Origin of the sequence: Paenarthrobacter sp. 4246 (genome assembly GCF_040546855.1) — a bacterium.
Taxonomy (GTDB): domain Bacteria; phylum Actinomycetota; class Actinomycetes; order Actinomycetales; family Micrococcaceae; genus Arthrobacter.
This window is the reverse complement of sequence record NZ_JBEPOP010000007.1, coordinates 168,221-222,755: the sequence shown is the minus strand read 5'-3', so window position 1 is coordinate 222,755 and position 54,535 is coordinate 168,221. Positions and strand designations below refer to the sequence as shown.

At 63.7% G+C, this 54,535-nt stretch carries 58 protein-coding genes, 1 pseudogene and 1 riboswitch (2 of these 60 cut by a window edge); of the genes and pseudogenes, 24 read left to right on the top strand and 35 right to left on the bottom strand.

The features are described from left to right. Positions 1-598: the 3' portion of an alpha/beta fold hydrolase gene (locus ABIE35_RS15180; RefSeq protein WP_354516156.1), read on the top strand. 143 nt of this gene lie to the left of the window's left edge; 598 of the gene's 741 nt are visible here — the last part of the coding sequence; the start codon falls outside the window, past its left edge; the stop codon is at positions 596-598. Between the two features lie 24 nt (positions 599-622). On the opposite strand, the gene ABIE35_RS15175 is transcribed toward ABIE35_RS15180, so the two are convergent. Beyond that, positions 623-4,075, bottom strand: a complete 3,453-nt coding sequence (locus ABIE35_RS15175) for a DEAD/DEAH box helicase (protein ID WP_354516154.1) — start codon at positions 4,073-4,075, stop codon at positions 623-625. 165 nt (positions 4,076-4,240) lie between these two features. Here ABIE35_RS15175 and ABIE35_RS15170 point away from each other — a divergent pair, with 165 nt between their 5' ends. Beyond that, positions 4,241-5,089: a DMP19 family protein gene (locus ABIE35_RS15170; RefSeq protein WP_354516152.1), complete on the top strand. Its 849-nt coding sequence runs from the start codon at positions 4,241-4,243 to the stop codon at positions 5,087-5,089. Positions 5,090-5,418: 329 nt separating this feature from the next. Here ABIE35_RS15170 and ABIE35_RS15165 read toward each other — a convergent pair. After that, a pseudogene (locus ABIE35_RS15165) lies at positions 5,419-5,727 on the bottom strand (COG4315 family predicted lipoprotein); the annotation flags it as partial. A gap of 107 nt (positions 5,728-5,834) precedes the next feature. Between ABIE35_RS15165 and ABIE35_RS15160 the strand changes: the two are divergent. Both ABIE35_RS15160 and ABIE35_RS15155 read left to right on the top strand, forming a co-directional pair. Further along, the gene (locus ABIE35_RS15160; RefSeq protein ID WP_354516150.1) at positions 5,835-6,332 is read left to right on the top strand and encodes a sigma-70 family RNA polymerase sigma factor; all 498 of its coding nucleotides are present in this window, start codon (positions 5,835-5,837) and stop codon (positions 6,330-6,332) included. Next, entirely contained in the window at positions 6,329-6,997 is a 669-nt protein-coding gene (locus ABIE35_RS15155) for a zf-HC2 domain-containing protein (protein WP_354516148.1), read from the top strand. Before ABIE35_RS15160 ends, ABIE35_RS15155 begins: the two co-directional genes overlap by 4 nt. A gap of 3 nt (positions 6,998-7,000) precedes the next feature. Here ABIE35_RS15155 and ABIE35_RS15150 read toward each other — a convergent pair whose 3' ends face one another. The 3 genes from ABIE35_RS15150 to trmB are packed head-to-tail and all read right to left on the bottom strand — an operon-like array spanning position 7,001 to position 8,816. After that, a complete protein-coding gene (locus tag ABIE35_RS15150; protein ID WP_354516146.1) occupies positions 7,001-7,495 on the bottom strand; it encodes a type II toxin-antitoxin system RatA family toxin in 495 nt (164 codons plus the stop codon). Next, positions 7,496-7,888: a hypothetical protein gene (locus tag ABIE35_RS15145; RefSeq protein WP_354516144.1), complete on the bottom strand. Its 393-nt coding sequence runs from the start codon at positions 7,886-7,888 to the stop codon at positions 7,496-7,498. It abuts the gene before it with no gap. Positions 7,889-7,910: 22 nt separating this feature from the next. Further along, positions 7,911-8,816 carry a tRNA (guanosine(46)-N7)-methyltransferase TrmB gene (gene trmB, locus ABIE35_RS15140; protein WP_354516142.1) on the bottom strand — a complete coding sequence of 302 codons (906 nt, stop codon included), beginning with the start codon at positions 8,814-8,816 and terminating at the stop codon, positions 7,911-7,913. 287 nt (positions 8,817-9,103) lie between these two features. On the opposite strand from trmB, the gene ABIE35_RS15135 reads away from it, so the two are divergent. The 4 genes from ABIE35_RS15135 to ABIE35_RS15120 all read left to right on the top strand — a co-directional run bounded on the left by ABIE35_RS15135 (position 9,104) and on the right by ABIE35_RS15120 (position 11,556). Next, positions 9,104-9,412 carry a hypothetical protein gene (locus ABIE35_RS15135; protein WP_354516140.1) on the top strand — a complete coding sequence of 103 codons (309 nt, stop codon included), beginning with the start codon at positions 9,104-9,106 and terminating at the stop codon, positions 9,410-9,412. Further along, positions 9,412-9,651 (top strand): DUF1272 domain-containing protein, encoded by a 240-nt coding sequence (locus ABIE35_RS15130; protein WP_354516139.1) that lies wholly within the window; start codon positions 9,412-9,414, stop codon positions 9,649-9,651. Before ABIE35_RS15135 ends, ABIE35_RS15130 begins: the two co-directional genes overlap by 1 nt. After that, the gene (locus tag ABIE35_RS15125; RefSeq protein WP_354516138.1) at positions 9,648-10,208 is read left to right on the top strand and encodes a pyridoxamine 5'-phosphate oxidase family protein; all 561 of its coding nucleotides are present in this window, start codon (positions 9,648-9,650) and stop codon (positions 10,206-10,208) included. The genes ABIE35_RS15130 and ABIE35_RS15125 overlap by 4 nt, the downstream gene beginning before the upstream one ends. Positions 10,209-10,278: 70 nt before the next feature. Beyond that, positions 10,279-11,556: an MFS transporter gene (locus ABIE35_RS15120; protein ID WP_354516137.1), complete on the top strand. Its 1,278-nt coding sequence runs from the start codon at positions 10,279-10,281 to the stop codon at positions 11,554-11,556. 72 nt (positions 11,557-11,628) lie between these two features. Here ABIE35_RS15120 and ABIE35_RS15115 read toward each other — a convergent pair whose 3' ends face one another. Together ABIE35_RS15115 and ABIE35_RS15110 are read right to left on the bottom strand one after the other, a co-directional pair. Further along, the gene (locus ABIE35_RS15115; protein WP_354516135.1) at positions 11,629-12,921 is read right to left on the bottom strand and encodes an MFS transporter; all 1,293 of its coding nucleotides are present in this window, start codon (positions 12,919-12,921) and stop codon (positions 11,629-11,631) included. A gap of 36 nt (positions 12,922-12,957) precedes the next feature. Then, positions 12,958-14,175: a M20 metallopeptidase family protein gene (locus ABIE35_RS15110; protein ID WP_354516133.1), complete on the bottom strand. Its 1,218-nt coding sequence runs from the start codon at positions 14,173-14,175 to the stop codon at positions 12,958-12,960. Between the two features lie 142 nt (positions 14,176-14,317). Here ABIE35_RS15110 and ABIE35_RS15105 point away from each other — a divergent pair, with 142 nt between their 5' ends. Further along, positions 14,318-15,352: an Lrp/AsnC family transcriptional regulator gene (locus ABIE35_RS15105; protein ID WP_354516131.1), complete on the top strand. Its 1,035-nt coding sequence runs from the start codon at positions 14,318-14,320 to the stop codon at positions 15,350-15,352. Here the strand turns inward: ABIE35_RS15105 and ABIE35_RS15100 are convergent. Next, positions 15,349-16,092, bottom strand: a complete 744-nt coding sequence (locus ABIE35_RS15100) for an SAM-dependent methyltransferase (RefSeq protein WP_354516129.1) — start codon at positions 16,090-16,092, stop codon at positions 15,349-15,351. The two genes, ABIE35_RS15105 and ABIE35_RS15100, sit on opposite strands and share 4 nt — an antisense overlap. 15 nt (positions 16,093-16,107) lie before the next feature. Further along, entirely contained in the window at positions 16,108-16,593 is a 486-nt protein-coding gene (gene soxR, locus ABIE35_RS15095; RefSeq protein ID WP_354516128.1) for a redox-sensitive transcriptional activator SoxR, read from the bottom strand. A 66-nt stretch (positions 16,594-16,659) separates the two neighbouring features. On the opposite strand from soxR, the gene ABIE35_RS15090 reads away from it, so the two are divergent. Together ABIE35_RS15090 and ABIE35_RS15085 are read left to right on the top strand one after the other, a co-directional pair. Further along, entirely contained in the window at positions 16,660-18,078 is a 1,419-nt protein-coding gene (locus ABIE35_RS15090; protein ID WP_354516126.1) for an MFS transporter, read from the top strand. A gap of 423 nt (positions 18,079-18,501) precedes the next feature. Then, positions 18,502-20,223 (top strand): DEAD/DEAH box helicase, encoded by a 1,722-nt coding sequence (locus ABIE35_RS15085; RefSeq protein ID WP_354516124.1) that lies wholly within the window; start codon positions 18,502-18,504, stop codon positions 20,221-20,223. A gap of 150 nt (positions 20,224-20,373) precedes the next feature. Here the strand turns inward: ABIE35_RS15085 and ABIE35_RS15080 are convergent, their stop codons facing one another. The 5 genes from ABIE35_RS15080 to ABIE35_RS15060 all read right to left on the bottom strand — a co-directional run bounded on the left by ABIE35_RS15080 (position 20,374) and on the right by ABIE35_RS15060 (position 23,769). Beyond that, on the bottom strand, positions 20,374-21,024 hold the full coding sequence (locus ABIE35_RS15080; protein ID WP_354516122.1) for an MBL fold metallo-hydrolase: 651 nt from the start codon (positions 21,022-21,024) through the stop codon (positions 20,374-20,376). A gap of 9 nt (positions 21,025-21,033) precedes the next feature. Then, positions 21,034-22,041 (bottom strand): aldo/keto reductase, encoded by a 1,008-nt coding sequence (locus tag ABIE35_RS15075; protein ID WP_354516121.1) that lies wholly within the window; start codon positions 22,039-22,041, stop codon positions 21,034-21,036. 268 nt (positions 22,042-22,309) lie between these two features. Further along, positions 22,310-22,693 (bottom strand): DMT family transporter, encoded by a 384-nt coding sequence (locus ABIE35_RS15070; RefSeq protein WP_354516119.1) that lies wholly within the window; start codon positions 22,691-22,693, stop codon positions 22,310-22,312. Between the two features lie 2 nt (positions 22,694-22,695). Continuing rightward, a complete protein-coding gene (locus ABIE35_RS15065; RefSeq protein ID WP_280623846.1) occupies positions 22,696-23,010 on the bottom strand; it encodes a DMT family transporter in 315 nt (104 codons plus the stop codon). 9 nt (positions 23,011-23,019) lie between these two features. Beyond that, positions 23,020-23,085: riboswitch (guanidine-III (ykkC-III) riboswitch) on the bottom strand. Positions 23,086-23,142: 57 nt separating this feature from the next. Further along, positions 23,143-23,769, bottom strand: coding sequence for a HutD/Ves family protein (locus ABIE35_RS15060; RefSeq protein ID WP_354516117.1), 627 nt, complete (start codon positions 23,767-23,769; stop codon positions 23,143-23,145). 97 nt (positions 23,770-23,866) lie between these two features. Here ABIE35_RS15060 and ABIE35_RS15055 point away from each other — a divergent pair, with 97 nt between their 5' ends. The 3 genes from ABIE35_RS15055 to ABIE35_RS15045 all read left to right on the top strand — a co-directional run bounded on the left by ABIE35_RS15055 (position 23,867) and on the right by ABIE35_RS15045 (position 25,522). Then, positions 23,867-24,463 carry a phosphoribosylanthranilate isomerase gene (locus ABIE35_RS15055; RefSeq protein WP_354516115.1) on the top strand — a complete coding sequence of 199 codons (597 nt, stop codon included), beginning with the start codon at positions 23,867-23,869 and terminating at the stop codon, positions 24,461-24,463. 120 nt (positions 24,464-24,583) lie between these two features. After that, positions 24,584-25,033 carry an SRPBCC family protein gene (locus ABIE35_RS15050; protein WP_354516113.1) on the top strand — a complete coding sequence of 150 codons (450 nt, stop codon included), beginning with the start codon at positions 24,584-24,586 and terminating at the stop codon, positions 25,031-25,033. Between the two features lie 87 nt (positions 25,034-25,120). After that, positions 25,121-25,522 carry a YccF domain-containing protein gene (locus tag ABIE35_RS15045; RefSeq protein WP_011776159.1) on the top strand — a complete coding sequence of 134 codons (402 nt, stop codon included), beginning with the start codon at positions 25,121-25,123 and terminating at the stop codon, positions 25,520-25,522. A gap of 71 nt (positions 25,523-25,593) precedes the next feature. On the opposite strand, the gene ABIE35_RS15040 is transcribed toward ABIE35_RS15045, so the two are convergent. From ABIE35_RS15040 to ABIE35_RS15015, 6 genes are all read right to left on the bottom strand, one after another. Then, positions 25,594-26,367, bottom strand: a complete 774-nt coding sequence (locus ABIE35_RS15040) for a 2-phosphosulfolactate phosphatase (protein ID WP_354516111.1) — start codon at positions 26,365-26,367, stop codon at positions 25,594-25,596. Next, complete coding sequence (locus ABIE35_RS15035; RefSeq protein WP_354516109.1) at positions 26,364-27,233, bottom strand: DUF4031 domain-containing protein; 870 nt, start codon at positions 27,231-27,233, stop codon at positions 26,364-26,366. The genes ABIE35_RS15040 and ABIE35_RS15035 overlap by 4 nt, the downstream gene beginning before the upstream one ends. A gap of 134 nt (positions 27,234-27,367) precedes the next feature. After that, positions 27,368-28,702, bottom strand: a complete 1,335-nt coding sequence (locus tag ABIE35_RS15030) for an FAD-binding oxidoreductase (RefSeq protein ID WP_354516107.1) — start codon at positions 28,700-28,702, stop codon at positions 27,368-27,370. A gap of 64 nt (positions 28,703-28,766) precedes the next feature. After that, a complete protein-coding gene (locus ABIE35_RS15025; protein ID WP_354516105.1) occupies positions 28,767-29,645 on the bottom strand; it encodes a hypothetical protein in 879 nt (292 codons plus the stop codon). A 90-nt stretch (positions 29,646-29,735) separates the two neighbouring features. After that, the gene (locus ABIE35_RS15020) at positions 29,736-30,386 is read right to left on the bottom strand and encodes a response regulator (protein WP_354516103.1); all 651 of its coding nucleotides are present in this window, start codon (positions 30,384-30,386) and stop codon (positions 29,736-29,738) included. Continuing rightward, positions 30,383-31,558, bottom strand: coding sequence for a sensor histidine kinase (locus tag ABIE35_RS15015; protein WP_354516101.1), 1,176 nt, complete (start codon positions 31,556-31,558; stop codon positions 30,383-30,385). Before ABIE35_RS15015 ends, ABIE35_RS15020 begins: the two co-directional genes overlap by 4 nt. Positions 31,559-31,766: 208 nt before the next feature. Here ABIE35_RS15015 and ABIE35_RS15010 point away from each other — a divergent pair, with 208 nt between their 5' ends. Genes ABIE35_RS15010 through ABIE35_RS14995 form a run of 4 tightly spaced genes read left to right on the top strand, consistent with a single transcriptional unit; the run spans position 31,767 to position 34,885 of the window. Continuing rightward, a complete protein-coding gene (locus tag ABIE35_RS15010) occupies positions 31,767-32,177 on the top strand; it encodes a TOBE domain-containing protein (RefSeq protein ID WP_354516099.1) in 411 nt (136 codons plus the stop codon). Further along, positions 32,174-32,968 (top strand): molybdate ABC transporter substrate-binding protein, encoded by a 795-nt coding sequence (gene modA, locus ABIE35_RS15005; protein ID WP_354516097.1) that lies wholly within the window; start codon positions 32,174-32,176, stop codon positions 32,966-32,968. The genes ABIE35_RS15010 and modA overlap by 4 nt, the downstream gene beginning before the upstream one ends. Before the next feature lie 16 nt (positions 32,969-32,984). Next, entirely contained in the window at positions 32,985-33,800 is an 816-nt protein-coding gene (locus tag ABIE35_RS15000; RefSeq protein ID WP_354516096.1) for an ABC transporter permease, read from the top strand. Further along, a complete protein-coding gene (locus ABIE35_RS14995) occupies positions 33,797-34,885 on the top strand; it encodes a sulfate/molybdate ABC transporter ATP-binding protein (protein ID WP_354516095.1) in 1,089 nt (362 codons plus the stop codon). The genes ABIE35_RS15000 and ABIE35_RS14995 overlap by 4 nt, the downstream gene beginning before the upstream one ends. Before the next feature lie 3 nt (positions 34,886-34,888). Here ABIE35_RS14995 and ABIE35_RS14990 read toward each other — a convergent pair whose 3' ends face one another. Next, positions 34,889-35,506 carry a pyridoxamine 5'-phosphate oxidase family protein gene (locus tag ABIE35_RS14990; RefSeq protein ID WP_354516093.1) on the bottom strand — a complete coding sequence of 206 codons (618 nt, stop codon included), beginning with the start codon at positions 35,504-35,506 and terminating at the stop codon, positions 34,889-34,891. Between the two features lie 170 nt (positions 35,507-35,676). On the opposite strand from ABIE35_RS14990, the gene clpB reads away from it, so the two are divergent. Then, positions 35,677-38,334, top strand: coding sequence for an ATP-dependent chaperone ClpB (gene clpB, locus ABIE35_RS14985; protein WP_354516091.1), 2,658 nt, complete (start codon positions 35,677-35,679; stop codon positions 38,332-38,334). Between the two features lie 90 nt (positions 38,335-38,424). Here clpB and ABIE35_RS14980 read toward each other — a convergent pair whose 3' ends face one another. Further along, positions 38,425-39,261, bottom strand: coding sequence for a septum formation family protein (locus ABIE35_RS14980; protein WP_354516090.1), 837 nt, complete (start codon positions 39,259-39,261; stop codon positions 38,425-38,427). Positions 39,262-39,503: 242 nt separating this feature from the next. On the opposite strand from ABIE35_RS14980, the gene ABIE35_RS14975 reads away from it, so the two are divergent. The 3 genes from ABIE35_RS14975 (at position 39,504) to ABIE35_RS14965 (ending at position 41,463) form a co-directional block, all read left to right on the top strand. Continuing rightward, entirely contained in the window at positions 39,504-39,728 is a 225-nt protein-coding gene (locus tag ABIE35_RS14975) for a DUF3073 domain-containing protein (protein ID WP_011776148.1), read from the top strand. A gap of 185 nt (positions 39,729-39,913) precedes the next feature. Then, complete coding sequence (locus ABIE35_RS14970; RefSeq protein ID WP_354516088.1) at positions 39,914-40,696, top strand: VOC family protein; 783 nt, start codon at positions 39,914-39,916, stop codon at positions 40,694-40,696. After that, complete coding sequence (locus ABIE35_RS14965) at positions 40,693-41,463, top strand: VOC family protein (RefSeq protein ID WP_354516086.1); 771 nt, start codon at positions 40,693-40,695, stop codon at positions 41,461-41,463. The genes ABIE35_RS14970 and ABIE35_RS14965 overlap by 4 nt, the downstream gene beginning before the upstream one ends. Positions 41,464-41,574: 111 nt before the next feature. On the opposite strand, the gene purM is transcribed toward ABIE35_RS14965, so the two are convergent. The 7 genes from purM to ABIE35_RS14930 form a co-directional block, all read right to left on the bottom strand. Continuing rightward, complete coding sequence (gene purM, locus ABIE35_RS14960; protein ID WP_354516084.1) at positions 41,575-42,732, bottom strand: phosphoribosylformylglycinamidine cyclo-ligase; 1,158 nt, start codon at positions 42,730-42,732, stop codon at positions 41,575-41,577. After that, positions 42,729-44,360: an amidophosphoribosyltransferase gene (gene purF, locus ABIE35_RS14955; protein ID WP_354516082.1), complete on the bottom strand. Its 1,632-nt coding sequence runs from the start codon at positions 44,358-44,360 to the stop codon at positions 42,729-42,731. Before purF ends, purM begins: the two co-directional genes overlap by 4 nt. A gap of 146 nt (positions 44,361-44,506) precedes the next feature. Then, positions 44,507-44,839 (bottom strand): hypothetical protein, encoded by a 333-nt coding sequence (locus tag ABIE35_RS14950; protein WP_354516080.1) that lies wholly within the window; start codon positions 44,837-44,839, stop codon positions 44,507-44,509. Between the two features lie 88 nt (positions 44,840-44,927). After that, positions 44,928-45,269 carry a hydroxyisourate hydrolase gene (gene uraH / locus ABIE35_RS14945; protein ID WP_017199951.1) on the bottom strand — a complete coding sequence of 114 codons (342 nt, stop codon included), beginning with the start codon at positions 45,267-45,269 and terminating at the stop codon, positions 44,928-44,930. Then, entirely contained in the window at positions 45,266-45,775 is a 510-nt protein-coding gene (gene uraD, locus ABIE35_RS14940; protein WP_354516079.1) for a 2-oxo-4-hydroxy-4-carboxy-5-ureidoimidazoline decarboxylase, read from the bottom strand. The genes uraH and uraD overlap by 4 nt, the downstream gene beginning before the upstream one ends. 154 nt (positions 45,776-45,929) lie before the next feature. Then, on the bottom strand, positions 45,930-46,760 hold the full coding sequence (locus ABIE35_RS14935; RefSeq protein WP_354516078.1) for a phosphatase PAP2 family protein: 831 nt from the start codon (positions 46,758-46,760) through the stop codon (positions 45,930-45,932). Positions 46,761-46,856: 96 nt separating this feature from the next. Beyond that, complete coding sequence (locus ABIE35_RS14930) at positions 46,857-47,330, bottom strand: winged helix-turn-helix transcriptional regulator (protein WP_354516076.1); 474 nt, start codon at positions 47,328-47,330, stop codon at positions 46,857-46,859. Between the two features lie 58 nt (positions 47,331-47,388). Between ABIE35_RS14930 and ABIE35_RS14925 the strand changes: the two genes are divergently transcribed. Then, on the top strand, positions 47,389-48,630 hold the full coding sequence (locus ABIE35_RS14925) for an MFS transporter (RefSeq protein ID WP_354516075.1): 1,242 nt from the start codon (positions 47,389-47,391) through the stop codon (positions 48,628-48,630). Positions 48,631-48,656: 26 nt separating this feature from the next. Then, entirely contained in the window at positions 48,657-49,751 is a 1,095-nt protein-coding gene (locus tag ABIE35_RS14920; protein ID WP_354516073.1) for a pyridoxal-phosphate-dependent aminotransferase family protein, read from the top strand. A gap of 98 nt (positions 49,752-49,849) precedes the next feature. Here ABIE35_RS14920 and ABIE35_RS14915 read toward each other — a convergent pair whose 3' ends face one another. The 6 genes from ABIE35_RS14915 to ABIE35_RS14890 form a co-directional block, all read right to left on the bottom strand. Further along, complete coding sequence (locus ABIE35_RS14915) at positions 49,850-50,122, bottom strand: hypothetical protein (RefSeq protein ID WP_354516071.1); 273 nt, start codon at positions 50,120-50,122, stop codon at positions 49,850-49,852. 8 nt (positions 50,123-50,130) lie between these two features. Beyond that, the gene (locus tag ABIE35_RS14910) at positions 50,131-51,216 is read right to left on the bottom strand and encodes a C2 family cysteine protease (RefSeq protein WP_354516069.1); all 1,086 of its coding nucleotides are present in this window, start codon (positions 51,214-51,216) and stop codon (positions 50,131-50,133) included. Further along, complete coding sequence (locus tag ABIE35_RS14905) at positions 51,216-51,761, bottom strand: hypothetical protein (protein ID WP_354516067.1); 546 nt, start codon at positions 51,759-51,761, stop codon at positions 51,216-51,218. The genes ABIE35_RS14910 and ABIE35_RS14905 overlap by 1 nt, the downstream gene beginning before the upstream one ends. A gap of 277 nt (positions 51,762-52,038) precedes the next feature. Continuing rightward, positions 52,039-52,458, bottom strand: a complete 420-nt coding sequence (locus tag ABIE35_RS14900; protein WP_354516065.1) for an ATP-binding protein — start codon at positions 52,456-52,458, stop codon at positions 52,039-52,041. After that, positions 52,451-52,783 (bottom strand): STAS domain-containing protein, encoded by a 333-nt coding sequence (locus ABIE35_RS14895; RefSeq protein ID WP_310210605.1) that lies wholly within the window; start codon positions 52,781-52,783, stop codon positions 52,451-52,453. The genes ABIE35_RS14900 and ABIE35_RS14895 overlap by 8 nt, the downstream gene beginning before the upstream one ends. After that, positions 52,773-54,535, bottom strand: partial view of a glycosyltransferase family 2 protein gene (locus ABIE35_RS14890; RefSeq protein WP_354516063.1) — the 3' portion only. It continues 214 nt past the right edge of the window; 1,763 of the gene's 1,977 nt are visible here — the last part of the coding sequence; its start codon lies beyond the right edge, outside the window — the gene reads right to left on this strand; the stop codon is at positions 52,773-52,775. Before ABIE35_RS14890 ends, ABIE35_RS14895 begins: the two co-directional genes overlap by 11 nt.

The following is a 54,535-nucleotide window of genomic DNA, read 5'->3' as shown; positions in this document are numbered from 1 at the left end:
CGATCCTGACCGGGCGACGAAGACCCTCGACGATCAAGCTGCAGCCGTCCTGGAAATTCTTGCGCAATACGGGGTTTCGGGAGATCAGCCCGCCACTATCGTGGCCCACAGCGGCGCCAACGCCCCGGTGAGCCTGGTCTTGGACCGACACCCGGAGCTTGTTCATGGGGTGGTGTGGGTGGACTCAGGCCCTCTGGCGACAGGAAGCGTGTTCGCCCCGGAGCTCCCGGAAGAAGTGGATGAGCTTCCCTTGCCGTCCTTTGACGTCCTCGGGCAACAGGCTAGCCTCGAGGGCCTGAGCGCAGAGGTCCTTGAGCGTTTTCGGACCCGCGCCGTTCCGGAGCCCGGACCCGTGCTTCGTCAGCCCGTGGAGCTCGTGAACGAGGCCCGTGGCAAGGTCAGGACCACCCTGGTGTGCTGCTCCATCCCTGGTGCCCAGGTGCTGGAACTAGCCAGAACAGGCCATCCCATGTTTGCTGAAGTCGCGAAAATCGAGCACCTTGAGGTCATTGACCTCCCGGCGGGACATTGGCCTATGTGGAGCCGCCCCCGGGACCTGGCCGAGGTTATTGAGGCGGTTTCCTCACGAGCCGACTAAGCCAGTGCACGTTGTTTTTGGAGGTCACTCCGCGAACAGCGCCGCCAAGTCATCGGCCGTCAGCGAGCCACCGGCCAGCGCGTCGCCTTCCATCACGTCCGCGAACAGTTGTGATTTCTTGGCCTTCAACGCCATGACTTTCTCTTCGATGGTGTCCTTGGCAACCAGTCGGTAGACCATGACGTTCCGGGCCTGCCCAATACGGTGCGTGCGGTCAACCGCTTGGGCTTCGGAGGCCGGGTTCCACCACGGATCCAGTAGGAACACGTAGTCGGCCTCGGTCAGGTTGAGCCCGAAGCCACCGGCCTTCAGCGAAATCAGGAACACCGGGGCGGCACCGTTCTTGAACTCGCTGACGACGTCGCCGCGGTTCCGGGTGCTGCCATCGAGGTAGCAGTACTCCACGCCCTCTTCGTCCAGGCGCTCCCGGACCTTCCCCAGGAATCCGGTGAACTGGCTGAAGATCAGCGTCCGGTGGCCCTCGGAAATGACGTCCTCCAGCTGCTCGAACAACACATCCAGCTTGGAGGACCGAACCCCGGAGAGTGAAGAGTCCACCAACGACGCATCCAAACTCAGCTGCCGCAGCAATGTCAACGACTGGAAGATCGTGAAGCGGTTTTTGTTCACGTCGTCGATCAGGCCGAGGATCTTTTGGCGCTCGCGTTGAAGGTGCGTCTGGTAGACCTTCTGGTGCCTCGGGTTGAGCACGACCTCCAGGATCTGCTCCTGCTTGGGCGGCAGGTCCTTGATGACCTGCTCTTTGGTGCGGCGCATCATCAGCGGACGCACACGACGGCGGAGCTTGCCCAGCTGCGCCGAGTCACCGTTCTTTTCCACCGGCTTTTGGTAGTTTTCGGCGAACCGCTTGGGGCTCGGGAACAGGCCCGGCGCAACAATCGACGTCAGCGCCCAGAACTCCATGAGGTTGTTCTCCAGCGGCGTGCCGGTGATGGCCAACTTGAACCTGGCCGGCAGCTTCCGGGCACATTGGTAGGCCTTGGACTGGTGGTTCTTCACGAACTGCGCCTCGTCCAGCATCAGCCCGGCCCAGTGGAACGACGCGTAGGCATCGTAGTCAATGCGGAACAAGGCATAGGAGGTAATAACGACGTCGGCACCCGCCAACGCGTCCGCCGGTGACAGGCCGCTCTTGGCGAAGGTTTCACCGACGGTTCGCACCACCAGGCCAGGGGCGAACCGTTGTGCTTCCAGTGCCCAGTTGCTGACGACGCTTGTTGGTGCCACCACCAGAAAGGGAGCACGCGGAGTCACCTCAGCAGAGTCACCCTGGGCGGCAGCAGCGGTCTCCGCGGCCAGGTCCTTCGCCGCGCAGATCAGGGCAATGGCCTGCACGGTCTTACCCAGGCCCATGTCATCCGCCAGAACCCCGCCCAGGCTGTGCTTGTACAGGAAGCTCAGCCAGTTGAATCCTTCGAGCTGATACGGACGCAGCTCAGCGTTAAGGCCGGCCGGAAGCGGCAGCCCGGTCACGCCGTCGTCGAGCAATCCGCCCACAGCCTCGCGCCACGCGGCGGCTTGCTCGTCCACGATCCCAAGCTGGGCAAGCTCGTCCCAGAGCCCGGCCTGGAAGCGGCTGATCTGCAGGGTGCCGTCCTTGTTGTCCGGGTTGTCCTGCAGGGAGCGGGCTTCGTCGATCAACGCGCGCAACTGGTGCAGTTCCGGCAGATCCAGGGAGAAGTAGGCGCCGCTGGGCAGCAGCATGCGGCTCATTCCGGCGGCAAGCGCGGAGAAGACAGCGGCGAAGGAAACGGGTTCACCTTCGAGGGTGATGACGATGCCGAGGTCGAACCAGTCGCCGCTGGCAGTTTCCTTGGTGGAAATCGACACGACGGGAGCTTCGGCAGCTTCACGATAATCGGCGATGTCACCGGACGTTTCCACCACGACGTCGGGCAATTCCCGCAGGGCGGGCAGCACCTCTTCGGTGAACGCCAGAGTGTCCAAGCCGCCCAGTTCCACCGAGGCAGCGAGTCGCGGAGCACCCCAACCGCCCGTGGCAGACTCGGCCAACGCCGAAACCACATCCCACGGCCGGCCCAGCGATTCCAGGATCCGGGCTTCCTCGGGATCGTCGCGGTAACCGCGGTCATCCGGGTGCCGCCAGAGCGGTTGCGCCGTGACCAGCGTGCCGGACTTGTAGTGCCACTCCCAGTGCAACCGGACCTTGTGATCGTTGCCGTAATTGGCCAGCAGGGACAGCGTGGGAACAGCCAGCGTGGGCAGCTCCACCGATTCGTCCGCAGCCTGCACGGGTGTGGACTGCCGCAACTTCGGGTAGAACGAGGTCAGGAACCGGCTCTCATCCTCGGCAGGAATCTGAAGGGTTTGGCCGTCCATGACGAATTCCAGGAGCTCGTCAGTGATGCCGCCCTCGATCGGGGCCAAGGTGATCAGGTTCTTTTGCTGCGGCACTCCGGGCAGGAAGTCCCCGGAATGGGTGAAGAAGATGCCGTTGGCCGGCTTGCCCAGGAAGCCCACGGAGGCGGCATCAACGGGCTCCCCGCCCACGGTGACTGACGGCGCAAGCTGCAGGCCGCCGTCGTGCGCTTCCGTTGTGGCGTCCGGGGCTGCGTCCAGACGCGCCAGGCTCAGTCCGACGACGGCGGGGTGCGCCTCCACGCGGACGGGCTCGCTCCCGGCGGAGTGGATGAGGGGGATGCCGGCTTTGGTGGCGTCGGCGAGGAGGGTCCACAGGTTCTTGGCAGCGAAGTCGTTCAAGCTCAGCCACATGGCCCCCGACGGTTGCTGTCGGCCATTACTTGAACCGTGGGCGGCGAGGAAAGTCTGAAGCCATTCGACGTGGACCTCGTTGAATTCCCGCCGGAAGCTGACATAGCTGAGGTTGTTCCAGGAGACGTCGCCGCGGATCCATTTGCCCTTGGCGCCCATCATGACGGGGCGGGCCTTGAGTTGGCGGACGCTGCGCATGGGGTCTCGACGGCCTGTGTATGAGAAGTGCGCGGCGGGCTCTTCCACCTCGAACTGGAGCGCGAGCTGGATGCCTGCCGCGCTTGGAGCAGTGCCTGGCTTTGTGATCAGCCTGTTGAGGGCTTGTTCCCAAGCGGGACGTGCAGCACTTCCTTGTTGCCCTGAACCTGCGCGTGAAGTTTGGACGCCGGGGGCTTGGGATAGGAGCTGCGCCCGGATGGTGGGGTGGTCCTCGGCAGTGAAGAGCAATGCGGCGACGTGCTTGCAATCCTTGCGGACAGGGCAACTGCAGATTCCTACCGTGCAGCTCCAGCCGCTGGGCTTGCGAACCAGTTTTGCCGACGTCGAATACGGCTGCGGGCCGGTCCCGCGGACCTTGCCCATAAGAAGGCCCGTGGCCGCGTCGAAAGTAATCCCGCTGACGCGGCTGCCCATGGCATAGGCCAGTCCGGCCGCCAGGGAGCGGTCGTTAATGGCAGGAGTCTGTATGGCCAGTTCCCAGGTTTCGTCTGTGTGGGACGGCATGCGTCGGGCTACTTTCGGCAGGAGGTTATCTGCTCAATCTTAGTCAGCAGAAAACGGCTCCCAAACTTCGCCCTCCGTTAACCTCTTCCTCGATTGCCGCGCCGCTCCCACGCGTACGTTGAAAGTGTCCGGAGCACCATCAGCTTTCAGCAGTGAGGATTTCCCATGACTACCAACGATTACCCCATCGTCCTGAACAAGACCAGCTTCGAAGCCGGCAACGCGGACGTAGTGGATTCCAACGTCAATGTCGTGAACCAGATGTACCAGGAGCTCCTCAACAGCGACGAAATCTCCTCTGCCGCGCTCAACAGCTACTTTGTGGACTTCTATCTGACGCAGGCGTTGTCCGGCGGCTTCGCCCAGTACGTCTTCACCGCACCGGAACGCGAGGAAGTGGATGCTTACGTCCGCGCAGGCCTCGAAGGCATGGGAGCCACCCGCCACCTGGAACTCTTCAACCGCACGGCAGCCACGTTCGATGCCCTCACCGAGGACGAAGCAGAGGCCTACCTCGACGGCGAACTGGACGAGTCCGAAACGCCGCCTTCTTCAGTGGTTACCTTGGACGAGCTCGACGGCGAGTTTGAAGCGTTGCTTGAGGAAGAGGACATCATCGACCTCAATGCGGCTTACCTCCGCGACCAGTCCGAACTGCTGGTCCTGACCGACGAAGAAATCGAAGCTCACATCGCGGAGCGCGTCGCACAGATTCCGGACCTCGCCGAGCGCCAGGCCGAAGCTGACGAAGAAGCCCTCGCCAATGCCCCGGAGTTCGAGGTGATTATCCGCGAACTGTGCGATGTGGCCGGCTACGCCCTGGAAAAGATCACCATGGGCGATCCCAACTACGAGCACGACGGCGTCAAGACTCTCGCCTGGCACTTCTCCACCGACCACGGCGACTACCTCATGATCGAGGACGACGACGAGGCCTTCATGATCCACCCGGAGACCAAGGAAATCATCGCGGCCGTAGAGTTCGAAGAGTCCGAGGAGTTCGCTGACGCCTAGGCCTTTCTCCGCCGAGGTCGCTGGAACGCTGCGGGTTCGCCGTAGCGTTCCAGCGACCTCACAGTGTTCCCGGCGAATCCAGTGCTCTAGTTTGCTCTCGCCTGCCGGAACTTGATGAAGCCCCACACTATGGTTGCCTGCCAGCAGGCCAACAGGCCCACCCAGACCCAGTCCAGGCCACGCTCTGTCGCGTTGATGATCATGGCAGTGAGCCCCAGAGTCCACGCGAGTTCCTGCACCCCAAGGAACGTCAAAGTCGACGTCTTTTTGCTGCTGATGTCCTGTGTCATGTTCTCTCCCCAGTGAGTAGCCTGCAGTCTAACGGACCCATAACCCGAACCCGCAGCGCCCCTGATCATCTCCCCGGGAGGGCTCACCAGGTACCGGACGCCGCCCACGCCCTGACCGGCCATGTCCCCGGGCGCTTTGTCCTTGGCGTAGTGGTACAGGGGCATGCCGTTAAGCGTTATGTGCTTCTTTCCATCCGGCGAGGCAATGGTTCCTACGGTCCCCGTGACGCCTTCAGCGGTGGGGGTGTCCGACGTCGTGGTGAAGACCGGCCAAGCTTCAAGGCAGGCGTCCACACAGGCGCTGGCTTTCGAGTCCTTGACGTCCTTGGTGAAGAAGTAGAGGCTCATCCAAAAACGACGCCCGTGGAGGAAGAATGGTTCACAAGGCTGAACCATTTACCTGTGCGCGCCGTCGTATAGGCGAAGGGGCGGAGGAAACAGTGAGGGAGGTGGCCATGCCGTTGGACGAGGACGTAGTGGCAGCGATCTACCGCGACCATGGCACGGCTCTGAAACGCTTCGTTCTCAGCTGCACCTCCGACGCCCATCAAGTCGACGACGTCGTGCAGGAAACCATCCTCAAGGTGTGGCAGCATGCCCCTCAAATCACAGGAAGCCTGCGCAGTTACCTCTTCCGGACGGCCCGCAACGTCATCATTGACAACTACCGGAAAGCGCAGCGCCGCCCTGCAGAAGCCGGGGAGCACGACCTCCCGGACCACGCGGCCACCGAGCGCGTGGACGAGCTCCTCAACCGGGTTCTCATGGAGGAAGCGTTGCTCCGGCTCAGCCAGGAACACCGGCAGGTTTTGGTGGCCCTCCACTACCAAAGGTTCACCGTCAGCGAGGCAGCATTGCAGCTGAACATTCCGGCGGGAACTGTGAAGTCCCGGGCTTTCTACGCTGTGAAAGCCCTCCGAACAATTCTTGATGAAATGGGGGTGGAACGATGAACGGCAACTCCGTACACCAGTTACTGGGCGCCTACCTCCTGGGTGGGCTGGAGCCCGACGAAGCCCGTACGTTTGAGGACCACCTCGCCACCTGCGCTGAGTGTCGCCGTGAGCTGGAGGAGCTTGAAAGCCTGCCCGCACTGCTCGCTGCGGTTCCCCGGGCTGACGCCGTCGCACTCACGGTCGCTGGAGGTGCGGACACGATCTCAGCGCTGGAACCCGAGGCGATTCCTGAAAAAGTTCTGGTGGACTTGTCGGTCCGGAGGCGGAAATCACGACGGCGGTGGGCGGCTGTGGTGGGAGCGGTTGCCGCTGCTTGCCTTGCAGTTGGCTTCCTCGCCGGACCTCTGCTGAACCAGCCCCCGAAACCGGACGCAAGCTACTCAGTGCAGTCGGACAACGGTTTGCAGTTGACAGTGGGCATGGTGAAAAAGAACTGGGGCACTGAGCTCGCTGTGGAGGGCCGCTCGATGCCGCTGGAAGGCACCCTGTATCTGTGGGTAAAGGGCCGGGACGGCGCCGAAGAACGCACGTGCGGATGGACCGCCACTCAGAGCGGCCGGATCAAGATCACCGGGGCCACTCCGGTGCAGTTGGCTGGCATCGCTGGGGTTGAGCTTCGCGATGAAGCCGAGAAAACAGTGGCCTCGATTTCGGTGCCGTAAACCTTAGAGGTCCGTAACCCCTGTGCCCTGGGCGCGCAGTTCGGCCACCAGCGCAGGATCCTCGCAGGCCTTGGCGAACGCCTCGATCCGGCGTTCAATCTCGCGGCCCAGCAGCCAGCTTCCGATCCTCTCGGCCAACGGCTTCACCAGGGCCGGGCGGCATGAAAAGGTGTACTTCCAGACTGCCCGGGTGCCGCCGTCGTCCTCGGTAAAGCGCCAACCACCGCCGAAGTTTTCGAAGAACCATGGCCCGGACACCATGGTCATGCCCACGTTTCGGGGCGGCGTGTAGGAGACGTATTCGCTGACCATTTTCAGGCCGATGCGGGAGACGGTCCGTGTACGCACACCTTTACCGGCTGCCGTGGCTCCGTCCAGAAAAGCCTGGGCGGAGATGAACGGGTCCCATTGGAGCCGGAATGCGCCCGTGGTCTGGGAGAGAGCGAAGGCGGTCTCCGGATCCAAGCGAATGAATCGTTCGGCACGTACCTGTGGCATTTAGAACCCCTGACCTGAACCGAGCACCAGGAACACCATGAAGACAATGCCAAAGATGTTGATCGCCATGATCGCCAAACCAATGATGCCCGTGATGCGTCCCGCGTTCATGCGGCCGGCCCGGAAGACGGCGATCAGCCCGCTCACCACGGCGACGACAGCCAGCACCACAGCAACGCCCGCCAGCACCAGCGCGCCAAACCACCAAGCATCGTTGCCCTCGTTGTAACGGCTCATGGCGGATGCGACGGCTGCGATGCCCAAGGGGATGCTCACCACGGCCGCGATCGGCGAGAGCACGGCTGCGATGATGCTGGTGATCCCGGCGGCAAGGCCGCGGGTGCTGGTCCGTTGGGGTTGCTGGTAATAGTCCACCGGTGGCTGATAGCTCATGGTTCCCCCAAAGGTCCTTCGGCTAGATCTTGCGGTAGGTGAGGTCGAAGATCATGCGCCCGGCCTCGTGGGCTTTGTTCTCAAAGCTGGTCCGGATGCGGCCGTCGAACCGGGGAGCCCAACCGCCTTCCTGGTCCACGCCCTCGTTCGGGCCAGTGTGCTCGGTGCTTACGGGCGCGCGGCCTTCCCTGACCGGCGCACCGCCCACCACGGATTCGACGCCGGATTGCCACACCTGCGTGAGAGGGCTCTCTTCGCCGCTGCGCTCGCCTTCATGCATGTTCTCGAACTCAGTGGAATCCGCCAGCACTTCGCGCACGTGCACCGCGTAGTTGGACCAGTCAGTGGCAATGCGCCAGTAGCCACCCTTTTCGAGTGCCTTGGCTGCGACCGAGGCGAAAGCGGGCTGGATAAGCCGGCGTTTGTGGTGCCGGGCCTTGTGCCACGGATCCGGGAAGAACACCCAAAGCTCGCTGACCGAACCCTCCGGGAGCATCGACTCGAGGACCTCGGGGGCGTTGGCTTCCACCACACGCACGTTGGTCAGACCACGGCTGTTGATCTTGATGATGGTGTTCGCCAGACCGGGCGTGTAGACCTCGACGGCCAGGAAGTCCTTGTCCGGGTTTTGCTCGGCCGCGTGCACCACGGCGTCGCCCAAACCCGAACCGATCTCCACGATCAGGGGTGCCTTGCGCCCAAACACGGCCTCGGCGTCGAAGGTGTAGTCCGGGTGCACGGACGTGTTGGCGACGTGCCGCGGAACCTGGATCGCCCAGCGCTCAGCGTGCTCTTCCCACGCTGCCTGCCTGCGGCCCTGCAGACGGGTGCCTCGACGCACAAAGCTGACGGGCCGGCCGCCGTAGGTACCGAAGGAGGCCTGGGTACCGGGCGTGACGGGTCGCGGGGAATCTGGGGTTTCACTCATCGCTTCCAGAATACTTTGGTTCGGACGGGACGTTCGCTGCTGCCAACGTCAGTTCCGGACTTCAGCAGGAATGAGCCCGAATGATCTTCTCCACAACACGCAGGAAAAATCCGGTCAAGGTCTTCCGGACGGTGGCGACGGCGGGTGCCTTGGCTGGCCTGCTCGTGACGGGATCTGCCGGGCGGGCGTCGCTCGGAGGGCGACTTCGACGGGGACGGAAACAACGATGTCCTCGGCAGGGACGACGAGGGCGACCTGTACCTTTAGCCAGGGGATGGTTCCGGCGGGTGGTAGGACCGTTCAGTGGTTGGCACTGGCTGGAACACCGGGACGCTGAAGGTGATCTGCACCTGTATCCCGGCGATGGCAATGTGGATGTCCTTGGACGCGACTACGACGGGTACATGCACCACTACCGCACCAACAGTAGTGGGGGCTGGGAAGGAGCCAACACCTGGGGACCCGGCTGGGGGTCCATGGTGGACATCCTCGGTGCCGGCAGTTACACCCACAACCTGGGTGAGGCCATCCACTGGGGGCACACGGTAACCCGGTGGCGAAAGGGCTGGCCATGCCCTATGGGTAGAGTTGCCTGATGCTTGAGATCCGCCCGAATTGTGAATGCTGCGACCGTGACATCCTCCCCTCCGGCGAGGCTTACATCTGCACTTTTGAGTGCACGTGGTGTCCGGACTGTGTTGATCGCTTCCCCAGCAGGTCCTGCCCGAACTGCGGCGGGAACCTCCAGCTGCGCCCCATCCGTCTCGCGGCCGCTTTGGTCAACAATCCCGCCAGCACCACGCGGGTTGTGTCTCCTGGTTGTCTCCGGAAATGAGCACAAGCGCGGAGACGCTGGAGCTGGCACTCGGTTCCTTGGTGGCGGCCACGGAGGGGCGCACCCCATTTACGCTCGGTTTCCTGGGTACTACAGGGCCGGACGGAGGCCCACGGGTCCGTGCGGTCATCATCAGGGCTGTTGACCGAACAGCCGGACAGGTCATGGTTGCCACCAACGTTCTGTCCCGCAAGGTTGCCGAATTGGGCCACCAGCCGCTTGTGGCACTGACTCTGTACGACGACAACCGCGGGGTTCAGCTGCGCATCCTGGGTAACGCTGAGGTGGTCACCGATGAGAGCGAGCGACGCCGGGCCTGGGAGCGGTTCAGCCCGAGCAGCCGGCACCTTTATGCCTCACGGCTTGTTCCGGGCTCTCCTCGCCCGGATCAGCCACTGGATGGCCCGGGAGACGATGCGACGGCCATGGAGCGTTTTGCCTGGATCAGAATCGACATGACGGATCTGGATTGGCTGGACCTCTCAGGCGATCCTCACATCCGCTGGCAGTTCACTCGTGACGGCAGCAACTGGCGCGGACAGGAAATCATCCCCTGACATCCGGTCACATCCCGGGCACTGGCCGCCGGCTGGGGCTCGGTAATCGCCTGCTGACAGAATAGGACGTGTGACCTCCTCCAAGACGCCCGGCTACCCAGAGAAATCAGTCCTCCCTGCAATAGCAGTGGACGCCGAGATCGACGACGAGCCGGCAGCGGACCCAACCCAACTCCGCGGAAAGCGCGGCTTGGTCTACCTCGGCATCTGTCTGGTTTTGATCGGACTCAACCTGCGCACCGTCTTCTCCAGCTTCTCCGCGGTGCTCCCGGAAATAACGTCCGACGCCGCTCTGCCGGGCTGGTCGCTGGTGGTCCTCACCACCGTGCCCGTCACCTTGCTGGGAGTCTTCGCACCACTCGCCCCCATCCTGGCCCGCAGGTTCGGCGCTGAGCGTGTGCTCCTGGGTGCCATGGCCGTCCTCACGCTCGGGTTGCTCCTGAGGCCCCTGGAGATCCCCGGGGCAGGTCACCTTCCCACCCTCTTGGCGGGCACCGCCGCCTGCGGAGCCGCCATAGCCTTGTGCAACGTGCTCCTTCCGGGCGTCGTCAAACGGGACTTCCCGCACCGTCTGGGCCTGATGGGCGGCCTGTACACCACTGCGATCTGCGCTTCGGCCGCCCTCGGTGCGGGCTTCACGTATCCGGTCTTTACGGCAACCGGCCACTGGACCTCGGCGCTGTGGTTCTGGGCGGCGCCTGCCGCCGTCGTACTTTTGCTTTTCCTGCCGCTGGCAATCCGCCAGCCGGCGGTAAAGCACCACGCCGTCCACGGCGGTGTGAACGTGTGGCGTTCAGCGGTGGCGTGGCAGGTGACCATGTTCATGGTGCTGCAGGCCATGATGTCGTTCAGCGTGTTCGCCTGGATGGCGCCTATCCTTCGGGATAGGGGGATCGACGGCGGAACGGCCGGGTTGATCGTTTCGGTGTCGATCGTGCTGCAGATGCTCGGCTCTCTGTTTGCCCCTGCATTGGCCACGCGCTTCAAAGACCAGCGGATCATCAACATGGTGGTGGCGCTGATGACGGGTGGTGGCTTTGCGCTCACCATCTTTGGCCCCACGGAGCTGATCTGGGTGTGGACCGGGCTCAACGGGCTGGGGCAGGGATCACTCACCGCGGTGGCCCTCACCATGATCATGGTCCGCACCCGCGACGCCCACACTGCCGCGCACCTGTCCGGAATGATGCAGGGAGTTGGCTACGGCGTGGGCTCGGTCGGCACCCTGTTGGTAGGACAGTTGCACCAAGCCACGGGTGGGTTCGCAGCGGCCGGCATCCTGTTCCTGGTAGTCGGGAGCCTGGCAGCGTTCTTCGGATACCGCGCCGGCCGCGACCGCTTCGTTTAACGTTGTGAGGCCCACTCTGCATCCCAAAACCTCGGGGAAGTGCGCAGAGCGGGCCTCGCAACGAAAGGGAACTTAGACGGTCAGATCCTTGCCCTTGGTCTCCGGGATGGAGAAGGCGAACGCGATGCCCACCAGCAGCAGGATCACGGCGTACACATTGAACAGTTGCGCCTGCCCGATGCTGCCGAGCCAGGTCTGCAGGTACGGAGCCGTGCCACCGAAAGCCGCGACACAGATGGAGTACGGGACGCCGACGCCGATGGTGCGGATGTGGGTGGGGAACAGTTCCGCGTAGACGGCCGGAACGATCGCAGCGCTGCCGGCGATGAAGAACAGCATCACGGACATGGACACTGCGAGCTGCCACGGCGAGTCCTTGAGCAGCCACGTCATGGGGAAGTGCAGGAGTGCGGCACCTGCGGCTGAAGCGATGATCACCGGCTTGCGGCCAATGCGATCGGACAGCTTTCCCCAGAACGGCAGGGCGGCAATGAACACCACGTTGGCCACCACACCTGCCCAGAGTGCCTCACCGCGGTCCATTTTCAGCGAGGTCGCGGCGTAACTCGGCGCCACAACACCCCAGATGTAGTACACAACCGTCAGGCCAACGGTGAGACCAATAACCTGCAGGGCCTGCTTCCGGTACTTGATGATCTGCGGAAGGATCGGCAGGCGCTTCTCGGTGGGAGTCTCTGCCTCGAACGCTTCGGTTTCCTTCATCTTGGCCCGCATGAACAAGGCGTAGATACCCAGGGCGCCACCGATGAGGAACGGGATGCGCCAACCCCAGGCGCTCATGTCATCCTTGCTCAGGACGTTGGTCAGGACGGCGCCAAGCAGCGTGCCGGCCAGGATTCCTGCGGTGCCGGAGGTGTAGATGAGGGTAGCCCAGAAGCCCCGGTGTTCCTTGGGTGCCATCTCAGACAAGTAAGTCTGCGACGACGGCAGCTCACCACCGTGCGCCAGGCCTTGGATAAGGCGGGCGATCAGGAGCATCACCGAGGCGAAAGCGCCCACGGCAGCGAATGTCGGCGCGATGCCGATGAGGAGGCTGCCGACCGCTCCGAGGGCAACGGCCACGGTCATGGAGGTCTTGCGGCCGATCCGGTCGCCGATCCAGCCAAACACGAAGCCGCCAAACGGGCGGGCAACAAACCCGACGGCGAAGATCGCCAAGGTGGACAGCACTGCTGATGTGGGATCGGCCTGGCTGAACAAGGCGCTGGCTATAAATGGCGAGAACGTCGCGTAGATCGCCCAGTCGTACCATTCAACGGCGTTGCCGATGCCGGTTCCGACGAGTGTACGCATGTGGGACTTGTGGACCTTGACGTCGGGGGACGTTCCTACGGTGGCGGTCATGTGGTTCTCCAAGGTGGGGCGGGCTGGGAGGTGGGCTTAGTTGCCGGCGAGCGCGGCGATACGGGATACGGCGAGTTCGGCGTACAGCGCCGCGCCGTCGGTGAGGACGCCGTCGTCGAACATTGCGTACGGTGAGTGGTTGAACGGCGACGTCGCGTGGTCGGCGCCGGGGGCAACAGCGCTGAGTCCCACGAACGTGCCGGGGACTTCGGCGAGGACGCGGGAGAAGTCCTCGGAACCGCCCAGGGGAGTGGCCATCCGGCTGTACCTGGATTCGCCGAACATTCCGGCGATGACCTTCTCCGCGGTGTTGGTCTCGTCCTCGTCGTTGATGGTGAGGGGGTACTCCTCTTGGTAGTGCACATCTGCCTCCAAACCGTGGGCTGCGGCGATGCCGTGGAGCAGCCTGGGAACTGCTTCCATCATCTTCCGCCGCGACTCCTCTGAGAAGGTCCTGATGGTGGCTTCGATCCGTGCGGTCTCCGGGATGACATTCCGTTTTGTGCCCGCGTGCAGGACGCCGACGGTGAGGACCACGGGATCAAACACGTTGAATTGACGCGTGACCATGACCTGAAGTGCAGTGACCATCTCGGCAGCTGCCGTGACAGGATCTTTGGCGGAGTGCGGGGCTGAGCCGTGGCCGCCTGCGCCCAGTACTGTGACAACGAGGCCGGCTGAGGAACTGAGCATGACGCCCGGCTTGGTGACGAATTGGCCGTGGGGTTCCAGCGCAGAGAACACGTGCATTCCGTAGGCAGTGTCCGCGCGGCGGCCCGCTGCATCCAGGACGCCTTCCTTGATCATGTAGCTCGCGCCGTCGTAGCCCTCCTCGCCGGGCTGGAACATGAGGATGACGTCCCCTGCCAACTGATCCCGGCGCTCCGCCAGCAACGTGGCAGCGCCGGCCAGCATGGAGGTGTGGAGGTCGTGGCCGCAGGCGTGCATCGCGCCATCGACGCGGGAGGTGTAGTCCACGCCGGTGGTCTCCTGGACAGGGAGCCCATCCATGTCGGCCCGCAACAACACCACGGGCTTCTCAGCTGAGGCGTGAGCCGCACCGCCGCGCAGGACTGCGGTGACCGACGTCGTTTCCTTGCCCAAGGTGATCTCGTACGGGAGACCGTCCAGCGCCTTGAGCACTTTTTCCTGCGTGCGGGGGAGCTGCAGGCCGATTTCCGGTTCGCGGTGAAGATCGTGGCGCAGGCGGACGATGTCCTCCTGCAGTTCCTTGGCATCAGCGACGATAGTCATGAGTTCTCCTGGTCTTTCCGAGGTAACTGGTTGCTAATGCCATTCTGAGGTGACGTGCTTCACAAGCTCAGAAACAACTGAAAATATGCATCAAGTACTGTTTCCAGGCAGTAATAATGCATCAATCTGCCAGACTGTACCTATGGAACTCAGCGAGGAAGACCTCCGTCTGGTCAACACCCTGCAGATCTCACCCCGGATCAGCTGGTCCGACGCCGGCGACGTCCTGGGCGTTCATGCCACCACACTGGCCTCCCGATGGGAGCGCCTCAAAGGAGCCGGTGCCGCATGGACCACCGCCCACCTCATGGGCGACCCCAAGGACATGTGCCTGGCCATGGTGGACATCGATTGCGAAATGCACCTCAGGCCGGACGTAACCTCCGCAGTGGCCCAGCTCCCGGAGGTCATCACCGTTGAAGAAGCGGCCAGCAACCGTGACCTCACGCTGACCGTCATCACCCGGGACCTGGGACAGTTCAGCACCGAGGTATTGCCCAAACTCAAGGAGATCAGGGGGCTCACCAAGTACCACACGTCCCTCTGCACGCGGATCCACACCAGCGGTTACGCCTGGCGGCTCAATGTCCTCAGCAAAGCGGAACAGCAAGCGATCAGGGCGCTCGCCGGAGCCGAATCAACACAATCAGCCCACGACGCCCCGGTACTCCCGCTCCCCGAAAACCACTTGGCGCTCATTCCGTTCCTGGCCAGGGACGGCCGTGCCACAGCAGCAGAAATCGCCCGGGCCTTGGGCAGAAACCCCGCCACCGTCCAACGGCAGCTGGGCAGGGTCCTGAATAGCCGTATGCTGTCCTTCCGCTGCGAAGTTGCCCAACAATTCTCCGGCTTCCCCATCACCGTCCAATGGTTCGCCAACGTTCCCGCAGGAGAGCACCAAGCCGCAGCCACGGAAATGCGCACCATCCGCAATGTCCGTTTCGCCGCCTCCACCACAGGCCGGACCAACTTCACCATGATCATGTGGCTGCGCTCGCTCGCCGAGGTTATGGAAATGGAACTCACCATCCAGCAGCGCATCCCGGGCATCGAACTCGTGGAGAGCGTGGTCATGCTGAACACGGCAAAGCGTGTCGGGTGGATGCTGAACCCGGACTCGACTGCCACCGGCAACGTGGTTCCGCCCTACGGGGAGCTGCTGCCTGACGGTATCTAAGCGTGCTTGGTAGCCCTCAAGACGGTGTCCAGGGTGCTGCCGGACTCACCGTTGGGGCCGGAGACCGTGCGCTCGCGGTCCGTGAGGACGTTGACAAACCATGGCTCGCGGTCCAGCCTCAGGGCACCCGCCAGCTGCTCAGGAGTGAAGAACATGCCGGAATCGTGGTGGTGGCTCCACGACGGGAGGCCGTGCGGGTGATGACCCACGATCAACAACGTGCCACCCGGTGCCACCGCCGCCGCAGCCAATGCCACGGAATCCCGCCACGGCAGGAGGGGCGAGTGCAGGAATTGGGCCGAGACCAGATCGAAGACCGGCTCCGGCTCCCACTCGGCAAGGTCCTGTTGCTGCCAGGTGATGCGCTCAGTCTGGCCGGCTTCCGCTGCGTGCGCAGCTGCCCGTTCAAGCGCGACGGCGGACACATCCAAAGCGGTGACGGTCCAGCCTTGCCGGGCCAACCAGATAGCGTCACCGCCTTCCCCGGAGCCAAGGTCCAGTGCCCGGCCGGGCTTCAGGTTTTTGGCTTCTGCCACCAGTTGCGGGTTGGGATTCCCGCTCCAGACCTTGGTCCGCTCCCGGTACATCCCGTCCCACATGTCCACGGCGTTGTCCGCGTCCTCGTGGAGGTTCAGGCCGCCCTGCTGCGCGCCTTCGTGCTGGTGCCCGTGCTGGTGAGTGCCGGCGTCGGTGGGTTCATCGCTGTGGGGAGTGCCGCCGTCGTGCGTCTTTTCAGTCATACGCCAAGCGTGCCGCTACGGGCGGGCAGAAGGCAATGCCTGTTGCTGGTTCGGCAAACTCCAGCGCTGCGCCCCGGTCCCTGAAGCGCCGAGTTCGTCCGACGGGTTCTGCAGCGTGCATGACTTCAGGCTCAGGCAGCCACAGCCGATGCACCCGTCAAGGTCGTTGCGGAGGTGCTGGAGTGCGGCGATGCGTTCGTCGAGCTCCGTGCGCCACCGCAGCGACAACTTTGCCCAGTCCCGCTTGGTGGGGGTCCGGCCGTCGGGCAAGGAATCCAATGCTTCGCGGATGTCCTTCAACGGCAGGCCCACCCGCTGGGAGGTCTTGATGAACGCGACCCGCCGTAGCGTATCGCGGCGATACCGCCGCTGGTTGCCGGCCGTCCGCTCGGCTTCGATGAGCCCGTTGCGTTCGTAGAAGTGAAGGGCCGACGGCGACACTCCGCTTCGCTCGGACAGCTCACCGATGGTGAGGGGCCGGTGGTTTGCGGCTTGCGACATGACATTGCTTCCGGTGGAGGGCGGTTGATTGACCTCAACATTAGTTGAGGTTCTAGGGTAGCCACCATGACCTCTGACACCTCAACGGCCGGGATCCTGAGCCGCCCCTACTTGCTGGCCACCGTGGGCGCCTGCGCGCTGGTATTCCTCAGCGCGTTCGAGTCCCTCGCAGTTACCACCATCATGCCGCTGGTGAGCCGCGACCTCGACGGAGCCAGCCTGTACGCACTGGCCTTCGCCGGGCCGCTGGCAACAGGTGTGATGGGCATGGTGGCAGCGGGGAACTGGTCGGATCGTCGTGGTCCGGCGGCGCCCCTGTATTCCTCGGTGGCGTTGTTCGTAGCGGGACTGCTGATTGCCGGTATGGCCGGCACCATGGAAATCCTGGTGCTGGGTCGGCTGGTCCAAGGGCTCGGTGGTGGCGCGATGACCGTTGCCCTCTACGTATTGGTGGCCCGCGTGTACCCGCCCGCGCTGCATCCCAAGATCTTCGCCGCCTTCGCTGCCTCCTGGGTAGTTCCGTCCTTGGTTGGCCCGTTCGCCGCAGGTGTCGTGGCCCAATTGAGCAGCTGGCACTGGGTGTTCCTGGGCGTTGTGGGGCTGGTGGTCCCGGCTTTGCTGATGGTGGTGCCGGCCGTGCGGGGGATGGGATCCGGGCCCGCTTCGGAATCAGTCGCCGAGCCCGTCCCGTGGGCGTTCGGCCGCATGGGGTGGGCTGCGCTCGCAGCCGTCGGGGTCCTCGGACTGAACCTGTCCGCCGAGGTGCCGGGCGTGGGCGGGGTGATTGCCGTCGTCGCGCTTGTCCTGGCGCTGGTGGCGGTCCGCCCACTGGTACCGCGTGGGACGCTGACTGCGCGCCGTGGGTTGCCCAGTGTGATCCTGGTTCGCGGGCTGGCGTCGGCGGCGTTCTTTGGGGCCGAGGTGTACCTGCCGTACCTGCTGACCGAGCGCTACGCGTTCACGCCGACGTTTGCCGGACTCACCCTGACCGGCGCCGCGCTCGCCTGGGCCGGGGCTTCCGCCGTTCAGGGGCGGCTGGGTGCTCGGCTCGCGGACGATCTTGCCGTGAAAATCGGGGCCGCGCTGGTGCTGGTTGCCGTGATCTCCACGCTGGTGACGGCTGCGTTTGCCCTGCCTGCGGGCGTGGCGATCGGCGGCTGGATCCTCGCGGGCGCTGGGATGGGCCTCATGTACCCGCGGTTGTCCGTGATGACATTGGCACTGTCCACCCCGGAAAACCAAGGCTTCAACAGTGCGGCCATGTCCATCTCCGACTCGCTGGGTGGCGCGCTGTCCCTCGCCGCCACGGGACTGGTCTTCGCAGCCTTTACGACGACGAACTCGTTTGCGGGGGTCTTCGCACTGACGGCGGTCATCGCCGTCGTCGGGGTTCTGATCGCGCCGAGGGTCGCCGCCCGTGTGGCATCTCCGGACGGTGGAATGGGTGGCTTGGACGCGAAACCCGAGCTCTCGCGCCACGCCTAACTCGTTGTGAGGCCTGCTCTGCGCGGTATTCGAGCCCGGAAGCGTGTAAAGCGGGCCTCGCAACGCCGGGTGGGTGAGTTGCGAGGCCTGCTCTGCGGGGTATTCGAGCCCGGAAGCGTGTAAAGCGGGCCTCTCAACGGGAGCCGACCTGCCCCGATGCAAGGCTCCGCGCCGATCACTGCTAGACTGGGAACACTTGATGTGCGGTGACGCCCTAAAGCAGGTGGCCTGAAAGGCTGCGCGGCGGGGCATTTTTCATGTGAGAGGCACATCCTGCGTCGATGAACGCGTTCTATTTGGTCCCGGCCACCGCTGTTGAAGCGAATCGGTAGACCACCTGACTTTTCCTCGGCGAACCCCTGGCCCAACCGGCGTCGGGGGCCGTTGTCCGCAACTGGACACCGCCCGAAAGACATGAAGTTTATGACTACTTTTGCTGCCCTTGGCACGCCCAAGCCCATTGCTGAGTCTCTTGCCGCAGATGGCATCGAAGAGGCATTCCCCATCCAGGTGAAGACCCTCCCGGATACGCTCGCAGGCCGCGACGTCCTGGGTCGGGGCCGCACCGGTTCCGGCAAGACCATCGCTTTCGCCATACCGCTTGTGGCCCGCTTGGCCGAGCGCGAAGCAAAGCACTTCCGCAAGCCGGGACGCCCCATGGGCCTCGTCCTTGCACCGACGCGTGAACTGGCAACCCAGATCAACGCCACCATTGAACCGCTGGCCAAGGCCATGGGCCTGAACACCACGGTTATCTACGGCGGCATCTCCCAGGCACGCCAGGAAAAGGCGCTGCGCGCCGGCGTCGACATCGTCATCGCCTGCCCGGGCCGCCTCGAAGACCTGATCCGCCAGCGCATCCTGACCCTCGAAGCCGTTGAGGTCACCGTGCTGGACGAGGCAGACCACATGGCCGACCTCGGCTTCCTCCCGGTCGTCAAGAAGCTCATGGACATGACCCCCACCCAGGGTCAGCGCCTGCTCTTCTCCGCGACGTTGGATAACGGTGTTGACAAGCTGGTCAACCGTTACCTTTCCAACCCGCTGACGCACTCCGTGGACGATCCCCAGGCCGCTGTCACCACCATGGAACACCACGTCCTGGTGGTCAACGACCAGACCGTCAAGAAGCAGCTCATCGTTGAACTGGCCTCCGGTGCCGGTCGCCGCGTCCTCTTCATGCGGACCAAGCACCACGCCCGCAAGCTTGCCAAGACCCTCACCGATGCCGGCATTCCCGCCGTCGACCTTCACGGCAACCTGTCGCAGAACGCCCGCGACCGTAACCTTGCCGAGTTCTCCAACGGTGACGTCCGCGTCCTGGTGGCCACCGACGTCGCAGCCCGCGGCGTGCACGTTGACGACGTCGAACTCGTCATCCACGTGGACCCGCCCACAGAGCACAAGGCGTACCTGCACCGCTCAGGCCGTACGGCCCGCGCCGGATCCGATGGCACCGTTGTCACCCTGACGCTCCCCGAGCAGCAGAGCGACGTCAAGAAGCTCATGAAGGCTGCCGGCGTTGACGTCAACTTTGAGCGCGTCACGGCCAACTCCCCGTTGGTTGCCGAGCTCGTGGGCGACATCGCGGACAAGGTTGATCCCCGCACCCGTGCGGCACTCCTCGCAGCGAAAGCTCCGCAGGGTGGCGGCACGTCCACCGGCGCCAACGCCCAGCGCAAGCGCGCACGCCGTTCCACTCAGGCTGCTCCCACCGCTGGTGGCCGTGGCGGCCGCAACGGACGCGGCAAGGTCGCGGCTGAACCGGTTCGTACGGACGTCAACCGCGCTGAGCGTCGCGCAGCAATGAACGACGACGTCGCCCGCAGCTCACGTGGTCGCGGCAAGGCAGCTTCCACTCACCGTAACGATGTTCCCGGCTCGCAGGGTCAGAGCGGCCGCAGTGGTCGTCCGGCTACGGGCCAGCGCTCAGCTTCGGCTCCGCGCACGGCGTCCACCACGAGCACCCGCAGCGGTGGAAACAAGGCCGTTTGGTCTTCCGCCACGGGCGCTGCGTCCGGCGGATCCTACGGTTCGGGTGCCTCCGGCAACTCCGGTCGCGGCGGGTCCGGTGCAGGCCGTCCGGCACGCAGCGGCCCGCGTCGTGCTTCGGCTCCCGCGTCCAACGAGCGTCGCGGCCGCTAACCCCCTCGTTGTGAGGCCCGCTTTGCGCGCTTTCCGTAAGGGATAGTGCGCAGAGCAGGCCCCGCAAGTCCAGGTGCCCTCGTTGAGAGGCCCGCTTTGCACGCTTTCCGAAAGGAATGGAGCGCAGAGCAGGCCCCGCAAGTCCAGGCGCTACCAGCCCCGGGCGCGCCACTCCTCAAGGTGTGGCCGTTCGGCGCTGAGTGTTGTGGGCAGTCCATGGCCAGGGTGCACCAGGGTTTCGTCCGGATAGGCGTCGAACAGTCGTTCCGACACGTCGTTCAACAGTGAAGTGAAGCGTGCAGGATCTTTCTGCGTGTTGCCGACGCCTCCCGGAAACAACGAGTCCCCACTGAAAATGTGGGCCGGCCCGTCCGGATCCTGGTACACGAAAGCAATCGAGCCAGGGGTGTGTCCACGCAGGTGGATTGCCGTGATCTCGATGTCGTCAAACCGCTCAACGTCGCCGTGACCAAGCCGGACATCCACCGGAACAGGCAACGCATCGGCGTCGTCCGCTCCTGCGGAAGTGCTGGCACCGGTAACGGCGACCAGCTCCTTCAGCGCCCGGACGTGGTCCCAGTGCTGGTGGGTGGTGGCAATCCGGACCAGTTTCGGCTTCGTGGCCGTGTCCGCGGCACTGTCCTCGAGAAGCTGCTGAATGGCCGGAAGGTCGTCGGCGGCGTCGATCAACAACTGCGCACCCGTGGACTTCGAGGTCAACAGGTACACGTTGTTGTTCATCTCGCTGACGGAGATGCTGCGAATGGTGACGTCACGCAATGAGTGAATAAGCGAATCCATCGTGCCAGTCTATGCAGTTGCCGGGTTGGCTTCGCGGCCCTGTGACACCCAGTTGGGGTCGGCCGATCGTGAACCCACGACGGCGGCCGCGGCCTGGTCGAGCACCTCAAGTTGTGCTGTTCCCAGTTGCAGGGACAGTGCCCCCAGGTTCTCGTCGATCCGGTGCGTTTTGCGCGTGCCGGGGATGGGAACCACGGAAATCCCAAGGCGCTGACCTTGGGCGAACAGCCAAGCCAGGGCTACCTGGGCCGGAGTTGCATCCAGCCCGCTGGCTACCTCGCGAACCGCGGCCACCACGGCCTGGTTCGCATCAAGTGCCTCGCCACCAAAACGGGGGATCTTGTGGCGGAAATCGTTCTCGCCCAGATCGCCCGCGCTGACGGTTCCTGTAAGGAAGCCACGGCCCAGCGGCGAATACGGCACGAACCCCACGCCAAGTTCCTTGGCTGCAGGAACAACGTTGAGTTCAACATCCCTGCTCCAGATTGACCATTCACTCTGGACCGCGGCAATGGGATGGACGGCGTTGGCCTGCCTGAGCTCCTCGGCTGTCACTTCAGACAAACCGAGGTGCCGGACCTTGCCCTCTCGGACCAGCTCCGCCATGGCCTCCACGGTTTCCACTATCGGAACGCGGAGGTCACGGCGGTGCATGTAGTAGAGGTCAATCACATCAGTGTCCAAGCGGCGGAGGCTCGCTTCCGCCGCTTGCCTGATGTAGGGCGCATCCCCGCGGACTCCCGTGTACCCGTCCGCGGGGTTGCCCTCAATTCCAAACTTCGTGGCCACCTGGATTTCGTCGCGGCGCTCCTTCAGGAGCCTGCCCACGAGTTCCTCGCTGCTGCCGGCACCGTATACATCTGCGGTGTCGATGAACGTGATGCCTGCGTCCACCGCATGCCTCAGTGTTTGCAGGCCTTCCTCGGGATCAATTCCGCCATAGACCGGGGTCAGGGCCATTCCGCCAAAGCCGAGGGGGCTGACCGTGAGGCCGTCGCCGAGCTGAACTGCAGTCATGAACTTCTCCAATGCGCGTAGGTGTTCCAGAGGGCCCTTTGTTGGCATGAACTCTGTGGACGCGGCGGGTATTCCTGCGGGGTCCACCGATATGGAGCTTTGGCCGTGGACGCGGTGGGTATTCCTGCTGGGTTCCCTGACATGGACCCTGGCCGTGTCCGCGGTGTTGCCCTGCCCGATTCGATGGCTTGCTGCGCATTCGATGGTAGGAGACGTCTAATGCGCAGCAAGCCATCGAAATGGGCCAGCGCCCACCGCGGGGTGTTGGCTACTCGGCTTGGGCTGCAGCCTTATCGGCAGGCAAGGCCTTCAAACCGGCAGCACAGCCCACGATTCCCGCGATGAAGAGCAGCTTCAGCGGGCTCGCAGACTCCACGCCCGTGATCATGGCCCAGCCGACAGTGAGTGCTGCACCGATGCCCACCCATATCGCGTAGGCAGTGCCCAGGGGGATTCGCTTCACCGCGATGCCCAGCCCCAGCATGCTCAACACCGCAGTAATGATGAAGACCACGGTTGGCGTGAGCTGCGTGAAGCCGTTGGACAGGCCCAAAGCGGTGGCCCAGACAGCTTCCAGCAGTGCTGAAGCCAAGAGAATGATCCAGAAGATTCCGTTGCCGGCGTCCTTGGTGTTCTTGGTGTTCGCAGTCATGGCTATGCCACCACCTTCAGGCCGACCACACATGCGCCGATGCCGGCAAGCAAAAGCAGCCGGGCCGTCGTCGCACGTTCAACCTTGGTGGCCATTGCGTACGTTGCGGTCAATACGACGCCGACGCCAACCCACACCGCATAAGCCGTGCCCGTGGGGATGGACTGCATCGCGATGGCGAGTCCGGCCATGCTGGCGATGACAGACACCAGGAAGACGACGGTCGGAACGGGTTTACGGAAGCCCTTGGACCGGTGGAGCGCTGCGGCCCAGACGGCCTCGAGTGCTCCGGAAAGAATGAGAATTATCCACGACATGACATTTCCTTTGGCCAGTCTTGTCGCATTCCGGGTACTGAACCGTCGTCCGGAGGTTCCAGAGCGGAACCTTCAATTCAGGCTAGCAACTCCCGTGCGGGGTGGCCACTTCTGGTGGTTAACGTCACCACCTCAGGCGTGGGACTCCACATGGTCGATCGAGATCACGGCGATGAAACCGCGGCCCGAGATTTCCGGGCTCCGGATATCGGAGCCGACCACGGCGTCGTACCGTGACAGCTCAACAGGTTCGACCGCGCTGGGTGCCGGGGAGTCGCCGTCGGACTCTTCCTCCACAGCTGTGCCGGGCGCAACGGTCGCTTTACCCTCCAACAGGACGGCAAGCTGGCCCTCGAAGACCGGGTGCGCACGCTTCTTGGAAATCTCGACAATGGACGTGTAGCCCTTGAAGGCTCCCGCCCGGGCGATGACATTCAGGTCTCGGATGTTCCCGGTCGGAAGAGTTGCCCCCGACGCAGCCTCGCCCGAGAAACGGAAGGGTCGGTACTTCTCGAGCGGGTGCTCGGATCCGTCCACGGTGAGCAGCAGCAGTTCGCCCTCGATGATGGTGATCACGCGCTCCATGCCCGGGAAGACGGAGAAATCTCCGGCTTTGGAGACGTCGGCGATGCTGACGCGCCAATCCCATGCACCGTCCTGGGCTGAGGCCGCTTTCGGATGGCTGGCGAGTTCACGCGTCACCCCGCCCCCGTTGCGCCACGGTTCAGGATGGATGTCGGCATAGCGGATGATCTCCATCCAACCAGCCTAGTGGTGGACACAGCTTCTGCGTTGGCAATGCGGCTTGCTAACGTCATATGTGGAAAACGTTGCGAGTTTGGCTGGAGGCACGGGAATGTTCGTCAAAGTGTGCGGGTTGAGTACGCCTGAATCCGTCCGTGAAGCCGTCGACGCCGGTGCGGACGCCGTTGGGTTCGTGCTCACGGCCAGCCCGCGCGAAGTCAGCCCGGATCAGGTGCGCATTTTGCTCCCGCTGGTTCCCGAGGGTGTTCGTGCCGTGGGCGTGTTCCGGCACGAGTCCGCGGATGATGCCGTTGCCACGGCCCGGGCCGCGGGCCTTGAGTGGGTCCAGCTCCATGGCCATCGGACTGCCGACGACGTAAAAACAGTGCACGACGCCGGGCTGCGGCTCATCCGTGCCGTCACCATGGGTGCCTCCCAGGCCGAGTTCGCTGATCTGGGCGAGGACGTGTTTCTGGTTGACGCCGCGGTGCCGGGGTCGGGGGAGGCCTGGGACTACGCATCGGTCCGTGCCAAGGGGCTCGACGGCCGCGAGTGGCTGCTCGCCGGTGGACTCGAATCCGGCAACGTAGCCTTCGCAGCAACTGCGGCCGGCGCGTGGGGTGTGGATGTGTCCTCCGGTGTCGAGTCGTCCCGCGGCGTGAAGGACCTGTCCAAGATCCGCGCGTTCGTCGAAGCCGCGAAAGCTTGACGCTCGCTCACTTCCCGCGTGCTTGAGCGGATCGCTCGCTCACTTCCCGCGTGCTTGTCGGTGGCACCCTCTAGACTCGCTCCCAAGAGAACGAATCGCACGGATACCAGGAGTCAAGCAATGAGCACGGAACACTTCACCCTGACCATGAGCCGCGAGTTTGATGCCCCGCGTGAGAAGGTTTTCGACGCCTGGATGGAGCCGGACAAGCTTGCGCAGTGGTTCGGACCCGTGGAAGTGGAAGCTCCCCGCGAGAAAATCATCGTTGAGCCGCGGGTTGGCGGCATCTGGCAGGTGGTCATGGTGTGGTCGGACGAGGACGGCGAGCAGGAAGCCCCCATTGAAGCAGTGATTACGGAGCTGGAAACCCCGGCTCTTCTGGTAGCGAAAGCCAAAGCTGCTCCGGATGCCGATCACGAATTTGAGGAGATGCGCCTGGAATTCGAGGACCTCAACGGCCGTACCCGCATGAACGTCACTCAGGGACCGTTCGAATCCCAGGAGTGGGTGGACATGACCCGCGATGGCTGGGGCACTTCGTTCGACAAGCTGGACGAACTGCTGGCCTGAGCGGCACACAAGCACATCCACAGGTCAGGGAAGAATCAGGGCAGACCCCTAGGCTTTTTGTCAGGCCCACAGGGGAGAATGGGAACTATGAAAACGCTCCTTAACATCATCTGGCTTGTCTTCGGTGGGTTCTGGCTGGCCTTGGGTTACTTCGCGGCGGGCATCATTTGCTGCGTGCTCATCGTGACCATCCCGTGGGGCATCGCTTCGTTCCGGATCGGTGCATACTGCCTATGGCCTTTCGGCCAAATGGTGGTGGAGAAGCCGGGCGGTGCCGGGGTGTTCGCGCTCCTCGGTAACGTGATCTGGCTGCTCGTCGCGGGCATCTGGATCGCGATCGGCCACGTAGTCACTGCGTTTGCCATGGCCATCACCATCATTGGCATCCCGCTGGCCATCGCCAACCTGAAGCTCATCCCGGTCTCCCTGATGCCGTTGGGCAAGCAGATTGTGCCCACCAACCAGCCGTTCGTCAGCACCTACCGCTAGACCGGTGCGCTCCATTTAGACGACTCGCTGCAGGGCAGACGATTCCTACCGTCTACCCTGCCGCGGAGCGTCTAATCGGTGAAGGTTATGCCCTGGAAGGCCCCGTCCCGAAGCAGGGCCACTACCGAACTGGCGTCCAATTCCGCAGCGATGCTGACGTCGTCCGCAAAACCGCCGTCGATCAGTTCGCGTCCGCTGGAACAGCCCCGAAGAATGGCGGCCAGCCGGGGTTCGGCGGCATTGAACGCCGCAGCAGCCGTCTCCGACTCGGGAGACAGGTTGCGATTTCCCGCGGCCGCCAGTCCGGCGATGAACGCACCGGCTCCGAGCTGATCCTCCAACGCCGGCCGCAACGCCCCGTCCGGCCACCTTTCACCCGCCGCGATCACAGCAATCACGGCCTCTGCGGGCAAGGTCGCGTGGACCCAGTCGGCAGTCGCTGCGGCATTCCGGAGCGAAACCGCCACAACCTGACGAGCCGATGACGCAAGCTCGTGGCTGATGGACCCGTTCGGAGAAGGGAGAACCACGCGGTCCAGCACGCGGGCCCGGCGGAGGCTGGACGGCGACAAGCTCAGGCCCTCAGAATCGCGGGGGCCCGCGAGCAAAGCATCATGACGGACCGCGAACTCGCTGGCCGACGCGTCATGCCATGGGTAGGGAAACACCATCGCCCCGCGGTCCACCGCAACATTCACGCATGTGGTGAACGACAGGACGTCAACCACCACCGCAAGGTCGGCTCCGGGCACTACAGCCCGGCCGCCGTCGAGCCCCCATTCGAACCTGACCGCGTACGGAAGCTGCCGCTGCGGTGCGCCAGGTTCGCTGACGGAACCGCTCACGCCAGTTCCGCCGAGAGGTTGCGGCGCGCGGCGTCGAGCCAGAGCGCCTTGGCGCGTTCGCCATGGAACAACGGATCAAGTCCCAGAAGATGACGCACGACGGCGGCGCGGCCCTTCGCGAAGTCGGCGTCGCTGACGTGCGCGTAGTCTTCGCGGACGGCGGCCAGATAGCGTGCATAGGCTTGCTCGTCGCCACCGAGGACGGAGAGATCGGCGTCGCAGAGCAGGGCGCCGGCATGGTCACCGGGCTCGGGGGAGTGCGAGGACGTGAGCCGGACCAGCCGCGCCACTTCGGCCACGTCGGCGGCGGAGAGCCCGGCGGCGGTCAGCCGGTCCTCGGCCAACAGGGCTGATTTTTCCTCATCCTGGCCGGCCACGCCTTCATAAACGGCGTCGTGAAACCACGCCGCCAAGGAGACGGTCCGTGCAGGCAACGCTGGTTCGGTGAGAACGTCCAAGGCCTCAAGAACAGCCAGGAGGTGGGTGCGGCTGTGATACTTCCGGCCGTCCTCGCCCCACCGTTCCAGGAGTTCCAGGCCCAACTCCTCGTAGCCGGGAAAGATGCTGTTCCATCGCTCCATCAGAGGGACCGTCAAGGCTTTGCTCCGTTCGCGCGCAGGAATCCGCAGCCCGCTGGCAATGAGTTTACGGACCAGGATCCGAGCCTCAACGGGGATGGCGCCGGCGAGGACCAGGTCGTCGTACCGCCGTTCGGGAACGTCGTAGTGGTCCCCGTCGAAGGCCCTCTCCGGAACCCCGGCAGCGGTCGCGAAAGCATGAAGCTCATCCAGCGATGAATCCGATACCAGATGCGAAAAAACGGTCCCGTGCGCTGGCCACAAGGGCGGATCGATGTAGACGGCCATTGCCAAAGTGTAGTCCCAAGCGATCCTTCCCAGTTGCCGGCCGTCGGGACGTCTACCGCCGTGCTGCCGCCCCGGAAATTCGGGCTTCACTGCCCGTACTGTTCACGGCAACTGGGAAGGAGCCTAGGGGAATATCAGCGCTCGGCGGGCAGGATGTTCTGGTTGCCGCGGAACACGTTGTCTGGATCGAACTGGCCTTTCACCTTGGACAGCCGCCGGTAGTTTTGTTCGCCGTAGGCAGCCATGATGCGGTCCTGGCCTTCGTCGCCGATGAAGTTCAGCCATACTCCGCCCGTGGTGTGGGGAGCGATGTCTTGCCTGAATTGCTTCACCCACGCTTTGGCCTCTTGACCGCCCTCCCTTGTTTCGGACAGGCCGAAAGGATGGCTGACCCATGCTGCGCCGCGGTGTTGCAGCGGTGTGTTCGCCGCAGCGGACCCAGCCACTGCTCCGCCCCAACGTGCCACCAACTGCTGGGAATTCGGTCCCGGAAGGCGTTGGGCAGAGTCCACCAGCACGTCCAGGGCGTCGTCAGAGAGTTCGTTGTGATAGTCCGCGCTCCAGTAGTTGTAGTGGTCCGGGGGGTCATCGATCATGCACTGGAAGTCGGCGTAACCCATGGGTGACACCAGATCAACACTCGGACCGAGTTCCTTGAACGGTTTGGCGTGTTCCTCGCCTGCCTCGACATCGCCGGCATGGATGTAGGCCATGCCGACGGCGAGTTTGCCCACCATGTCCTCCGGGACGAACTCTTCCGGTGGAGCGGTGAGATACACGAGCGCTGTTCCTACGGCGTCGGGCGCGTCAAGGGCGAGTTGGCGGTAGGCCCGGGACAAATCCGTGGCATCCTCACCAGGAAACAGCATCAGGCCGGCCATCACGGTGGGGCCGACGTCGTGCAGTTTGAAGGTCAGGGACGTTGCCACTCCGAAGTTCCCGCCTCCGCCGTGGAGTGCCCAGAACAACTCGGGATTTTCGCCCGGGCTGGCAGTCACCCGATCTCCGGACGCTGTGACCAGGTCCACCGAAAGCAGGTTGTCGCATGCGAAGCCGTAGGACCGCTCCAGCCACCCCGACCCCCCGCCCAACGTGAAGCCGGAGACACCCGTGGTGGACGCGCGCCCGCCGGTCACTGCCAAGCCATACTGTTGGGTTGCGCGGTCGAACTCGCCCCACGTGAGCCCGGCACCCGCTGTGGCGGTCTTCGCCTCCGTGTTGACGCTGATGGACTTCATGGGGCGTACATCCACCACCAACCCGCCATCATTGGTGGACATGCCCGCCACCGAATGCCCGCCTGAACGAACCGCGACGTCCAGATTGTGGTTGTGCGCGTAATTGAGTGCCTCAGCAACCTCGCCGGGATCAGAACATTTGGCGATCACGGCCGGCCTGCGGTCGATCATCGCGTTGAAGAGTTTCCGGGCCTCGTCATAGGTGGGGTTGTCCGGACGAATCCATTCCATGGGACGCTCCTTCGCGCCTGAGACTCTCTCCCTAGAACAGGGTACGGCTGCGGGTCCTTTGGTGCTAGAGCAAGGCCTTTGCCCGGGCCGAGGCATCGCTTCGGATTTGTTTGACCGCGGCCACTTCGGTCTCCAACTCCTTCATCCGCGTGGTCAGGTATTTATCCAGAACGGTGGTCAGCTTGGCATCGAAGTTAGTGTCCGCGCGGCAGGTGGCATCGGTGACGGCGATCTTGAGTTCCTTCTGGCCTCCGGCATCCAAGCCGGCCGAAGCGGCCTCACCCGGGAGGCTGTAAGGGAAGGCCGTGATGGACATGCAGTTTTTCCAAGCGTCCACCGCACTCTGGATGTCGGCATCCGCAGCCGCAGCGTTCGTGGCAACCAATAAAGAGTTGAACGCCAAGCCGGTGGCGCGCATGTAGTCATTGGCATTGCCGTAGATGGCTGTGATGCCCTCGGCCGTGCATCCTCCCCACTGCATGCCCAACCCCTCAGAAGACTCGACCACATTTTGCTCCGAGGGCCCGCCGCCATTCAATGCGGCCTGGAAGGCAGGATCGGCAAGGAGCTTTCCCACTTCGGAGTTCGTGGCAGGCTCCCCCGGCCCCTGGGGCTTGAAGGTGGCGTAGCCGGAAGCGCGGGCAGTTTCAACGGTGAGTGTGGTGAAGCCGATGTGGTGTTTGAGATCTACTGACTGCTGTCCTGATGCTGCGGGGGTGTAGTCATAGCCCGCTTTGGCCATGCACCTCCGGACAGCCTCCGCCACGCCCCTCTGTGCAATCGCATCCTCGGACGCGAACTGCTCAGCGGCCAAGGTGATGCCGGAGACCGGACGCTCGGCAGGCTTGGTCAGCATGGAGGAAACTCCAGGTGTGGCAGCTGCGGCCAACGTAGCGGCTGCACCGGCGGCAAGAATCAGTGCCCCAATAGTCTTCTTCTTCACTGTTTCTCCTTCGTGACGAATTATCGTCCGTTTTTGGCAATGCGGTGGCCGGCCCCAGTAGTCCCGGGGCATTCGGTAAGGCAGTTAGAGCTAGTCGAGCAGCCTGTTCTGGTAGGCAAATGCCACCAGTTGGATGCGGTTCTTGAGGGTGAGCTTGGAGAGAATGCTGCCGATATGGGTCTTGACGGTGGCATCACTGAGCACCAGCGACGCCGCGATCTCCCCGTTGGCGAGGCCCTTGGCAGCCAGCATGAATACATCGCGCTCGCGCGCGGACAGCGGTTCCAGGACTGACGAATTGGCGGCCGAAGGGGTCGTGTAGTCGCGGAGCAGTTCATTGGTGGCCGACGGTGCCATGACTGCGTGGCCCGAGTGGACGGTCCGGATGGCTGCCAGCAGGAATTCCGGGGTTGCGTCCTTAGTCAGGAACCCGCCGGCACCGGCCTGAATGGCCCGGACCACTGCCTCATCGTGCTGGATGGTGGTGAGCACAATGACCTTTGTCCTACCCGGGCCGTCCGTGATTCGCCGGGTGGCCGTGATGCCGTCCATCACCGGCATCCGGATATCCATCAGCATCACGTCCGGTCCGACGTCCGCCGCGAGGGCAACGGCCTGCTCGCCGTCCGTCGCCTCTCCCACCAGATCCAGGTCCGGTTGGCTGCGAAGGATCATCTTCAGGCCTGCGCTGAACAGGGGCTGGTCGTCCACCAGCGCTACTCGGATCTTTGCCTCACTCACGGCAGGGTCGCCTCCACTTCGAAGAGTTGGCCGTCGGTGACCGTTGTCAGGTAGCCGCCTGCCGCCGTCGCGCGTTCACGCATGCCGGGGATGCCGCGGCCGGTTCCCGACGGCGGTACGTCCGTACCGCCGTCGGCCAGTTTTGAGCGGATCGTCAGCCGCAGGCCGGTGGCGTCACGATCCGCCATCACGGTGGCGCCCGCGCTGCGATCTCCGTGTTTGAAGGCATTTGTCAGGCTCTCCTGCACAATCCTGTACACGGTGAGGTCCTCCACGGGCGAGAGCCCTTCCAGGCCGCCGGTGTGAAGTTCCACGGGCATGCCGCTGCTGTGAAGCCGTTGCGCGAGGGCCGGCAGGTCTGCTGCTCCGGGGGCAGGGCCGTCAAGCTCGGAGCCGAAGCTCTGCACCAGCCGCCGCGTCTCCTGCAATGCACTCCTGGCTGACGACGCGATGATGCCGGCCGCTTCCTCCACTGACTCCGGCTCGGTCCTGTGGACGTAGCGGATACCCTCGGCCTGCGCGGTAATCACGGCCAGCGAGTGTGCAAGGACGTCATGCAGTTCCCGGGCAATCCGGTTGCGCTCCTGCTCAACTATCAAAGCGACGGACGTCGATTCGAGGCGCGATTCTGCCTGTTCCTTGGCCTGCCGGTTGGCGGCAGCCTGCTGCACAGTAGTTGCCGCCGCCCACCCCGCAAGGTTGAGGGCTGTGAAGGATGCAAAAACCAGGAAGGCATACAAGGCGATCCGGAAAGTACCCGCTTCGGCGAGTTGCTTGCCGAACACGAAATTGATCCAGCTGGTGTCAGCGAACCAGTTCACAGCCACCATCCCGGCGGCGGCAACAGCGGCGACAGGAAGCGGCCACCGTTGCGGTTCCCTCCAGCCCAGGCTTGCGAAGAAGACAAGGACTGGAAGCATGACGAACTGGGTTGCGCCGGTCACCATTACGCTCGGGAAGACGCCGAATGCCTGGAGTCCCAATGCTGCGAACGCGAAGATGAAGGCCGGAACCGGAATCAGCTCCGCTGTGGCCACCGCTGCCGTCAGCGCAAACAGGACAGCGCTCGCAGCATCGAAGCCGTGCTCGTCGAGGATCATCAGCGCCACGAGCATGGCAGCGGCAACGATCGGCGCGGCTGCGGGGCGAAGGGCTTGGATGCTCGTGGACATGTCCTCAACACTAGGGTGCGCGGACCCGGCGTCGGCGCCGTTTCGGTCGGTTTCACCCGGAAGGTGGAGCAAGTTCGTCCGAGGTGCTGAGGTTCCCTGCACGACGGCGGCCGCGCACCGAATCGCGCTTGGCAAGAACCATTGGTCACATTTCGTTTGCGTTGAAAACATGGCATCCAACACGCAAATACGGAACTAGACTCATTCCATGCCGCAAATACGAATCTCGGAGGCCGCTCGCTTTCTGGGTGTCAGCGACGACACCGTGAGGCGCTGGACGGAAAACGGAACGCTGACCGCCCAGAAGGACCCGGCCGGGCGCCTGGCAGTGGACGGACTTGAACTCGCAACGCTTGCCCGCGAGCAATCCCACCTTCCCGACGATCCCTCCCGGACAGGAAGCTCGGCCCGGAACCGGTTCGTTGGCTTGGTCACGGGGATCACCGCGGACAAGGTCATGGCGCAAGTGGAGCTTCAATGCGGGCCCTTCCGCGTGGTGTCACTCATGAGCAGTGAAGCCGTAGCGGAGCTCGGCCTGGAGCTTGGTTCGGTGGCGACCGCCGTGGTCAAGGCCACCACGGTCATCATCGAAACTCCTCAGGGAAAGAGCATCATATGAGGATCACCCGTAAGCCCCTAGCACTGCTGCTTGCAGGAGTCCTTTCTGCCAGCCTGGCAGGCTGCGCTTCAAGCACCCCGGAACCTTCCACCGGCAGTGCCACGTCAGGTCAGCTCTCCGGAACGGTCACAGTCTTTGCCGCTGCCTCGCTCAAATCCACGTTCACGCAGCTGGCCAAGGACTTCGAAGCCAAGAACGCGGGCACCAAGGTGAATCTGAGTTTCGCCGGCTCCTCCGACCTGGTCACGCAGATCACTCAAGGCGCCCCCGCTGACGTTTTCGCCTCAGCCGACACCAAGAACATGACCAAGCTCGTCGATGCCCAACTCGTGGACGGTACGGCGACCAACTTCGCCACCAACGTCCTGGAGATTGCCGTCCCACCCGGCAATCCGGCGTCGATCTCTTCCTTTGCCGACTTGGCCAAACCCGGGGTCAAGGTGGTCACCTGCGCGAGCCAGGTGCCGTGCGGGGCAGCCACGGACGCCATTGAGAGGGCAACCGGGGCCACTTTGAGCCCGGTCAGCGAGGAGTCGTCCGTGACGGATGTCCTGGGTAAGGTGACCTCCCAGGAAGCCGACGCGGGCCTGGTCTACGCCACAGACGTCAAGGGAGCCGGGGACAAGGTCAAGGGCATCCCCTTCCCGGAATCAGACCAAGCCGTCAACACTTACCCCATAGCCACAGTGGGTACCAGCAAGAACAAGGCATTGGCAGCGGCATTCATAGCCATGGTCACCGGCGACGACGGCACGAAGATCCTGGGCGACGCCGGCTTCGGCGCACCGTAGCGGACCGGGAACGTTGATGAGACGAGACACCTCCGGGTACAACGGCATTCCGCGATGGATCCATGCCGTGGCCGCTGTCGGAGGATTACTGGTGGTCCTGCCATTGGTGGCAATGCTGGCCAAGGTCAACTGGCCGCAGTTCATCCCGCTCATCACGTCCGATTCCTCGCTCGCAGCACTGAGCCTGAGCCTGCGAACCTCGGCCGCCAGCACGGTGCTCTGTATCGTGCTGGGTGTTCCTTTGGCGTTGGTACTGGCACGTGGCGACTTTAGGGGTCAGCGGTTGCTCCGGGCGTTTGTCCTCTTGCCGCTGGTGCTGCCGCCCGTCGTCGGGGGCATTGCACTCTTGTACACGTTTGGGCGGCAGGGCCTGCTGGGGAAGTCCCTGGAGGTGGCCGGCATCCAGATTGCATTTTCCACTACCGCGGTGGTCCTTGCCCAGACCTTCGTGGCCCTGCCGTTCCTGGTGGTCAGCCTGGAAGGGGCGCTGCGATCGGCTGGCAACAAATACGAAGCCGTCGCGGCGACGCTGGGCGCCCGGCCCACCACGGTCCTTCGTCGTGTCACGCTGCCGCTGGTCCTGCCGGGGCTCGCATCCGGTGCGGTGTTGTCCTTCGCACGCAGCTTGGGCGAATTCGGAGCTACCCTGACCTTCGCGGGAAGCCTGGAGGGGGTTACCCGCACGTTGCCGTTGGAGATCTACCTGCAACGCGAGACCGATGCCGATGCCGCCGTCGCACTGTCCTTGGTGCTGGTGGCGGTGGCGGTTGCCGTGGTGGGGCTCAGCTACGGCAACCGGCCTCGCAGCAAACCAGTGGAGGTTCAATCGTGAGCTTCGAAGTCCATGCCAGCCTCGCCGCCAGAAATTTCGACATGTCCCTCAGGCTCAGCGACGGCGAGACCGTAGCCATCCTTGGTCCCAACGGGGCCGGGAAGTCGACGCTGTTGGGTGTGATCGCCGGCCTGCTGAGGCCGGATTCCGGCGCGGCAAAGATGGGCACAGCGAAAAACGGTGAACAAGCGTTGTTCAACCTCGACGGCGACACTCGCTTGTGGAGCCCACCGCACCTCAGGGGGACTGCTTTACTGGCCCAGGAAGCGCTCTTGTTTCCCCACCTGAACGCGTTGGATAACGTGGCATTCGGACCGCGCAGTGCCGGGGCTTCCAAGGCCGCGGCACGGGAAACCGCGCGTCATTGGCTCACGGAAGTGGACGCCCTGTCCCTCGCCAATCGAAAACCCGCGCAAATGTCCGGCGGGCAGGCACAGCGTGTGGCAGTCGCCCGAGCCTTGGCCGCAGAGCCGGAACTCCTCCTTCTTGACGAGCCCATGGCCGCGCTGGATATCCACGCGGCTCCCTTGCTGCGCCGCGTGCTCAAAAGGGTGCTGAAAGGCCGGAAAGCCATCATTGTTACGCACGACGTCCTGGATGCCTACATGCTTGCCGATCGCGTCATCGTGGTGGAAAACGGAAGGATCGCCGAGCAGGGCCCTACACGCCAGGTCCTTGAAAGGCCCAGAAGCCATTTCGCAGCTGGCTTGGCAGGGCTTAACCTCGTTGCCGGCACCCTCAGTGAGGAAGGAATTACGACGCCGGATGGCCGGGTTTTCGCCGGCCAGCACGATCCCGGCTGGTCACCCCAGCCCGGCCAGGCAGGCGTGGCTGCGTTCCCGCCGTCGAGCGTTTCCGTTTTTCCCGGTGAGGTGCACGGCAGCCCGCGCAATTCCTTTCCCGTGGTCATCACGGACCTTGAACCGCACGGCGACCAGATCAGGGTGCGCGCAAGTCCGGGGCAATCTGCGCAGGTCCTTTCCGCCGACATCACCCCGGCCGCCTCTGCCGATCTGGGCCTGGTGCCTGGCATGGAGGTGAGGTTCGTGGTCAAGTCCGCGCTGGTCTCCCTGTACCCGGCCTGAAATTCAGTCCCGGTACATCCGCTCGGCATAGGACGGTCCGTAATAGGACTCCAGCTCCTCCAACGGTGTCTCCGGCTGGGTGTAGGCCTTGGACAGGACCGCAATGCTGGGCAGCCCTTCCGGTTCCCAGGTTTCAGGCTGCCACAAGCCGCTGCGCATGAAGGCTTTGCCGCAGTGCGTGAAGACTTCGTCAATGGTGACCACAATGGCAGCGCGGGGTCGGTGTCCCTTGACCACCATGTGATCGAAGAAATCTGCATCCCGGACAATCTGCGCTGTCCCGTTGATCCGCAAGGTGTCCGTCCGGCCGGGGACCACGGACAGAATGCCGACGTTTGGGTTCTCCAGAATGTTGTGGAAACCGAAGGCAAGCTTGTTTCCGGGCCGCTCGGGGATGGCAATGGTCTGGTGGTCCAGGACGTGGATGAAACCTGCGGGGTCCCCTTTGGGAGAAGCGTCCACGCGACCCTGGGCGTCCGTGGTGGACACCACGCAAAAGGGGCTCGCTGCCAACCATTGGCGGTCAAAATCGCTGAGCGATGTACGCACCTTCTTTCGCGTGCGTTCAAGGGGCAGGCCTATGAGTTCTTCGAGTTCGTCCGCGCTTGAAATGGTGTCCATGGCCCCAGCCTACGGGTGCGGGAGCTACCCGATATTCACATAGTCACGGTTTTATCTGGACACGGGTTTCGCCGTGGGCAAACATGGAACCCAGTGGGTCTTAAATCAAACTTGAGCGTAGTAGACTCAACTTTGAAAGCATCGGATCCACTCCAGAAAGGGAGCACTCTTTGGACGTCAAATTCACCACCAAAAGCCAGGAGGCCCTTTCTGCGGCCGCCATGAATGCCTCGACTGCCGGCAACCCGCAGCTTGAGCCCGCACACCTGTTGAAGGCGCTGATGGACCAGCGTGAAGGCGTCGCGGTGGCCCTGCTGCGAGCCACCGGAGCGGACCCTGATGCCGTGAGCGTGCAAGCCAGCTCGGCCATCAAAGCGCTGCCGTCGTCCTCAGGCAGTTCTGTCCAGCAGGCGCAGTTGTCGCGCCAATCCATGCAGGCCATCCAGGCTGCCCAGAACGAGGCCGACAAACTCGGCGACTCCTTCGTCTCCACTGAACATCTGCTGTTGGGACTCTCGGCCGGAAGTGACGCCGTCGGAAAGCTGATGCGCGACGCCGGTGCCTCCCATGAGGCGCTGCTTGCCGCGCTGCCGGGTGTCCGGGGGGACAGGAACGTCAACTCCCCGGACCCGGAGAACACCTTCCAGGCGCTGGAGAAGTTCGGCACCGACCTCACTGCCGTGGCGCGCTCCGGCAAGCTGGATCCGGTCATTGGGCGCGACAGCGAGATCCGTCGTGTTGTCCAGGTCCTGAGCCGCCGCACAAAAAACAACCCCGTCCTCATCGGTGAGCCCGGCGTTGGCAAGACAGCCGTCGTTGAGGGCCTGGCCCAGCGCATGGTGGCCGGTGACGTCCCGGAGAGCCTGCGCGGTAAGACGCTCATCGCCCTGGACCTCGCCTCCATGGTGGCCGGCGCAAAGTATCGCGGCGAGTTCGAGGAGCGTCTGAAGGCCGTCCTTGAGGAGATCAAGAACTCCAACGGCCAGATCGTCACGTTCATCGACGAAATCCACACGGTAGTAGGTGCTGGCGCCACTGGCGAGAGCGCCATGGATGCGGGCAACATGCTCAAACCCATGCTGGCCCGCGGCGAGCTTCGCCTCATCGGGGCCACCACCCTGGATGAGTACCGGGAAAACATTGAGAAGGACCCCGCGCTGGAGCGCCGCTTCCAACAGGTGTACGTGGGCGAGCCCAGCGTGGAGGACACCATCGGTATCCTTCGTGGGCTGAAGGAGCGTTACGAGGCGCACCACAAGGTAGCCATCGCGGACTCCGCGTTGGTGGCCGCGGCTACTCTGTCCAACCGCTATATCTCCGGACGCCAGCTCCCGGACAAGGCCATCGACCTTGTGGATGAGGCCGCGTCCCGCCTGCGCATGGAAATCGATTCCGCGCCGGAGGAGATCGACCAGCTCCGCCGCGCCGTCGACCGTTTGACTATGGAAGAGCTGGCCCTGCAAGGCGAGACCGATCCCGCATCGGTGGAACGGCTGGCTGCCCTCCGCGCGGACAAAGCCGACAAGAACGAGGAACTCAGCGCCTTGAATGCGCGCTGGGAAGCTGAGAAGGCCGGACTCAACCGGGTGGGCGAGCTCAAGGCAAGGATCGACGAACTGCGTTCCGCCGCGGACAAGTCCCAGCGCGAGGGCGACCTCGAATCGGCGTCGCGGATCCTTTACGGCGAGCTGCCCGCACTGGAACGCGAGTTGAGCGCCGCTGCTGAGGAGGAGTCGGCCCGGAGTGACTCCAAGCCCGAACTGATGGTTGCTGAAGACGTGACCGCTGACGATATCGCCGAGGTGATCTCCGCCTGGACGGGGATCCCAGCCGGCCGCATGCTGCAAGGTGAGTCGCAGAAGCTTCTCCATATGGAAGAGGAGCTTGGCAAACGCCTGATCGGGCAGAGCAAGGCTGTGCAGGCTGTGTCCGACGCTGTGCGCCGTGCCCGCGCCGGCATCAGCGATCCCAATCGCCCCACGGGTTCGTTCCTGTTCCTGGGCCCCACCGGCGTAGGTAAGACGGAGCTGGCCAAGGCATTGGCGGACTTCCTCTTTGACGACGAACGCGCCATGATCCGTATCGATATGTCCGAGTACAGCGAGAAGCACTCGGTAGCCCGTCTGGTGGGTGCCCCTCCCGGATACGTGGGCTACGAGGAGGGCGGTCAGTTGACCGAGGCTGTGCGTCGCAGGCCCTATTCCGTGGTGCTGCTGGACGAGGTGGAAAAGGCCCACCCGGAGGTCTTTGACATCCTCCTGCAGGTCCTCGATGACGGGCGCCTCACCGACGGTCAGGGCCGCACCGTGGACTTCCGCAACACCATCCTGGTACTGACGTCCAACTCCGGAAGCCAGTTCCTGGTAGACCCCACCATGGACGCCAAGGCCAAGCGCGAGGCTGTCATGGCTGTGGTGCAGGCATCGTTCAAGCCGGAGTTCCTGAACCGCCTGGACGAGATCGTGCTGTTCGATCCACTCTCCGTGGATGAGCTGGCCCGGATCGTGGAGCTACACGTGGCCGAGCTCAGCAACCGACTCCGGGATCGCCGCTTGAGCCTGGAAGTTTCGGACGGAGCACGTGCATGGTTGGCCATGTCCGGGTTCGATCCCGCCTACGGTGCCCGGCCCCTTCGACGGCTCGTCCAGCGGGAGATCGGAGACCGCCTCGCCAAGGAGATCCTCGCCGGCGAAATCAGCGATGGAGACACCGTGCTGGTAGACACCGCAGCTGACCTGGACGAGCTCACCGTTGAGGGCTTCGAGGCGCTGACCAGCCCCGACGGCGGCGCTCCCGTAGGAACGGGCCTCACGGTCCGCCGGAAGTAAGGTCCGTAGGAAGTACGGCCGGCCCGAAGTGGCCGGACCGGAGCGCAGCCCGCTTAAAGTAGCCCGCAGGATGCAAGTGCAGCCGGCGGGCTACTTCTGCAGGAGGTCTTCCTTGATGGTGTTGCCTGAATCCACCACGATGAAGCAATCGAGGCGTCGGTCGCCCCTGTCCCAACTGGTGGTGCTCGGGTAGACGTTCTGCTGCAGCAGTACGTAATTGTCCGCTGCCGGGGTGAGCTTTGCCACGGCGGCCTTGCACACCTCTCGACCCTTGTCCCGCAGGGCGTTGGTTCCCGGGAAGGAATCGTCGCCCGGGTACACGTGCACCCCAATGAGCTGGGCCGAGTGTTCGGTATCGCAGGCTACTGCGCGTGCCTCGCTGGCGTTGGGATCAAAGTCGGCGAAGCAGTCGCCCACCTGGTAGTCCTTGGAGTTGGCGTCACGGGGGAGTGGACCCGGTGTCGCTGTGGCGCTCGGGGTGGTAACAGCGGCTTCGGGGCGGGTTCCCAACAGATTCAGCAGCACCCAGATCACCACGCCGATGAGTGCGAGTACGCCCACCACGATTCCGCCGATGACCAGTCGCTGCCGCTTGACTGGATCACCGTGGGGTTCCGGAGGCGACTCTTGCCCTGGATAGGGTTGCTGCCCCGGATAAGGCTGGTGTCCGGGATATTCACTGGCGTAGGAAGGCGCCTGCCCACCGGTGGGCGGCAGGGCGGGATCCGGCTGCGACCCTGGGTCGGGCACGAAATCGGGGTCGAGTTCGGGTGCAGGATCCGCCTGGAGTCCCGACGGCGGCGTCAACGGGGCTGCGGGAGGTTGCTCACCAGCGGCGGGCGGAGGGCTTTTGGGCGCAGGCGGCACCCCGTCCTTGTCCTGATCGCGTGGTGAACCATCGCGCGGTGGAGTGTTGTCCTGGCTCATTTCCGGAGTGTGCCTTCCTGCTGTGACGCCGCATTGAGGCAGACTCTACCCAATTTTTGGCCCCCGGGGAGGTGTTTGGCGCTGGTTTTGGCCTGAGTCGGCATGGACGCGGGCCTGTGGTGGCGCACAGGCACTCCTGAAAGCATGTAATCTAGACATACGACAAATTGACCAAACATTCCGGGGCCTCACCGATAGCCAAGGTGACCACCTCCGGTCCAAGTACAAAAGGGGGTCACGCCATGGGGCGCGGCCGTCAAAAGGCAAAAGCTACCAAGCAGGCTCGGGATATTAAGTACTACTCCCCGAACACTGACTATTCGGCACTTGAGCGGGAGCTCACGGGTCCGTCCAGTCGTGTCAAGAGCCACTTCCCCGACGATCCCCCGGAGCCGGACTATTCGGCTTATGAGGACAAGTACGCGGAAGACGACGACGACGAGGTTGACACCCGCCGGATCGGATAGCTGTCGCAACCAACAGGTGCCGTAGGCACTGAGTAGCGCACCGCCGTCGTACTTCAAGGTCAACGCGCATTTTCGGATGCCGTCTATCTTTTGAAAAAGGGCCCTCAGGGCACGTCATTCATTGGCGTACCCTGGGGGCCCTTTTTTGCGTAGGCTGGAGGTTCGAGCGCATCGAAAGGAAAGCCATGCCGGAGGCTGACAGTTACAAACAGGGGACACCATGTTGGGTGGACCTTTCCTCCAACGACATTGACGTTTCCAGGAACTTCTACAGCGACCTCTTTGGATGGGAACTGGATGCCATGGACGCCGGGAACGGCATGACCTACTACATGGCCAAGCTCAAGGGGCGTTACATTGCCGGAATGATGCAGCAGATGCCCGATGCTCCGGAAGGGATGCCATCCTACTGGGCAAATTACCTGGCTGTGGACTCGGCAGATGAAGCGGCGCAGCGTGTGGAAAAGGCTGGAGGAACCCTGCTTTCCCCTCCTGACTCCGTCCCAAACGGTTCAGGGCGTATGTTCTTCGCCACAGATCCCACCGGAGCCCAGATCGGGTTCTGGGAAGCAGGCAACCACCCGGGATCAGGCCTGGTCAATGAACCGGGGACCATGATTTGGAATGAGCTGCAAACAAATGACGTCCCCAAAGCCGTAGCGTTCTACGAGGCTGTGACAGGGTGCACCAGCGAAACTGAACCGGCCGGTGACCTGCAGGAGTACACCAGCCTGCTGGTGGAGGGTCGACGGGTTGCAGGTGCCCTGAAGTTGCCCATTGAGGGGTTGTCGCCGTTCTGGATGACCTACTTCAACGTGGTGGACATCGATGCCACTGTGGATCAGGCCGTTGAGTTGGGCAGCCATGTCATTGCCCCGGCCTTCGACGTGCCGGGAGTGGGTCGCATGGCCGTCCTCATGGATCCTGCCGGGGCGGCATTCAGCATCATGACGGGCCTCACAGCATGACGGCACGGAAACATTACGCCAGTGGTGAGCCGTGCTGGGCTGACCTTCAGACCAGGGATGTGGCCGCGGCCAAGGATTTCTATCAGCAGGTTTTCGGGTGGAGTTTCAAGGACCTTCCCACTCCTGATGGCCGAAGTTACGCTCAAGCATTCGTCAAGGATCAGCTGGTGGCTGTGATCGCACCGCAGAACCCCATGCAGGAGGCTGCGGGAACGCATGGCCAGTGGAACATCTATATCGCCGCCACGGACACTGAAGAAATTGCCGACGACGCCGTTCACGCAGGCGGGAAGCTCCAGTTTGGTCCCGAAGCTGTCGCGGACACGGGGGTCCTGGCGTTCATCGAACCTCCCGGCGGCGGAACCACTGGCGTTTGGCAGGCTGGAACGCACGTAGGAAGTCATTTGTTCAACGAGCCCGGCGCATTGGCGTGGGCTGAACTGTTGACGCCCGAGCCGCAGTCCGCCGTCGCGTTCTTCCAGCAGCTTTTCGGTCATGAGGTGACCGAATACCCCCAGGACGACGGCGGCAGCTACAGCACGCTGATGGTCAAGGGCGACGAAGTGGCTGGCATTGTTCCTGCCGATGAGGGCGACGAGGCTGGTTGGCAGATCTACTTCGGCGTGGCGGACCTGGGTAAAGCCGTGGAAGCGGCAGTCGCAGCCGGGGGAGAGCTCCTGGTGGAGCCGGAGGACAAGCCTGAGACGGGATCGCTGGCCACCATCCAGGATCCGCAGGGCGGAATCCTGAGCCTGATCCAGGTCTAGGAACCCAACTGGGTCGCAGATCTACTGAGATGGGTAGAGGAGAAACAAAAGAGCGGCCGGGTGATCAGCCCGGCCGCTCTCTTTAGGTCTCTTTACGAGGCGATTAACCGCTTAGGCGTACGCGTTCACCAAACGGACAGCGCCGCCGTCGACGCCCTTGGCACCCTGGACGTAGTCCGGGCCGGTCTTGTCGATCGAGTCACTGTCAGCTGAAACGGTGCCCATGACCCAGGACGGAAGGCCGCGGTCGTTGAGGCGGGCCACTGCGGCGTCGGCTGCTTCGGCGGAGACAATGGCAACCATGCCCACGCCGAGGTTGAGCGTGCGCTCCAGGTCGGCCAGCGGCACGTTGCCGAGCTCGGAGACCAGCTTGAAGATGGCCGGGAGTTCCCAGGTGTTGCGGTCAACCGTGGCCACGAGGCCCTGCGGGAGGACGCGGGCCAGGTTGGCGGCCAGGCCACCACCGGTGACGTGGCTGAAGCCGTGGACTGCCGCGCCGCCCGTAACGGGGAAGGTGCGGGCAAGGTCCAGGCAGTCGGCTGCGTAAACGCGGGTCGGCTCCAGGAGTTCTTCGCCCAGGGTGCGGCCGAGCTCGGAAACCTGGCGGTCCAAGGCCCAACCGGCGTGGTTGATGACGCGGCGGACCAGGGAGTAGCCGTTGGAGTGCAGGCCGGAAGAGGCCATGCCGATCACGACGTCGCCGGCGCGGACGCGGTCCGGACCGAGCAGGGCGTCGGCCTCGACGATGCCGGTTGCGGCACCTGCGACGTCGTACTCGTGCTCGCCCAGGAGACCCGGGTGCTCAGCGGTTTCGCCACCAACAAGGGCGGTGCCGGCAACGGAACAGGCAGCAGCGATACCGCGGACGATGTCTGCGATCCGCTCCGGTACAACCTTGCCGCAAGCGATGTAGTCGGTCATGTAGAGCGGCTCAGCACCTACAACGACGATGTCGTCCACCACCATGCCCACCAGGTCGAAGCCGATGGTGTCGTGGATGTCCATGGCCTGCGCGATGGCTACCTTGGTGCCAACACCGTCAGTGGACGTGGCCAGCAGCGGCTTCTTGTAGGTGAGCAGCGTGGAGACGTCGTACAGGCCAGCGAAACCGCCGACGCCGCCAATCACCGAAGAGTTGTGCGTCGCCTTGATGGCGCCCTTCATGAGTTCGACTGCGCGGTCGCCCGCTTCAACGTCGACACCAGCAGAAGCGTAGGTGATACCTGTTGTGTTCGGGGTGCTTCCAGCGGCGGGTGTTGCGGAGCTCATACAGACTCTTTCTTGTCGGCGTCGGTCAAACGATCAGCGTCGGTCAGCAGGTTCTCGAATTCGGCGTCGGGTCCGGGATCGCAACCCGTGGCGCCCGGCTTCTCGGCCGGATCCTCGGAATCGTCCACTGAATCGGACTGGGCGACTGGTTCCAAGCCGCCAAGGTCCGTGCGTTCCAGCAGGTTCTTGCCCAACTTGTCCGCGTGCGGCAGCTCGATGGGGTACTTGCCGGTGAAGCAGGCCGTGCAGAGGCGTTCGCGCGGCTGCTGGGTGGCCCCGATCATGCCGTCTTCGGAGATGTAGGCCAGCGAGTCAGCGCCAATCGCCTGGGAAATCTCCTCGATGGTGGCGCCGTTGGCGATGAGTTCCGCGCGGGACGCGAAGTCGATGCCGTAGAAGCAGGGCCACTGGACCGGCGGGGAAGAAATCTTGACGTGCACCGCGGCGGCACCGGCTTCCCGGAGCATCCGGACGATGGCGCGCTGGGTGTTGCCGCGAACGATTGAATCGTCCACCACCACAATGCGCTTGCCGCGGATCACGGACTCCAGGGCGTTGAGCTTGAGCCGGATACCCAGCTGGCGCAGGGTCTGCGACGGCTGGATGAACGTGCGGCCCACGTAGGCGTTCTTGACGAAGCCATGGGCAAAGGGGATTCCGGATTGTTCGGCGTACCCAACAGCTGCAGGTGTGCCGGACTCGGGAACGGGAATCACGAGGTCGGCCTCATGCGTGTTTTCGCGGGCCAACTGGCGGCCCATCTCAACGCGTGCCTCGTACACGGAGCGGCCGGCGATGGCAGCGTCCGGACGGGCGAGGTAGACGTATTCGAAGACACAGCCGGCGGGAGTCGCCTCGGCGAAGCGCTGCGAACGGACGCCGTCCTCGTCGATGGCGATGAATTCGCCGGGCTCGATCTCGCGGATGAAGCTCGCACCAACAGTGGCCAGGCCGGCCTGCTCGGAAGCGACAACCCAGCCGCGGTCGAGGCGGCCAAGACACAGCGGGCGGATACCGTAGGTATCGCGGGCTGCGTAGAGGGTTCCTTCGTCCATGAAGACGAAGCAGAAGCCACCCTTGATTTTGGGCAGCAGCTCCAGTGCAGTCTGCTCCAGGGTCTTGCCCTCTTCACCTTCAAGGAGCGCGGTCACCAGTGCGGTGTCCGAGGTGTTGCCCTGCTTCATTTCACCGGTCAGCTGGCCGTCGTTGCGCTCAAGGATCATTTCCCGGAGTTCAGCGGTGTTGGTCAGGTTGCCGTTATGGGCCAAGGCAACCGTGCCGGTTGCTGTCGCACCCAGTGTTGGCTGCGCGTTGGCCCAGTGGCTTGCACCGGTGGTGGAGTACCGGCAGTGGCCAACGGCCAGGTGCCCGGTAAGGGTGTTCAGGGTTGTCTCATCGAAGACCTGGGACACAAGCCCCATGTCCTTATAGACATTGATGCGCTTGCCGTCACTGGTAGCTATACCAGCCGATTCTTGTCCGCGGTGCTGCAGCGCATACAGCCCGTAATAGGTGAGTTTTGCTACTTCTTCACCGGGAGCCCAAACCCCAAAGACGCCACAAGCGTCCTGAGGGCCTTTTTCGCCGGGGAGAAGATCATGAGAAAGTTTTCCGTCGCCACGTGCCACTGGTCGATTGTCTCATGTTGTGGCCGTGGTACGTTCCCCCGCCGGCTATGTGACCCCGGGGACGTGCGCAAAACTGGCGTGTTCCCGCAAAAATGCGGTGTGTCTCACATTCGGCTCCCCCCGAAGAGGCGGGCCGGTCGCCCGACTTAGCGGACGTCGTCGTTCTCTGGGCCTTGGTCCGGAACCGAATCCGGAACGGCTTCCACTACGGCGCGCTTGGAGCGCTTGACGCTGATGCGGTCCAGGATCAGGGCAAGGATGGAGAAGAGGATGACGCCGCCGCCCGCGCAAACGATGAGGAAGAAGCCGAACACTGTGCCGGCGTCGAAAGCGGGGTCGGCCTGGCGGCCGTACGCGATGATGGCGGCCACGATTGCACCAACCACTGCTCCCAAAATCATGAAGGGTACAAACTTGGGTGCCCGGCGGACCGTGATCTCGCGACGGGCGGAGTTGGGGGTGGTGTCGTCTGAAGCCATGCCTTCAAGCGTACCGTTCGGCGTTTGTGTACAGATAATGCCCCCAAGGAGTCGCCTTAGGGGCATTATCTGTACACAAACTTCGGGGTTAGCTGCCGCGGTACGTCGAGAACGCGAACGGGCTCAGCAGGAGCGGGACGTGGTAGTGCTCGCCGGCGTCGGAAACTGTGAAGTTCAGGTCAACCTCGGGGAAGAACGTCTCGGTGCCGAGGCCCTCGTAATACGCGCCCGTGGCGAAGTTCAGGCGGTAGGCGCCGCCCGGAATCCGCTCCGGGCCAAGGGTCTTGATACGGCCGTCGGCGTCGGTTTCGCCCTTCGCCACCAAGGTCCAGTCGTCACCTTCGCGGACATAAAGTACGACGGCGACACCCGCCGCCGGGCGACCGGAACCTGTGTCCAGGATGTGGGTGGTTACTTGTGAAACGCTCATGCGTTGACTCCTTCGCTGACCAAGCCGGAGAGGCGCAACAATGCGATCTCCCGCAGCTGCCCAGCCACAATTGTGTCTTCTTCTTCGGGGGTGTGGGTGATGCGTTCCTGAAGTGTGCTCAGGATTTCCTGGGCGCTGCGGCCGGCAGCACGGATCAGGAAGACCCTGCCGAACTTTTCCTCGTAGGCGCGGTTGCCCTCGGCCAGGGCGGTAGTGGTGTGGCTGTCTCCAGGATCCACTCCGGCCTGCTCCGAACGCGACATTGCGGCCTCGGTGGTCTGGGCCTTGGGGCGTTCGCCTATGCGGGGGTGGTGTGCCATGGCGGACTCCACCTCGGCGGCGGTGAAGGGTTCGGCGGCGCGCTGGGCCTGGCCCAGCAGTTCGTCGACGGTGGCGAAGGGCCGCGCGTCAGCGATGGCCTCCACCCAGCGGCTGATATCCAGGCAGGGGGTCAGGATCCTGATGGCCTCGTCCCGGTCAACACTGTTGAATTCTGCAAGCTCCATGCTTGTGACATCCTCGTGCAAATGCTGGCATCCATGGTGTGGGCTATGCGGAACTCCTGCTGGTGCAAGAGGAAGCCTTTACTTCGAGCTTCCGCATCATGGAACTGTTATTTCAGCATACGTAATTCAGTTAAGCCGAGTGGTCGGCTTGGTGTCAAGAGACTACCGCCCTGTGGCGCCTTGTCCGCACCGTAAGGTACAGGCGATGGGCGGTGATTACCAAGGCCAACCATGCCACGCCGATAGCCCACGCTGCCAGGACATCCGTCAGCCAATGGTGGCCAAGGTAAACGCGGCTCAGGCCCATGGTGAAGGCAAAGGCCCCGGCCACCAGTATGGTGACGATCCGTGCCCGCAAGGTCTTGAGCCGCAGGATGATCAGGTAAGCCACGATGCCGGCAATCACGATGGAGTTCAGTGAATGGCCGCTGGGGAAGGACGCGGAATGCTCGTAGGGAGGAATGGCGTCCGCGATGTCCGGGCGGGCGCGGCCGAAGATTGGCTTGCCCAAAATGGTGATGACCAGGGAGCCCAGCCCGGCAGCAAGCATCAGGATGACCGGTGTCCATGATCGCCGCTTGGTGGCCAGGAAGATCATGATGCCAACGGCAATGAGGGGCATGCCCACGGTGCCGCCAATATTCGTATAGGCGGTGGTGGCCGAATCCAAAGCGGGAGAGCGCACGCTCTTTGCTGCGGCCAGGACGGGATCGTCCAAACCTGCAACACCGTCGGCTTCGGTTACGGACTCGTAGACTTCGCCGAAGACCAGGGCCAGCGAGAGGGCTGCAGCGAGCCCTACTATCAAGGTGATGATGAGCGCGGCGTAGGGCCCCAGCAGTGACGTGGCCTTTTCGGCGCCTCGGGCCAGTGTCCGGCCTGCGGGGGATTTCCAGTTGGTCAGGTCCTGCCCGGCGACGAACCTGTCCTGGCTTACTTCGCCGCGGACGCCTTGCTCTGGCGCCTCTTTTCCTTCAGTCGTCACTCAATGTCCCCTATCCGTGGCGGCCTCAGTATTGGTGAGCAACCTTAGCAGTTGCTGCCCTGAGGTTCCTGGGAGTACCGCTCTGGCAGGGCCGCACTATGTCCCGTTGTTAGGCGGAGACTGGCCTGCTTTGACCAGCAGCGTCTGCTCCGGGCCAAGCTTTTTGCCGCCCTCGCCGGTTGGCCGAAGCTCGGGGACGGGGTGACCCGAGACGGGATCGATGAGGACCGAGTGTTCCTCTCCCTGGGCGAAGGCGTTGCGCTCGCCCCATTGCCGGAGGCTGAGGACCAAGGTGAACAGATCGCGCCCCGCATCGGTCAGCTCGTACTCGCTTCGGGTGCCCCGTTCGTTGGGGATCCTGGTCAGGACGCCCCTGTCCACCAAGAGGCGGAGGCGGTCCGAAAGGATGTTTTTAGCCACACCCAGTGATCTCTCGAACTCGGAGAAGCGCCGCTTGCCGTCCAGCGAGTCCCGAATGATGAGCAGGGTCCATTTATCGCCCACCAGGTCCACGGCTCTGGCCACGGGGCATTCAGGATCCGTCCACTCAACTTCACTTGGTTGCAACATGAAACCATTCTGCCATAAGGTCGAATAGTTGCATTATGAAACCAACCATGGAGGCGCTGTGAGCACACCCCTGAAGGAATCAAGCCGAGGACTCGGCCGTCGCTTGTTGTTCCTGCTCGCTGTGGCGGCCGGGTTCATGGTGTCCAACATCTACTACGGGCAGCCCCTGCTTGATCGCATCGGGAAGGACCTGGGGATACCAACATCCGGAGTGGGCTTGATTGTGGCCTCATCCCAGGCCGGATACCTTCTTGGGCTGGTTCTCTTGGTGCCGCTGGGGGATGTAATGAACCGCCGGGTGCTCATCACCCTTCATATCGCGGCGACGGCCCTTGGCGGATCCGTGGTGGCCCTGGCAGATTCGCCGACGGCCCTGCTGGGTGGCTTCCTGCTCCTCGGATTGGCCTCGTCGGTGGTCCAGACCATCGTGGCGTATACCGCCGCCTCCAGCACCCCGGACCAAAGGGGCGGAAACATCGGCACCGTCACTGCCGGCGTCGTGAGTGGCATCATCCTTGCCCGGACGCTGGCGGGAGGCCTGACGGACCTGTGGGGATGGCGGTCTGTCTACGTTCTCGCGGCGGTGGCAGGTGCGGTCCTCGCCGTCGCGGTTTTTCGCGCTCTGCCCCAGGAAAGGGCCGGGAGGGGCAGGGTGCGCTACTGGCGGGCTGTCTCATCGGTAGTGGTCCTGACGCGGCGTGATCGCGTATTCCGTACACGGGCGCTCATCACCATGCTGCTGTTCGCGTCCTTCGGGGTGCTGTGGAGCGGCATGTCGTTGCTGCTCAGTGGCCCGGCCTGGAACCTTTCCCCGAGCGTGATTGGACTTTTTGGGCTGGCCGGCCTTGTGGGTGTGGTGGCCGCATCCCGGGCAGGCGCTGCGGCGGACCGTGGGTGGGGGCAACGGGTTACGGCTTGGAGCCTCGTTGCGCTCCTGGGTTCCTGGGTGGCTTTGTCCCTCGGCAGTTGGTCGCTGCTGTGGTTCGTTGCCGGCATCATCGTTCTCGACGCTGCGGTGCAGGCCGTTCATGTCAGCAGCCAGACCCTGATCGTGGCGGGAGCTGAGGAGTCGGCCAGCAGCATTATCGGCAGCTACATGGTGTTCTATTCCGTGGGAAGTGCAGCGGGTGCGGCAGCTGTTGCGCCGGTCTACGACGCCTGGGGTTGGACCGGGGCCAGTGTCCTGGGCGCTGTTTTTGCTGTGCTCGCGCTGGCGGTCTGGGGAATGGACCGGCTCCGGTCCTCCAGAGCGGCCGTGCGGGGCGTGGTTCGCTCCGCACAGCACGCTGGGGCAGAATGACCTCAACCAGCTGAAGGAGTTCGCACATGCCAGACATTCTGACGTCCAGGTTCCTGTTCGGTCCCGGCCCGAGCAATTGCTACCCCGAAGCCATGGCCGCTTTGGCCTACCCCGTGCTGGGGCACCTTGATCCGGTGTTCATCGAGCGGCTCGACCATACATGCGAGGGACTCCGGACTGTCTGGGGAACGTCCAATGCGCGCACGCTGCCGTTGAGTGCCACAGGTTCCGGCGGGATGGAAGCGGCTTTCGTGAACACCGTGTCCGACGGCGACGTTGCAGTTATCGCTGTCAACGGACTGTTTGGGGCGCGAATGTGCGAGGTCGCACGGCGCTGCGGGGCCACGGTGGTCCGGGTTGATCACGAATGGGGCCAGCCTGTCGACGCCGACCGTGTCCTCTCGGCGCATCCTCATCCGAAAGTCATCGCCGCCGTCCACGCTGAGACATCCGTCGGGGTGCTCTCCGACATCGCCGCGCTGGGCGCAGGGAAGGGCGACGCCCTGTTGATCACCGACGCCGTCACCTCCATCGGCGGTCTGGAACTGTTGGCGGACGACTGGGGTATCGACGTCGGATACGCCGGGACCCAGAAGTGCTTGGGCGTCCCGCCGGGGCTGTCACCCTTCACCGTCTCGGACCACGCTTTCGAGCGCCGCATCAAGGACCCGCGTTCCTGGTACCTCGATATCGGGTTGCTCGGCGGGTACGTGGGCGCGGCCAGTGGCGCCCGGACCTATCACCACACCGCGCCGGTCACCATGATTGCCGGGCTCGAAGCCGCCCTGGACCGCATCCTCGCCGAAGGGCTCGACGTCGTGCAGGCCCGGCACCGTGCCGCAGGTGCCGCCTTGCAGGCAGGGCTACAGGAGATGGGGCTTGAGTTGTTCGCCGCTGAGGGCTCCCGGTTGCCGAGCCTCACCACGGTTAAAGTGCCCGACGGCGTCAACTCGGCTGCCGTCCGCGCTTACCTTCTGGAGAACTTCAGCATGGAAATCGGCTCAGGTGTCGGGGAGTTCGCGGATACGGTGTGGCGCATTGGCATGATGGGCCCGAATGCGAACAGCGCCTCGGTGACGCTGGTGCTGGGAGCGCTGAAAGAGGCGATCGCGAAAGCCTAGCCCCGCACCCTCTCTCACCTTCCGCGTGTTTGGGGGTGTCGCTCTCTCACGTTCCGCGTGTTTGGGCGTGTCGCTCTCTCACCTTTCGACGCCGACCATCAATCGGTGACGTGACCGGCGTCGTACGTTAACGTCGCGGAGGCTGCGGTGCTGCCATCAGCGGGCTGAATGGACGTGACCGTCAACAAGCCCGCGCCAGGCAGCGTGACCGATTGGCCTTCACGGAAGGCCTGCTTGCGCTGTTGTTCGGCGGTGCGGATCCAGAACTGGATAGCGGGGGCGCCGTCGGCGATGCCGATTTTGACCACGCCCACTTTGACGCCGTCGAAGGTTGGCTGCATGCCTTGCTTGACTGTTACGAGCTGTTCCACGGCCATCCTTACTTCACGTCCACGGAGTACACGGAGTCGAAGTTTTCCTTGTACTCATCTTCGGTCAGTTCCAGCGTGCCGGACTTGTGGTCGTCGTCGTCCTCCAAGTAGCCGCCGGACGGACCCCACGGGTTGGCCAGGACGATGACTTTCTCACCGTCGTCGTTGGTTTTCACATCAACCACAACGTAGGCATGGTTGGGCACGACGTCGGTGCGGTTGACTTCGTCAGACTCCCAGACCCAGTCGAAGTCGTCGTCCTTGACGTCTTCGGTGCCCACGGAAATGGCTTGGCCGTCGGAGAGCTTGTCCTCGATGTCATCAAAGTTCAGTTCGCCGTCCTTGTCGGCGGACTGCCCGGTCATCAGTTCCATGGCTTCGTTGCTGAATCCGCCGTCGATGTCGTCATAGGACCCGCCGCGGTGTTCGGCTGCCGCGCGCTCGTAGATGGACAACCAGTTGGGCTGGCCATCGGCACCGCGGACACCGCCTTCGGTGGACTTGGCCTCCACAGTGACTTCCACGGGCTCTCCGTCTTCGTAGAGTGTGACCACCCAGTGCGTCGGGGGATCACCGACGGGACGCATGTGCTCCTCAAGGAATTCGTCGAGCTTTCCTTCACGTTCCAGAACCTGGGCCACCGAGCCGATTCCGGCCAGCAGCCAGCAATCGCCGATCTGTCCTTGGTTGATGTCGCTGGGGTCGCCGGCGTCCGGGTCGTTGCGGACGTCCCCGGGTACATCGACGTCGGGGGTGTCGGGGTCCAGGGGACCTGGGTCGCCGGGCGGGTTTGAGTCGCCCCGCCCGGAATGATCAGAGCCGGAAGCACCCGCGCTGGACTTGTCCTGCTCATCTGCGTTGCGGATCAGCTCTTTGGCCTGGGTCTGCAGCTCGCTGGAGATCTTCTTGAGCATGGGTCGGTGTTCGGAGTCCCACGATGCCCGGAACATCGCAGCGTCCCGGCCATCCCACCGCGCATTGCTAATGAGGTGACCCAGCTCCGTGGACAGGGAGGTCATCCGTTCCGAGTGCCGCGACATCGTCTTTGCCAGTGCCCGCAATTGTTCAATGTCAGCACCGTAAAATCCCGGCATTACTTGCCCCCCTCAGGAATTTCGTTGGTATCGCACTTCTCGGATTTCACCGGAACAGTGACGTCCAGATAAGCCGGGAACTTCGATCGGATGGTCACCGTGGCACCCGCAGCGTCAGTGCTGCGCGTGACCACCCAGCCGCCCGGCACGGGATCAGTTCCGTCGAATGAAGGGAAGCCGTGCTCTCTCAGGACCGGATCCGCTACTGCAAAGACGTCCTCAAAACTCTTTGATGGTTCCACGATGTCCGCGCTGCTCTTCATGCTCCGTGGGGCGAGCATGCACCTGCCGTCGTCAGTGCGGCTCAGGCGTGCCGGGTCATCCACGGACCACGTGATGTCCGGCATCTTTGCCTCCAAGGCCGCAACAAGGTCGGCGGTCAGAGCATCGTACTTGGCGACGCTTTCTGCCACCGGGGCTGGTTCGGCGGTGACAGGCGGCGCGCTGCTGGGTTCGCGGGTTGGTCCGTCGGGGGTGTCGCTGCAGCCTGCAGCAACAGCCATCACCGCAAGGGCAGCGGCCAGCGCCCAAGGGTTACGGTGCATGCGGCGGTTCATTTCGTCCCCAGCTTCAGATAACGTTCGACGGCGGATCTCACCGAATGCTTTCACGTTGCGTTGCGCCGCGCGATGGGCAGAACAACCCGTGCAGGTGAGAGAGGGTTTGGCTCAAGCACGCGGGAGGTGAGAGAGGGTCGGCGGGAAGGGCGCGGGATGTGAGAGAGGGTCGGCGGGAAGGGCGCGGGAGGTGAGAGAGGGTCGGCGGGAAGCACGCGGGAGGTGAGAGAGGGTCGGCGGGAAGGGCGCGGGAGGTGAGAGAGGGTCAGGTGTCGCGGGTGAGGATCCAGGTGTTGGTGCCGTCCTGGCGCTCGAACGTCACCGTGGTCACCAGGGCCTCGATCAAAGCGAGTCCGCGCCCGGATTCGGCTTCTGAGTCGGGCATCGAGGCTTGCATGTCGCTCGCGAACGGCTCACGGGCGTTGTGCGCACTGACCCGGGCCACCAGCCGGGTGGGGCAGACGCTGATGTCCACGTCGATCTCCACGGGCTTCTCTGCCACGGGGAGCGCGTGCTGCACGATGTTGGCGGCTGCCTCGATGAGTGCGGTGGCAAAGGTCATCCGATCCATATCGGGCACAAAGGAGGCATCGTCCCAGAGGGCGTCCAGCTCGTTGTGGATTGCCTCGATCGCGTCCTCGTTGGATGGCCCATGGAAGCCGCGGCGGGCGATGACGTCAGTCATCGCCGAACGCCTCCTCGGCTGAGGGGTACGCCGTGAGCACCCGGTCCATGTTGGTCAGTTCCAGGACCATCTTGACCTGAGGCTGGACTCCGGAGATGCGGAGGTCGCCGCCTGCCTGGCGGGCTGCTTTGAGGCAACCGATGAGCGCTCCGAGGCCGGAAGAGTCCATGAAGTCGGTTTCGGCCAGATTGACCACTACCCGGCTGGACCCTCCTGCCACTACCTCGTTCACTACTTCGCGGAGTTTGGGCGCGGCCACCATGTTCAAGCGTCCTACGCTCTTGACCTCCGCGTAGGCGTCCTTGACCTCATAGCTAAACTGCATCTGCATTCCTTTCTTCGGGGCGCTCCAGCCCACCATCTTCAGGCACGAAACCCTTGTACAAAACTGCCTTGACCAACACGCTCAGGACCACGAGGTCGAACGCTACCCACGCAACATTCACCAGCGTTCCCAGTGGCTCCGAAAGGCCGGTCAAAAGACGGGCGATCCCCACAACCAGTGCGATGGCCAACAACACAGCCACAATGATCTGCGGCCGGATGAGGCTCCAACTCGGCCCACCGTTCTGCCGGGCCTTGGGGGTGACCGCGAACCCAAGGGGACGTCCGAACCAAACGTTCCGGGCCGCCGTCGTACATGCCTTGATCCAAGTGGGGAACAGCGCAAGGCTGTACTGCTGGCCGCGCCACGTGGGGATGCCGTGCCCGGCGACCACAAAGAGCAATTGGTTCACCACCATGAACGGGATGAAGCGGATGAAGAAGTCGAAGCTCAGGCTGCTCACCGGCAGGATCCCGAGCGTCAGGTAGATGATGGGCGCAGCGAAGTACACCACGGCCGCGAAACCGCTCAGGTAGCTCCACATGGTGGAGAAGTACATGAGCCGCTGGCCCCAGGAGAGCCGGGGCTGTACCAGGGGATTTTCGCGAAGGAGGACCTGCATGGTGCCTTGGGCCCAGCGGAGGCGTTGGGTGAGCATGGTCTTGAGGTCCTCGGGTGCCAGTCCGTTGGCCAGGATTTCGTGGTGGTAGACGCTCTTCCAACCCAGCGAGTGGATCCGCATTGCCGTGGCCATGTCCTCGGTGACTGAGATGGTGGCCAGTGGCATGATCGGCTGGGCTTCGTCGGTGCGTTCCACGGAGATGGCGTCCAGGACGGCGTGGACCGACTCGAGCGCACCCAAGGGGGACCAGTCGCGGCCGGACATACGGTCGACGGCGTCACTCGCCACAGTTGTCACACCGGACTCGCCGACGTGGGCCAGTTCCATCGCGGCAATCTCTTCAAGGTCGGATTGGAGCGCGGAGAAGTCGGCGGCCACGAGGGTGCGCACGGCTTCGTCCACTTTGCGGCGCACGCGGTACGTGATCTCGCTGAGGGATACCCGTGCTTCAAGTTCCTGTTGGGCTGCGTTGGTGGCGGCTTCCACTTCGTTGAGCATCTGCTCCACCAGCGGGTTCCGGGCCTCTTCGGAGCGGCGTGCTTTCTTGATGGCCGATCGGGACGCAGCGAGGGCCTGGCGCACGCTCTTCTCCGTGGCTTTGACGTAGCCCACGAGTCCCAGCTGCATGAGGGCTTCCCGGCGGAGGATCGCGTTGGAACCGCAGAAGAACGCAGCGTTCCAGCCGTCCTTGCCCTGCTGGATGGGCCCGTAGAAGAGTGGCGCCTGGCTGCCCAGGGGATCGTCGGCGGGGACGTTGATGAAGTACTGCGGGGTTTGGACCAACGCCACGCGGTCGTCGTTGAAGTAGCCCAGCGTCTTGGCCAGGATGTCAGGCTCGGGGATCTGATCGGCGTCGAGAATCAACAGGTATTCGCCTGAGGTGACCATGAGCGCGTTGTTCAGGTTGCCTGCTTTGGCGTGCCGCGGCATGTCCGGCGTCCAGTCCGCGCCCCGCGTCACGTAGCCAATCCCGTTCGACTCGGCGAGTTGGCGCATCTCGGGGCGGTCGCCGTCGTCGAGTATCCATGTGCTGTGGGGCCAGCGGATGTCCTTGGCGGCGAGGGCCGTGGTCATCACCAGGTCCAGCGGCTCGTTGTAGGTGGTGATGAAGACGTCCACGGTCGCGTCGG

Coding starts and splice junctions, on each gene's coding strand:
- ABIE35_RS15175 (WP_354516154.1), bottom strand. CDS start 4,075: ATGCCGTCCCACACAGACGAAACCTGGGAACTGGCCATACAGACTCCT.
- ABIE35_RS15170 (WP_354516152.1), top strand. CDS start 4,241: ATGACTACCAACGATTACCCCATCGTCCTGAACAAGACCAGCTTCGAA.
- ABIE35_RS15160 (WP_354516150.1), top strand. CDS start 5,835: ATGCCGTTGGACGAGGACGTAGTGGCAGCGATCTACCGCGACCATGGC.
- ABIE35_RS15155 (WP_354516148.1), top strand. CDS start 6,329: ATGAACGGCAACTCCGTACACCAGTTACTGGGCGCCTACCTCCTGGGT.
- ABIE35_RS15150 (WP_354516146.1), bottom strand. CDS start 7,495: ATGCCACAGGTACGTGCCGAACGATTCATTCGCTTGGATCCGGAGACC.
- ABIE35_RS15145 (WP_354516144.1), bottom strand. CDS start 7,888: ATGAGCTATCAGCCACCGGTGGACTATTACCAGCAACCCCAACGGACC.
- trmB (WP_354516142.1), bottom strand. CDS start 8,816: ATGAGTGAAACCCCAGATTCCCCGCGACCCGTCACGCCCGGTACCCAG.
- ABIE35_RS15130 (WP_354516139.1), top strand. CDS start 9,412: ATGCTTGAGATCCGCCCGAATTGTGAATGCTGCGACCGTGACATCCTC.
- ABIE35_RS15125 (WP_354516138.1), top strand. CDS start 9,648: ATGAGCACAAGCGCGGAGACGCTGGAGCTGGCACTCGGTTCCTTGGTG.
- ABIE35_RS15115 (WP_354516135.1), bottom strand. CDS start 12,921: ATGACCGCCACCGTAGGAACGTCCCCCGACGTCAAGGTCCACAAGTCC.
- ABIE35_RS15110 (WP_354516133.1), bottom strand. CDS start 14,175: ATGACTATCGTCGCTGATGCCAAGGAACTGCAGGAGGACATCGTCCGC.
- ABIE35_RS15105 (WP_354516131.1), top strand. CDS start 14,318: ATGGAACTCAGCGAGGAAGACCTCCGTCTGGTCAACACCCTGCAGATC.
- ABIE35_RS15100 (WP_354516129.1), bottom strand. CDS start 16,092: ATGACTGAAAAGACGCACGACGGCGGCACTCCCCACAGCGATGAACCC.
- soxR (WP_354516128.1), bottom strand. CDS start 16,593: ATGTCGCAAGCCGCAAACCACCGGCCCCTCACCATCGGTGAGCTGTCC.
- ABIE35_RS15090 (WP_354516126.1), top strand. CDS start 16,660: ATGACCTCTGACACCTCAACGGCCGGGATCCTGAGCCGCCCCTACTTG.
- ABIE35_RS15085 (WP_354516124.1), top strand. CDS start 18,502: ATGACTACTTTTGCTGCCCTTGGCACGCCCAAGCCCATTGCTGAGTCT.
- ABIE35_RS15080 (WP_354516122.1), bottom strand. CDS start 21,024: ATGGATTCGCTTATTCACTCATTGCGTGACGTCACCATTCGCAGCATC.
- ABIE35_RS15075 (WP_354516121.1), bottom strand. CDS start 22,041: ATGACTGCAGTTCAGCTCGGCGACGGCCTCACGGTCAGCCCCCTCGGC.
- ABIE35_RS15070 (WP_354516119.1), bottom strand. CDS start 22,693: ATGACTGCGAACACCAAGAACACCAAGGACGCCGGCAACGGAATCTTC.
- ABIE35_RS15065 (WP_280623846.1), bottom strand. CDS start 23,010: ATGTCGTGGATAATTCTCATTCTTTCCGGAGCACTCGAGGCCGTCTGG.
- ABIE35_RS15060 (WP_354516117.1), bottom strand. CDS start 23,769: ATGGAGATCATCCGCTATGCCGACATCCATCCTGAACCGTGGCGCAAC.
- ABIE35_RS15055 (WP_354516115.1), top strand. CDS start 23,867: ATGTTCGTCAAAGTGTGCGGGTTGAGTACGCCTGAATCCGTCCGTGAA.
- ABIE35_RS15050 (WP_354516113.1), top strand. CDS start 24,584: ATGAGCACGGAACACTTCACCCTGACCATGAGCCGCGAGTTTGATGCC.
- ABIE35_RS15045 (WP_011776159.1), top strand. CDS start 25,121: ATGAAAACGCTCCTTAACATCATCTGGCTTGTCTTCGGTGGGTTCTGG.
- ABIE35_RS15035 (WP_354516109.1), bottom strand. CDS start 27,233: ATGGCCGTCTACATCGATCCGCCCTTGTGGCCAGCGCACGGGACCGTT.
- ABIE35_RS15030 (WP_354516107.1), bottom strand. CDS start 28,702: ATGGAATGGATTCGTCCGGACAACCCCACCTATGACGAGGCCCGGAAA.
- ABIE35_RS15015 (WP_354516101.1), bottom strand. CDS start 31,558: ATGTCCACGAGCATCCAAGCCCTTCGCCCCGCAGCCGCGCCGATCGTT.
- ABIE35_RS15010 (WP_354516099.1), top strand. CDS start 31,767: ATGCCGCAAATACGAATCTCGGAGGCCGCTCGCTTTCTGGGTGTCAGC.
- modA (WP_354516097.1), top strand. CDS start 32,174: ATGAGGATCACCCGTAAGCCCCTAGCACTGCTGCTTGCAGGAGTCCTT.
- ABIE35_RS15000 (WP_354516096.1), top strand. CDS start 32,985: ATGAGACGAGACACCTCCGGGTACAACGGCATTCCGCGATGGATCCAT.
- ABIE35_RS14990 (WP_354516093.1), bottom strand. CDS start 35,506: ATGGACACCATTTCAAGCGCGGACGAACTCGAAGAACTCATAGGCCTG.
- ABIE35_RS14980 (WP_354516090.1), bottom strand. CDS start 39,261: ATGAGCCAGGACAACACTCCACCGCGCGATGGTTCACCACGCGATCAG.
- ABIE35_RS14975 (WP_011776148.1), top strand. CDS start 39,504: ATGGGGCGCGGCCGTCAAAAGGCAAAAGCTACCAAGCAGGCTCGGGAT.
- ABIE35_RS14970 (WP_354516088.1), top strand. CDS start 39,914: ATGCCGGAGGCTGACAGTTACAAACAGGGGACACCATGTTGGGTGGAC.
- ABIE35_RS14965 (WP_354516086.1), top strand. CDS start 40,693: ATGACGGCACGGAAACATTACGCCAGTGGTGAGCCGTGCTGGGCTGAC.
- purM (WP_354516084.1), bottom strand. CDS start 42,732: ATGAGCTCCGCAACACCCGCCGCTGGAAGCACCCCGAACACAACAGGT.
- ABIE35_RS14950 (WP_354516080.1), bottom strand. CDS start 44,839: ATGGCTTCAGACGACACCACCCCCAACTCCGCCCGTCGCGAGATCACG.
- uraH (WP_017199951.1), bottom strand. CDS start 45,269: ATGAGCGTTTCACAAGTAACCACCCACATCCTGGACACAGGTTCCGGT.
- uraD (WP_354516079.1), bottom strand. CDS start 45,775: ATGGAGCTTGCAGAATTCAACAGTGTTGACCGGGACGAGGCCATCAGG.
- ABIE35_RS14930 (WP_354516076.1), bottom strand. CDS start 47,330: ATGTTGCAACCAAGTGAAGTTGAGTGGACGGATCCTGAATGCCCCGTG.
- ABIE35_RS14920 (WP_354516073.1), top strand. CDS start 48,657: ATGCCAGACATTCTGACGTCCAGGTTCCTGTTCGGTCCCGGCCCGAGC.
- ABIE35_RS14910 (WP_354516069.1), bottom strand. CDS start 51,216: ATGCCGGGATTTTACGGTGCTGACATTGAACAATTGCGGGCACTGGCA.
- ABIE35_RS14905 (WP_354516067.1), bottom strand. CDS start 51,761: ATGCACCGTAACCCTTGGGCGCTGGCCGCTGCCCTTGCGGTGATGGCT.
- ABIE35_RS14900 (WP_354516065.1), bottom strand. CDS start 52,458: ATGACTGACGTCATCGCCCGCCGCGGCTTCCATGGGCCATCCAACGAG.
- ABIE35_RS14895 (WP_310210605.1), bottom strand. CDS start 52,783: ATGCAGTTTAGCTATGAGGTCAAGGACGCCTACGCGGAGGTCAAGAGC.